Source organism: Ancylobacter moscoviensis (assembly GCF_007559435.1).
Lineage (GTDB): Bacteria > Pseudomonadota > Alphaproteobacteria > Rhizobiales > Xanthobacteraceae > Ancylobacter > Ancylobacter moscoviensis.
Window position 1 is genome coordinate 111,196 of record NZ_VMBP01000002.1, and the last position, 53,671, is coordinate 164,866.

The following is a 53,671-nucleotide window of genomic DNA, read 5'->3' on the forward strand; positions in this document are numbered from 1 at the left end:
GTCGCGACCTTCCCGGCCGACAGCCACCCGCCGGTCGAATATCCGTTCGAGATCGTGAAGGGCCAGGACAACCCGGCGACCAAGGCGTTCTTCGATTTCCTCGTCGGGCCGGACGCCAAGGCGATCTACGCGAAGTACGGCTTCGTGGTGAAGTGACGGCCTCCTTCTGGGAGGCCGAGCGGCTTGAGCCATGTGCGTGCTTCGAGGCCGGCCTTCCGGCCGGCACCTCAGCATGACGCAGGTTTGTCGGAGCCAGAGAACCACGTCATCCTGAGGCGCTCGCGCCGCGGGCCCTCGAAGGATGCTCGATTTCAAAGCGATGGATATGCTCACGCCCGAGGAATGGACCGCGGTCTATCTCAGCCTGAAGGTGGCCTTCTGGGCGACCTTCTGGAGCCTGCCCTTCGCCGTGCTGATGGCGTGGGTGCTGGCCCGCGTGCGCTTTCCCGGCAAGGGGCTGCTCGACGGCCTCGTCTATCTCCCCCTCGTGCTGCCGAAGGTCGTGGTCGGCTATCTGCTGCTGCTGACCCTCGGCGCGCGGGGCTTCATCGGGCAGTATCTGGACGCTTGGTTCGGCATCAAGCTGATCTTCACCACGGCCGGCGCCACGGTGGCGGCGGCCGTGGTGAGCTTTCCGCTCACCGTGAACGCCATCCGCCTGGCGCTGGAGGCGGTGGACCGGGGGCTGGAGACGGCGGCGCGCACGCTCGGCGCCTCGCGCCTCGACGTCTTCTTCTCGGTGACGCTGCCGCTGATGCTGCCGGGCATCCTCTCCGGCGCGCTGCTCGCCATCGCCTCGGCGCTCGGCGAGTTCGGCGCCACCATCACCTTCGTCTCCAATGTCGAGGGGCAGACGCGGACCATCCCGCTCGCCATCTACAGCGCCACCCACATGCCGGACGGCGACGCCATGGCGCTGCGGCTGACCGTCGTCTCCATCCTCCTCGCGCTCGGCGCGCTGCTGCTGGCGAACCTCGTCGACCGGCGCATCCGGACCCTGATCGGGCGGGTGTGAGGGAACGGGCATGATCGAGATCGACATCCGCCTCGCCCGTCCGGGCGGCTTCGCGCTGGAGAGCGCCTTCACCGCGCCTGGCGCCGGGGTCACGGCGCTGTTCGGGCGTTCGGGCGCCGGCAAGACGACTATCATCCAGGCGGTGGCGGGCGTCGTGCGGCCGGACGCCGGGCGCATCGCCGTGGGCGGCGAGGTCTTCTTCGACGCCGCGCGGGGCATCGACCTGCCGATCGAGGCGCGCCGCACCGGCTACGTCTTCCAGGACGCGCGGCTGTTTCCGCACCTGCTGGTGGAGAGCAACCTGCGCTATGGCGAGCGGCGCAGCCGGGCGGCGGAGCGGCCGATCCGCTTCGAGGCGGTGGTCGAGCTGCTCGGCATCGGCCATCTGCTGAAGCGCCGGCCGCACACGCTCTCCGGCGGCGAGCGCCAGCGCGTCGCCATCGGGCGGGCGCTGCTCGCCCAGCCGCGGCTGCTGCTGATGGATGAGCCGCTGGCGGCGCTCGACGAGGCGCGCAAGGCCGAGATCCTGCCCTATCTGGAGCGGCTGCGCGACGAGATGGGCCTGCCGATCCTCTATGTCAGCCATTCCATCGACGAGGTGCTGCGCCTGTCCGACATGGTTGTGGCGCTGCGCGACGGGCGGCAGGTCGCGGCCGGGCCGGTGGCCGAGGTGATGTCGCAGCCGGAGATCCTGCCGGTGGTCGGCCGCTTCGATGTCGGCACGCTGCTGGAATGCGTGGTGAGCCGGCACGATGCCGATTACGCGCTCTCCAGCCTCGCCTTTGCCGGCGGCGAGCTGCGCGTGCCGCAGGTGGACCTGCCGGTCGGCGCCCGGGTGCGGGCGAGGGTGCGGGCGCGCGACGTCGCCATCGCGCTGGCGCGGCCGCAGGACGTCTCGGTCTCCAACCTGCTGGCGGCGACGGTCGAGGAGGTGCGCCTGCAGGAGGGGCCCTATGCCGACGTGGCGCTGGCCGTCGGACCGGGGCGGCTGGCCTCGATGGTGACGCGCGAGAGCGTCGAGCGGCTCGGCCTGCGGCCGGGAATGCCGGTCTGGGCGATGATCAAGACCGTTGCCGTCGACAGCCGCAGCCCGGACTTCGGCGGCCCGGCGACCCCTTAGGGATCCTGCTGGATGATCGGGGGGACGCCGGGGCCGACGGCGGCCTCGTCGCTGATGAAGCCGACGATGGCGAGGACGATCAGCGCGACGACGAGCACCACCAGCGCGCCGCGCACGCCATAGGCGCGATGGCTGATGAAGCCGGTGGCTATGAGCAGCAGCAGGACGAGGATGATGAGGATGATGGTCTGCATGGGGCCTCCGCCCTGCGAGAACACGGCCGATGGGGCGAAGGTTCCTCGCTACCCCTCGGCTTTTTCCCGCGTGGTCTCCGGCGCCTTCCCGGCGGGCGAGAGGGCGGCGCGCAACTCCTCGACGGCCGAGCGGGTGGCGGCGGCGCTGCGCTGCTCGATCTCGCGATAGAGCGCGATCAGCCGTTCGCCGAAGGGGGTGAGGTCGGTGCCGTGGCCGCGTCGTCCGGGATGGGTCTCCACCACCGGCTCGCGGAAATTGCGGCCGATCTCGTCCACCAGCAGCCAGGCGCGCCGGTAGCTCATGCCCATGCGGCGGGCGGCCGACAGGATGGAGCGCTCGGCGCGGATGGTCTCCAGCAGCTCGATCATGCCCGGCCCGACGTGTCGTCCGTCGCCGAAATAGACGCGGATGAACAGCCCGTCGCGCGGCCGGGGTGCGGCCGTTTCGTCTGCTTCTTCAATGTTCTGCGGTGCCATGCGCGCCCCTTCCCACGAACGCGATGTTAGGGGAAGAGGCGCGGGGCGGGAACCCGCTCAGGCGGCCCTCATCCGGGGACGGCGGCGGGCGAAGGCGAGGTCGAGCAGCACCATGACCAGCAGCGAGGCGCCGACCAGCGGGAAGATGAGCCCGACGACCGCCATGAGGGCGATGAGGCCGCGCATCACCGAGCCGTCCGCCGGCGCCGGCGGGATGCCGAGCGAGCCCCTGGGGCGGCGCTTCCACCACATCACCCCGGCCGAGACCGACATGAGGATGACGGCGAGGCACAGGGCCAGCATGAAGAGCTGGTTCGCCAGCCCGTATTCCTGGCCCATATGCACGTTGATGCCCCATTCCATCGCCTTGGCGGCCGGGCCGTAATCGGCATAGCTCATGTCGAGCAGGGGCTTGCCGCTGTACTGGTCGAGATGGACGACGCGCTGCCGCGCGAGGTCGTCCGGGTAGACGGCGGCGGAATAGACGCCGGCCAGGCCGCCGGGCAGGCTGAGCGCGTAGCCCGGCGCGAGGCCGAGCCGCTCGAAGGTGGCCGCCGCCTCATCAATGCCGACGGGCGCGCCGGCGGGCGGGCCCGATTCCGGCATCCTCGCCTGCTCCAGCGACCAGGCGGTCGGGCCGTTGGCGTGGGCGAGGTGTTCGTCCGACATCGGCACGTTCACGTAGAGGCCGGCCGGATAGCCGTAATTCGAGCTGTTCGCCCATTCGTTGACCTTCGCGCCCCACAGCACCGACCACGGCATGCCGGACAGCGACAGGAAGCCGATGGCGAGGCCGGCGAAGGCGCCGGTGACGGCGTGTAGGTCGCGCCAGAAGACGCGCCGGCCCGGCGTGCCGCGCACGGTGACGACGCCCCCGCGCTGGCGGCGCGGCCACCAGAGATAGAAGCCGGTGCCGACCAGCAGGATCGACCAGCCGCCGACGATCTCGATGACGCCGTTGGCGATGGGGCCGAACTCGGCGAGGCTGTGGAGCCGGCGGACGAGCCACATGACGGTGCCCCTGTCGGCGAGCTCGCCGAGCACGCGGGCATCGTAGGGATCGACATAGACCGAGCGGCGGGCGCCCTCGGCGGTCTTCACGACAACCTCGGCGGAGGTTTCCGGCGTCGCCGGCATGATGACCTTGAGCACCGTGCCGGGACGCGCGGCGAGCGCCGCTTCGGTCCAGGCGGAAGGCGGGCGGACGGCGCTCTCGCGCAGCGCCACCTGCTTGAGGTCGCGGTGCCAGAGGCCGTCGATCTCGTCGCGGAAGAGATAGAGCCCGCCGGTGACGGCGAGCAGGACCATGAAGGGCAGTACCATCAGGCCGGCATAGAAGTGCCAGCGCCAGACGGCGCGGTAGAGGCTGGCCGAGCGGTCTCCCGCCTCGGCGGGCGCCGGGGCGGCGCGCGTGGCTGTCGCGTTCATCGGAACGATCCGGAAATAAGGGGCACATGGGCGCGCGTCGGCGCTGCCGGCCGTCAGCTGCGACGGCCGGCCTCTCCTCGCGCGGCGGGACGGGTCAGTTGGCCGGCGTGGCGTGGCCGCTATGGCCGTCGTGCCCGGCGGGCTGGGCGCCCTGCGGGCCGCCCATGCCTTCGACCTTGAACTCGACGTTCACCGTGCCCGCCTTGGCGAAGGTGAGTGTGCCCTTGAAGGATTCGCCCTGCTTCAGCGGCTGCTTGAGCCCCATCATCATGAGGTGGTAGCCGCCCGGCGCCAGCTTGACCTCGCCGCCGGCCGGAATCTCCAGCCCGTCGGCGAGCATGCGCATGTTCATGACGCCGTCCTTGACGCTCATCTCGTGGATTTCCACGCGCTCGGCGACCTCGGCGGTGGCGGCGACGAGGCGGTCGGCCTCCTTGCCGTCGTTCTCGACGGTGAGGTAGCCGCCGCCGACCTTGGCGCCGGCGGGCGTCATGCGTGCCCAGGGATGGCCGATCTCAAGCTCGCCGAGCTTGAACTCGTGCGCCGCGACGGGCTGCATGGCGAAGAGGGCGAGGGCGGCGGCGAGGGTGAGGAAGCCGATGCGGTCCTCGGTGTGGCGCAGCACGCGGTTCAGCATGAAGCGGATCATGGGAGCACTCCCTTTGCCGGCGGGCTCTGTGCGCGGCCGGCGGTTCGACTGACATTCGACGGATTGGAAGGGTCGAGGTCAGGCGAGGGGAGGGGCGCGGGTGTGCCGGGGCGAGCGCTCGACGCCGAGGGCGACGGCGGCGCTGCGCGGCACCACCTTGCGCAGCAGGACCGCCGCGGACGGGGCGGCGAGGCTGATCGAAGCGGGCGGTGGCAAGCCGGCGCCGGCCGACATCTGGCAGCCGGTGGTGCAGCAGTCGGGGGTGTGGTGGGCCGGCTCGTCCGGCGAGGAAGGAGCGTTATGCGCGCCGACGCAGAGCACCTGCCCGAAGGCGTCCAGCGCGACGCCGCTCGCGGCATGGGCGCCGCTGGCGAGGCCGCCGAGCAGCGTCTGCAGCACGATGAGATAGGCGACCGCGAGCGCCAGCGCCATCTGGCGCAGCGTCGTGGCGGACGTCCTGCCGCCGGGGTGCCTGTGTTCGGGCTGCATCGGAAAGCTCGCTCCCTCGCCCGCGATCTAGCACAGGCGAGGGAGGGGAGGAACAGCGGCACGGCGCCGCTGGCGGGCGTCCGGCGGAGCTAGTCGAGGGAGGCGCCGGGGCCGGGCACCGCGCCGGGCGGGCTCTTGCCGAGGATGATCATGCCGAGCACCTCGTCCTTGGTGACGTCGGAGGTGCGGGCGGTGCCGACCAGCTTGCCGTTCTTCATCACGCTCACCCGGTCCGCGAGGTCGAAGACGTCGTGGATGTCGTGGCTGATGAGGAAGATGCCGATGCCTTCGGCCTTGAGCTGCTTGATCAGCTCGGCCACCTGCGCCGTCTCCTGCGGGCCGAGCGCGGCGGTGGGCTCGTCCATGATCAGGATCTTGGCATTGAAGTGGATGGCGCGGGCAATGGCGACCGACTGGCGCTGGCCGCCGGAAAGGCCGCGCACCGGCTCCTTGAACTTGCGGAAGTTCGGGTTGAGCCGGCCCATCACCTCGCGCGTCGCCGCCTCCATGGCCACGTCGTCGAGTGTGCCCCAGGCGGTGAGCAACTCGCGGCCGAGGAAGAGGTTGGCGGCGGCGTCGACGTTATCGGCGAGGGCGAGCGTCTGGTAGATCGTCTCGATGCCGTAGCGCTTGGCGTCGCGCGGATTGGCGATGCTGGCCGCCTCGCCGTTGATGCGGATATCGCCGGTGTCGGCCTTGTAGGCGCCGGCGAGGATCTTGATCAGCGTCGACTTGCCGGCGCCGTTGTGGCCGAGCAGGGCGACGACCTCGCCGGGCATCAGGTCGACGCTGACATGATCGACGGCGTGGATGCCGCCGAAGGCGATGCAGATGTCGCGCATCTCGACCAGCGGCGTGCCGGCGATGTGCGAGGCGCCGGGCGGCAGGGCGGTGGCGGACTGGGCGGGGGTGCTGGTGGCGGTGTTCATGTGGCCGCGCTCCTCACTTGAACCGCTTGCGGTAGACGGTGTCGATCCACACGGCGAACACCAGCACGATGCCGACGACGATGTTCTGATAGGGCGTGTCGACGCGCATCAGCACCATGCCGGACTGGAGGCTCTGCATCACCAGCGCGCCGAGCATGGCGCCGGCGATGGTGCCGGCGCCGCCAGCCAGCGAGGTGCCGCCGATGACCGCCGCGGCGATGACGTAGAGCTCGTCCAGCGTGCCCTGCGCGTTGGTCGCCGAGTTGAGGCGGGCGGTGGAGATGGCGGCGCCGATGGCGGCGAGCGCGCCCATCAGCGCGAACACCGCCATGGTGACGCGCTTGGTGTTGATGCCGGCGAGCTCGGCCGCCTCCGGATTGCCGCCGATGGCGAAGACGTAGCGGCCGAAGCGGGTGCGGGTGGCCACGAAGGTCATGACGATGCCGACCGCCAGCGCGACGAGCACGGGCACCGCGTAGCCGAAGCTGATGGTGATGCCCTCCGGCGGGACGGTGAGACCGGCCGCCTCGGCGTAGCGGCGGGCGAGCACCGGCGGCAACGTGTAGGCATTGACCACCAGCGTGGCGGCGATCACGGCCAGGCAGCCGGCGCCGACCAGCACGATCTCGGCCCAGACGGGCTTCAGCGGGAAATGGAAGCGCTGGCGCTGGCGGCGCGCCTGCACGGCCGCGAAGGCGATGGCGGCGCAGGCGACGGCGGCGACGATCCAGCTCCAGGTGGCGCCGATCGAGCCGTCGGCACCGCCGCCGAGCAGCTTGAAGTTGTCGTCGACGAGCGGGATGGTCTTGCCCTGGGCGACGGCCCAGGCGGCGCCGCGCCAGACCAGCAGGCCGCCCAGCGTGACGATGAAGGCGGGCACGCCGAGATAGGCGATGACGAAGCCGTGCAGCGCGCCGATGGCGGCTCCGATGGCGATGCCGGCGGCGAGGGTGAGCACCATCACGGCGGGATGGTTGAAGCCGAAGGTCGGCATCAGGTAGCTCGCCTGGAACACGGCCATGATCATGCCGGTGACGCCGAGGATCGAGCCGACCGACAGGTCGATGTGGCGCATCACGATCACCAGCACCATGCCGGTGGACATGACGGCGATGGACGAACTCTGGACAGACAGGTTCCAGAGATTGCGCGGCGTCAGGAACGTGCCGTCGGCCAGGAAATCGAAGACGACCCAGATGACGGCGAGGGCGCCGATCATGCCGAGGAAGCGCACGTCGATCTCCAGCGCGCCGACAAGGGAGGTCGGCGCCGCTGCCGGCGACCCCTGCGGCCTGGATGACGGAACGGGCGTGCTGGCCGTGGTGGTGTCGCTCATGTGCGTCCTCCTGAGCCCGCGCGAGCCAGCGCGGGCGCCCCGTGGGGCGGACGGCGGGGTTCGGGCCCCGCCGCGGTTGTCACGCCCGGATCAGTTGCAGGCCTTCACCGTACCGGGCTTCACGCCCTGGCAGACGGTGGCCTTCGGCACCCAGCCGGCCTCGATGATCACGTCGAGATTGTCCTTGGTGATCGGGACGGGCTTCAGGAAGGTGGAGTTCATCGGCACGCCCTTCGGGCCGCCGGTGAAGCTGGTGGTGCCCGGCACGGCCTTGGGATCGGTGCCCTTGGCGAGGGTGAGCGCGATCTCCGCCGCGTGCTTGCCGAGCTCGCGCGAATCCTTCCACACCGACACGGTCTGGGTGCCGAGCGCCACGCGGTTCAGCGCCGCGAAGTCGGCGTCCTGGCCGGAGACCGGCACGGAGCCGGCGAGGCCCTGCGCGGCGAGCGCGGCCACGGCGCCGCCCGCGGTGCCGTCGTTGGAGGCGACGACGGCATCGACCTTGTTGTTGGTGGCGGTCAGGAACTGCTCGGTGTTGCGCTGGGCGTTGGCCGGCAGCCAGCTGTCGGTATAGGCCTCGCCGACATTCTTGATGTCGCCCTTGTCGATGGCGGGCTTGAGCACTTCCATTTGGCCAGAGAACAGGAAGTCGGCGTTCGGGTCGGAGGCCGAGCCCTTGATGAAGATGTAGTTGCCCTTCGGCTTGAGCTTCAGCACCTCGGCGGCCTGGAGGCGACCGACCTCCTTGTTGTCGAAGGTGATGTAGTAGGCATAGGGGTTCTCGATCAGCCGGTCATAGCCGACCACCGGGATGCCCTCGTTCTGCGCCTTGGTGATGGCGGGGGCGATGGCGTCGGAATCCTGCGCCAGGATGATGAGGGCGTTGGCGCCCTGAGCGATCAGCGCCTCGACGTCCGAGAGCTGCTTGGCCGCCGAGGACTGGGCATCGGCGGAGATGTACTTGGCGCCGGCGGCTTCCAGCGCCTTCTTGATCGCCGCCTCGTCGGTCTTCCAGCGCTCTTCCTGGAAGTTGGACCAGCTCACGCCGACCACGACGTCCTGGGCACGCGCGGCGCCGGCCGCCACGAGCGTGGCAAAGGCGGCGGCCGTGATCATCAGTTTCAGCTTCATGCTTTCCTCCCAAATGGGTGCGATTCCCGAGTGCCGCCCGGCTTGGCCGCCTTCCCGCGAGAATGTCGCGGGGGGCATGCATGCCGCGGTCTGCTTGACGTTCGAACCTCAAGCGGGTCGAATTTCGTCGTATTCTTGATCGGCCTGTCGAGGGCCGACGTCATTCCGGACACCTCGTCCTGCGGGGTGATCGACATGAACCTACCAAATCGCGAGCCCCGGCGCCTTCCTTACTTGGTCTAGTGGACGACGGCGCGCGATGAGTTGCGTACCTCAGATTTTGAGGGCAACATGGCGACATGTCCAGAGGTGTTTCGCGCATAACCCTGCAAGACGTGGCCCGCGAGGCCGGCGTTTCGCTGGCGACGGCCGACCGCGTGCTCAACGGCCGGGCCGGCGTGCGCGGCGTGACGGCGGAGCGCGTGCGCGATGCGGTGGTGCGGCTCGGCTACCGTCCGAACCTCGCGGCGGCGCGTCTCGCGCGGGGGGAAACCTACCGTTTCTGCTTCGTGCTGCCGGTCGGCACCAACGTCTTCATGCGGCTGTTGGCCGAGCAGGTCTCGAATACCGCGAGCTGGCTGGCCGCCAACAACGCCTATATCGACACGCTGCGTGTCGACGTGTTCGCGCCGGAGACGCTGGCCTCGGCGCTGGAGGGGCTCGTCGGTCATTATGACGGCATCGCCGTGGTGGCGCTCGACCATCCGCGGGTGCGGGCGGCGATCGACGACCTCGCTTCCGCCGGTGTCGCCGTGGTGACGCTGGTCTCGGATGTGCCGTCCTCGCACCGCCTTCATTACGTCGGCATCGACAACATCGCCGCCGGCCGCACCGCCGCGACGCTGCTCGGGCGCTTCGCCGGGGGACGGCGGGGCACGGTGGGGCTGATCGTCGGAACGCCGGCGCTGCGCGACCATGCCGAGCGCCAGTTCGGCTTCACCCAGGTGCTGGCGGGCGAATATCTGGCGCTGAAGGTGCTGCCGGTGGAGGAAAGCCTCGACGAGGACGAGCGGACCGAGGCCATCGTCGCCCGGATGCTGCGCGACGCGTCCGATCTCGTGGGCCTCTACAATGCCGGCGCGGGCAATCGCGGCGTCGCGGCGGCGATTTCGGCCGCCAACCGCGCCGACGACCTGATCTTCATCGGCCACGACCTGACCGACGACACGCGACGCTTCCTGCTGCGGGGGGTGATGGACGCGGTGATCAACCAGGATGCCGGGCACCAGTCGCGCTCGGCCGCCCGGGTGCTGCTGGCGCACTGCGCCGGCGAGCCGCTGTTGAACGAACAGGAACGTATCCGCATCGACATCTTCGTGCGAGACAACCTGCCGTGATTCCCCAGTTCAGTCGTGTCGAAAGGGAGTGAGGCATGTTTCTCGGCCTCGATATTGGAACGTCCGCCATCAAGGCCGTGCTGGTCGACGACGCGCAGAGCGTCGTCGCGACCGCCGAGACGCCGCTGGCGATTTCCCGCCCGCAGCCGGGCTTCAGCGAGCAGAACCCGGAAGACTGGTGGCAGGCGACGCTCTCCAGCATCGACAAGCTGAAGGCCGAGAAGCCGCAGGCGCTCGCCGCCGTGCGCGGCGTCGGCCTGTCCGGGCAGATGCACGGCGCCGTGCTGCTGGACAAGGCGGGGGCGGTGCTGCGCCCGGCGATCCTGTGGAATGACGGGCGCTCCTCGGCCGAGTGCCGGGAACTGGAGGAACGCTTCCCGGCGCTGCACCGTGTCGCCGGCAATCTCGCCTTCCCCGGCTTCACCGCCCCCAAGCTCCTGTGGGTGAGAAAGCACGAGCCGGAGATCTTCGCCCGCATGGCGAAGGTGCTGCTGCCCAAGGCCTATGTGGGCTATCGCCTGACCGGCGAGATGGTGGAGGAGATGTCCGACGCCTCGGGCACGCTCTGGCTCGACGTTGCCCGGCGCGACTGGTCGGACGAGGCGCTGGCCGCCACCTATATGAGCCGCGAGAACATGCCGCGTCTCGTCGAGGGCAGCGCGGCCGCCGGACGGCTGATGCCGGAGCTTGCCGCCCGCTGGGGCATGACGACGCCGCCGGTGTTGGCCGGCGGGGCGGGCGACAATGCCGCCGGGGCGATCGGCCTCGGCGCCATCAAGGCCGGCAACGCCTTCGTTTCGCTCGGCACCTCGGGCGTGCTGTGGGCGACCACCGACCGCTACGCGCCGAACCCGGAATCGAGCGTCCATGCCTTCTGCCACGCCATACCGGCGACCTGGCACCAGATGGGGGTGATCCTCTCCGCCGCCTCGGCGCTGGGATGGTGGTCGAACGTCGCCCAGCAGACGCCAGGCGACCTGCTGGCGCCGCTGGGCGCCGCGCCGCAGGCGCCCTCCAAGGCGATCTTCCTGCCCTATCTCTCCGGCGAGCGCACGCCGCACAACGACACGAAGATCCGCGCCACCTTCGCCGAGCTCGACCATGACGCGACACGCGAGACGATGACGCAGGCGGTGCTCGAAGGCGTCGCCTTCGCCTTCAAGGACTGCCTCGACGCGCTCGGCGCCGCCGGAACGCGGCTGAGCGAGGCCGACGTGATCGGCGGCGGCTCGCGCTCGCGCTTCTGGATCGCGGTGCTGGCGAGCGTGCTCGGCCTGCCGCTCAACCGGATCGAGGACGGCGAGCGCGGCGGGGCGTTCGGCGCCGCCCGGCTGGCGCGCATGGCGGCGACCGGCGAGGCGCCGGCCGACATCTGCCTGCCGCCGCGCCGCATCGAGACCATCGAGCCCGATCCGGCCCTTCAACAAGCCTATGCGGAACGGCACGCGCTCTACCGGGCGCTGTATCCCGCGCTCAAGGGAGTGACGTCATGAATGCGCCCGCCGGTTTCTTCGCTTCCACGGAGCCGCTGAAATATGCCGGCCCGGAGAGCCGCGACCCCTTCACCTTCCGCTGGTACGACAAGGACCGCGTGGTGCTGGGCAAGCGGATGGAGGACCATCTGCGCTTCGCCGTCGCCTACTGGCACAGCTTCACCTGGCCGGGCGGCGACCCCTTCGGCGGCGAGACCTTCCTGCGTCCGTGGATGCACGGCGCCGACGAGATGGCGCTCGCCCGCGCCAAGGCGGACGTTGCCTTCGAGCTGTTCCGCATCCTCGACGCGCCGTTCTTCGCCTTCCATGACCGCGACATCGCTCCCGAGGGCCGCAGCCTGAAGGAGAGCAACGCCAATGTGCGCGCCATCGCCGACATCTTCGCCAGGAAGATGGAGACCTCGAAGGTGCGCCTGCTCTGGGGCACGGCGAACCTGTTCTCCAACCGCCGCTTCATGGCCGGCGCGGCGACCAACCCGGACCCGGACGTGTTCGCCTATGCCGCCGCGCAGGTGAAGAACGTGCTGGAGGTGACGCACGAGCTCGGCGGCCAGAACTACGTGCTCTGGGGTGGGCGCGAGGGCTACGAGACGCTGCTGAACACCGACCTGAAGAGCGAGCTCGACCATATGGCGCGCTTCCTCAACCTCGTGGTCGAGCACAAGCACAAGATCGGCTTCAAGGGCACGATCCTGATCGAGCCGAAGCCGCAGGAGCCGACCAAGCACCAGTACGACTTCGATGTCGGCACGGTGTACGGCCTGCTCTGCCGGGCTGGCCTCGAGAAGGAGGTCAAGCTCAACATCGAGGCCAACCACGCCACGCTCGCCGGCCACAGCTTCGAGCACGAGATCGCCATGGCGGCGGCGCTCGGCGTGTTCGGCTCGATCGACATGAACAAGGGCGACGCCCAGTCCGGCTGGGACACCGACCAGTTCCCGACCAATGTCGAGGACACCGCGCTCGCCATGTACGAGATCCTGCGGGCGGGCGGCTACACCACCGGCGGCACCAATTTCGACGCCAAGGTGCGCCGCCAGTCGATCGAGCCGGAAGACCTCGTCATCGCCCACGCCGCCGCCATGGACGTGTGCGCGCGGGCGCTGCTGATCGCCGCCGACATGATCGAGGACGGCGCTCTCCAGCATGCGGTGGACGAGCGCTATGCCGGCTGGCAGACGCCGGACGCCAGGGCGATGCTGGCGCCGGGCTCCTCGCTCGACGTCATCGCCGCGCGGGTGGAAGCCGCCGGCCTCGACCCGCAGCCGCGTTCGGGCCGGCAGGAGCGCTTCGAGGCGCTGGCCGGCAGCTACCTGCGCTGAACGATTGGCAAAATCTGCGCCGGGCTTCGTCCTCCGGCGCAGATTTCATCTTACTGTGATTGACTTGGCGGCATTTCCCCCGTTCGATCCCCGGCGGGACGACCCGTGACTCGGCACCCCGCTTTCGCGCGGGAGGACGCCTTCAAGAGGGGAAGTGACGAATGCGTCATCGCATGATGGGAGCAGCGCTGGCCGCCGTGGCCGCCCTGTCCTTTATGGCCGCCGATGCGGACGCCCAGATGCGTCCGCCGGGCGGCATGGGCAACCAGATCGTCGACGTGCCGGAGAAGCCCGGCTACGTGCCGTCGGCCGACGAGGAGCAGCTCGACCCGGCCTTCCGCCGGCAGCCGGTCTATTTCCGCACCAACGAGCCGCCGGGCACGATCATCGTCCATACGAATGAGCGCTTCCTGTACCTCGTGCAGGGCGACAACCGGGCGCTGCGCTACGGCATCGGCGTGGGCCGCGACGGCTTCCAGTGGGCCGGCCTGCAGAAGGTGACCCGCAAGGCGGAGTGGCCGGACTGGACGCCGCCGCCGGAGATGATCCAGCGCCAGCCCTACCTGCCGCGCTTCATGGCCGGCGGTCCCGGCAACCCGATGGGCGCTGCCGCGCTCTATCTGGGCTCCACGGTCTACCGCATCCACGGCACCAACATGCCGAACACCATCGGCATGGCGATCTCCTCCGGCTGCTTCCGTCTCGTGAATGCGGACGTGCAGGACCTCTACAACCGCGTGCCGGTGGGGACGAAGGTGATCATCCGTCAGGCGCCCGAGCTCTGAGCGTCCGGTTTTTGTGAATATCGACGCTCCGGACCTTCCGGTGCCGTCGACCGATCTGGGGGAAACATGAACAGGATCGCAACCGCGCTGGCCGCCGCCGGCGTTCTTCTCACGGCCGGCTTCGCCCATGCGGACACGCTGTCCGACGTGAAGGCGCGCGGCACGCTGAAGTGCGGCGTCAGCCAGGGCCTCGCCGGTTTCTCGGCCAAGGACGACAAGGGCGCCTGGAGCGGCTTCGACGTCGATTTCTGCCGCGCGGTGGCGGCGGCGGTCTTCGACGACCCCTCCAAGGTGGAGTATGTGCCGCTTTCCGCCGAGGCGCGCTTCCCGGCGCTGCAGAAGGGCGAGATCGACGTCCTCTCCCGCAACTCGACCTGGACGCTGCAGCGCGAGGCCGAGCTGAAGCTGCTTTTCGCCGGCATCTCCTATTATGACGGCCAGGGCTTCATGGTGCCGGCCGGCAAGAACGTGATGGGCGCGCTGGAACTCGGCGGCTCCAAGGTCTGCACCCAGAGCGGCACGACCAGCGCCCTCAACGCGCAGGACTATTTCAAGCAGAACAAGATGGAGCTGGAGCTGATCCAGCTGCCGACCGTCGACGAGGTGGTGAAGGCCTATGCCGACGGCAAGTGCGACGTGCTGACGACCGACGTGTCGCAGCTCTACGCGCTGCGCCTTAAGCTGCCCAAGCCCGCCGACCACATCGTGCTGCCCGACGTGATCTCCAAGGAGCCGCTCGGCCCGGTGGTGCGCCAGGGCGACGACGCGTGGCTCAACATCGTCAAGTGGAGCCTCTACGCGCTGCTGAACGCCGAAGAGCTGGGCATCAGCACGGCGAGCCTCGACCAGGCGCTCAAGTCCGACAAGCCGGACGTGAAGCGCTTTGTCGGCACCGACGGCGCCTATGGCGAGCAGCTCGGCCTGACCAAGGACTGGGCGGTGCGGATCGTCAAGAATGTCGGCAATTACGGCGAGGTGTTCGAGCGCAATATCGGCTCGCAGTCCTCGCTCGGCATCCCCCGCGGCATCAACCAGCTCTGGAGCGCCGGCGGCATCCAGTACGCGCCGCCGATCCGCTGAGGCGGGTCCATATCCCGGAAGAAAGGAAGCCGGCGATCCATGACGGGTCGCCGGCTTTTCAGTTGCTCCTCGAGGGAGAGCCTGCAGAGGGTCTGCGCGGGGCCTAGACGCCCCGCCAGTTCGGCGGGCGCTTGGCCAGGAAGGCCTCGACGCCCTCGCGGAAATCGGCGCTGCCATAGGTTTCGCGCACCAGATCGGAATCGGCGGCGTGCGGGTCGCGGGCGAGGCGCCGCAGAATCTCCTTGGTCACGCGCAGCGTGATCGGCGCATGGCCGGCGAGGCGCGCGCACAGCTCCTCGACCTTCGCGTCGATCTCCTCCGCCGGAACGATGGAGACGTAGCCGGGCAGCAGTTCCTCGGCGACGGGCGTCTCGGCCAGCAGCAGCATGCGCTTGACCATGCTCACGCCGAGCGTGGCGGCGAGGCGCTGGACGTTGGACGCCGACAGGCAGTTGCCGAGGGTGCGGGCGATGGGCACGCCGAAGCGCGCGCCGGGCGTGGCGACGCGGAAATCGCAGGCATTGGCCAGCGCCATGCCGCCGCCGACCGCCCAGCCTTCCACCACCGCGACGGTGGGAACGGGCAGGGCTTCCAGTCCGCCGACATAGTGCTCGACCTTCTCCTCATAGGCGATGCCGTCATTGCCGGAGGAGAAGGCGCGGAACTGCTCGATGTCGGTGCCGGCGACGAACGCCTTGCCGCCGGCGCCGCGCAGCACGGCCACGCGGATGGACGGATCGGCGGCGATCGCCGCGCAGGCCGCCGCCAGTTCCTCATACATGCGCCAGGTCATGGCGTTGCGGGCGGAGGGCCGGTCGAAGACGAGGCGGGCGACGGCGCCGTCCTTCGTGAAGCGGACGGTTCCCTGGTCCGGCGCGGCGGGTGCCTCGGGCCTGGCGACGGTTGTGGTGGCGAGGTTCATGGCGCGAAGGCTCCACGGGCGGTGAGGGCTTCGACGGCGGCGGCGTCGAGGCCGATCTCCTTCAGCACTTCGTCGGTGTGCTGGCCGAGCAGGGGAGGATGCCGGCGCACCTGCTGCGGCGTGCCGGTCAGCTTAACCGCAAAGCCGATGTTCGACACCTTGCCCTCGTTGGGGTGGTCGATCTCGATGCGCATCTGGCGGTGCCGGCCGTGCTCGCTCTCGAAGGCTTCCGGGTAGCTGTGCATGGTGCCGGCGGGGATGCCGACGGCGAGCAGGCTTTCCACCCAGTCGTCGGAGGTGCGGGTGACGAAGGTCTTCTCCAGCTCGACGATCAGCTCCTCGCGATGGGCGAGCCGGTCGGGATTGGTCTTGAACCGGGGATCCTCGAGGAGATCCTGCCGGCCGATGGTCTCGCAGAGCTGCAGCCAGAGCTTCTGGTTGGTGGCGCCCATGACGAAATAGCCGTCGGAGGACTTCACCGCCTGATAGGGCGCGCTCATGCGGTTGGCGGTGCCGAGCGGGATCGGCTGGGTGCCGCGGCCCCAATATTCGGAGATGTCCCACACCGAGAAGGCGAGGGCGGCCTCGAACAGCGAGGCGTCGATGTACTGGCCCTCGCCGGTGTTCTTCGCGCCGATATAGGCGGCGAGCACGGCATAGGTGGCGAACAGGCCGCAGCCGATATCGGCCACCGGCACGCCGGCCTTGACCGGCAGGCCGCCGGGATGGCCGGTGACGCTCATCACGCCGGACATGGCCTGCGCCATCAGGTCGAAGCCCGGGCGGCCGGCCCAGGGGCCGGTCTGGCCAAAGCCGGAGATGGAGGCGTAGACGAGGCGCGGATTGTACTGGCGCACCGTCTCATAGTCGCATTTGAGCTTCTTCATCACGCCCGGTCGGTAGTTCTCGACCAGGATGTCGGCGCTCTTCACCAGCTCGTAGAACAGCTCGCGGCCGGCTTCGCTCTTGAGGTTCACGGCGACCGAGCGCTTGTTCCGGTTCATGTTGAGGAAGCCCATGCTGTCGGGCCCCTTCATCTTGAATCCCATGGCGCCGCGGGTCTGGTCGCCAGTGCCCGGCGGCTCGATCTTGATCACGTCGGCACCGAGGTCGCCGAGCAGCATGCAGCTATAGGGACCGGCCATCACCTGGCTGACGTCGAGAACCCGCACGCCGGCCAGCGGCAGCGGGCGCGCCGCGCCCTCGGTCCGCGCCTCGCGCTGCGGTGTGCTGGCGGGATTGCCGGCGGCGGGGTTTTCCCGGGCCTGATCCAGAACATCGCTCATCGGTTCTACCTTTCTGCGGTGGGCGCGGCGCCCGAATTCACAATCAATAATTACGAATGACGGAAGCGGCTCCGCCGCAGCGGGCGGAGCCGGGGATCTCAGACCGGCTCGGAGGTCGATGTCCTGCGCCCCCGCGCCGCGCCGCGCTCATCCGCCGGCTCGGCCGGGGCTTCCGCGCTGGTGCGGTTGATGAAGGCGCGGGCGATGCCGGAGGTGGTGCCCATGACGTGGGTTTCGAGCAGGGCGGCGAGGCGGGGCGCGTCGCGCGCTTCCAGCGCCTCGATCATGGCGTTGTGCTCGACCACGGCGGCGGCCCAGTGCTCGCGGCTCTTGCGCACGACGAAGCGGCAGGCATGGATGCGGGTGAGGATCTGCTGGTAGAAGGCGGACAGCGTGACGTTGCCGGCGATCTCGAAGAAGGATTCGTGGATCAGCCGGTTGTGGCTGAGATACTCGACTTCCTCGCCCTTCTCGAAATACTCCATCATCCGGTCGTGCAGCGCGCGGACGCGGGCGATGTCGGCATCGCTGGCGCGGGCGCAGGCGAGCAGGCCGGCGAGGCGCTCCAGCGAGGCCATGATCGGGAACAGCTCCTCGATCTGCTCCTCGGTGATGCGCGCGACGATGGCGCCGCGATGGGGCAGGATCTGCAGCACGCCCTCGGCGGCGAGCACCTTCAGAGCCTCGCGGATCGGTGTGCGGGAGACCCCGAAGCGCTCGCACAGCTGCTCCTCCGGCACTTTCTCGCCGGGCCGCAGTTCGCCCTGCAGGATCATCTCCCGCAAGGGCGCCACGAGGGATTCGTGGAGAGAGTGTCGGACGATCGGAGCGGACGGCATGCGTTTTATCCTTGGCGGCTTCTGCGAGCCTGAGCGTTTCCCGACGGAAGGATAGCCGGGAACCGCCGGTATCGGGAAGACGATCACGCCGACCTCCCATGGGCCTCGGCGTCGCCGGCGGCCGGCCGGCCGAACAGGCCGCCCTTGAACAGGACGGTGATCAGCGGCAGGCACAGCAGCAGGATGCCGAGCCCCATCATGGTGGAGACGAGGGCGTTGGAGAAGAAGATCGCCGGCGAGCCGTCCGAGGTCAGCATGGCCTGGCGGAAGGCGTCCTCGGCCTTGTCGCCCAGCACCATGGCGAGGACGAAGGGCGCGAGCGGGTAGTCGAGCTTCTTGAAGACGTAGCCGACGATGCCGAAGGCCAGCGCCAGCCAGATGTCGAATACGTGGTTGGCGACCGTGTAGGCGCCGATGACGCAGACGATGGTGATCATCGGCCCGACGACGGTGAAGGGCGCGCGCAGGATGTAGGCGAAGAGCGGCACGGTCGCGAGCACCAGCACGACGGCGATGAGGTTGCCCATGTACATGGAGGCGATGAGGCCCCAGACGAAATCCGGCCGGGTGGAGAACAGCATCGGGCCGGGCGAGAGGCCCCAGATCATCAGGCCGCCCATCATCACCGCAGCGGTGGCGGAGCCGGGAATGCCCAGCGCCAGCATCGGCAGCAGCGCGCAGGAGCCGGCCGAATGGTCGGCGGTCTCGGGCGCGACGATGCCTTCGGGCTCGCCCTTCCCGAAATTCCTGCCGCGGCGGGAGAAGCGCCGGCCCAGCGCGTAGCTCATGAAGGAAGCGGCGGTCGGGCCGCCCGGCGTGATGCCCATCCAGCAGCCGATGAGCGCGCTGCGCACCAGCGTGACCCAGTAGCGCGGCACTTCGGCCACCGTGCGCAGGATGGTGCGCATGTCGAGCTTGGCCTTCACGCCCTCGAACTTCAGCCCTTCCTCCATGGTGAGCAGCAGCTCGCCCAGGCCGAACAGGCCGATGACGGCGATGAGGAAGCTGATGCCGCCGATGAGCTCGTCGATCTCGAAGGTCAGGCGGCTCTCGCCGGAGATGGTGTCGATGCCCACCGTGGCGGCGGCGAAGCCGAGCATCATCGAGACCAGCGTCTTGAAGGGCGAGCCTCCGGCCATGCCGATGAAGCTGGCGAAGGCCATGAAGTAGACCGCGAAATACTCGGCCGCGCCGAAGCGCATGGCGAAATTGGCGACCCAGCTCGACAGCAGGGTGATGACGATCACGCCGGTGAGGGCGCCGATGCCGGCCGAGGTGAAGGCGAGGGTGAGCGCGCGCACCGCCTGCCCCTGCCGGGCGAGCGGATAGCCGTCGAACGTCGTGGCGACGGAGGAGGGTTCGCCGGGAATGTTGAACAGGATGGAGGTCGTCGATCCCCCGAACAGCGCGCCCCAGTACATGGAGGTGAGCAGGATGATCGCCGAGATCGGGTCCATGGTGAAGGTGAGCGGCAGCAGCAACGACACGCCGTTGGGCGCGCCGAGGCCGGGGAGCACGCCGACCACCAGGCCGAGCAGCACGCCCACCGCCATGATCATCACATGGTGGGCGGTGAGCGCGACGGCGAAGCCGTCCATCAACTGGCCGAAATTGCCCATGGCCGTTCCCTCTCCCGTCTCTTCTTCTTGTTCTCAGTAGATGCCGAAATATTCGAGGATCGGCCCCTTCAGCAGCGGGACCATGAAGATCTTCTCGAAGATGACGAAGTTGACCGCGACCACGATGGCGGCGGTGAGCAGCGAGGTCGCGGTGCGGAAGCCGGCGGCCATGCGCATGGCGTAGAAGGTGTAGAGCGCCATGCCGATGTAGAGGCCGAGCCAGGCGGAGATCGCCACCATCACGACGATCGGCAGGAAGAAGGCGACGATGGTGCGCAGCCGCTCGCCGTCGATGAAGACGTCGGAGGTCGAGGCCCGGCGCAGCACCGTCTGGAGGATGGTGGCGGCGCTGCCGAAGATGATGAGGGCGCCGATATAGAAGGGGAAATAGCCCGGCTGCGGACCGCTCTCGTTCCAGCTGATGCCGTTGAGGGACGCGCCGTAGCACACGATCCCGCCGACGAGGGCGGTGGCGCAGGCGGTCGCGATCTCCATGGTGTTGCGCGAGATATCCATGACGTCACTCCGGGGCGGGCACGCCGTCGCGCTCCCGCAGGATCTGCGATCCGGGTCGAGAAGGAGAAGGGGCGGGCGCGCCGCCCCCTCGTTTCACCAAAAGCGCGGGCTCACTGCTCGGCGCGCAGCCAGCCATTCGCCTTGTAGATCTCGGCGTAGGTGGCCTCGTGCTGCTTGATGAAGTCCTTGAAGGCGTCGCCGGTGAGCAGGCGCGGGATCTGCGCGCCGCGCTCCTGATAGCCCTTGAACTCCGGCGTGCCGGCCGCCTTGGTGAACAGCTCGGTGTAGTAGGCGAGCGCCTCCGGCGGGATGTCCGCGGCCGCCCAGATGGTGCGCGGCTGGGCGAAGGTCTTCACGTCGATGCCGGCCTCGACGCAGGTCGGAACGTCATTCCAGGACATGCCGTCGGCGATGACCGTCTTGTCGGCGAGGCGTTCGCTCTCGAACACGCAGAGCGGCTTCTGCACGCCGGCCTTCCACTGCTCGACGCTCTCGCTGGGATTGTTAACGTTGGCGGTGATGTGGCCGCCGGCCACCTGGATGGCCGCCTCGCTGCCCGACTTGTAGGGGATGTAGGTGAGGTCGACGCCGGTCTTGTGCTCGATGAGCGTCATCAGCGTCTCGTCGGCTTCCTTGGCCTTGGCGCCGCCGAGCTTGAGCTGGCCGGGATTCTCCTTCGCCTTGGCGATGAAGCCCTTGACGTCCTCGATGCCCGAGGTCTTCGGATTCACCCACAGGATGAAGGGGTCGAACACCATCGCGGCGACCGGGGTGAGGTCCTTCTGGCTGTAGGAGAGCTTGTTGGCGAGCGGCAGGACATAGGCGTCCTGCGTGCCGAAATAGAGCTTGTAGGGATCGCCCTTGTTCGACTTGGCGTAGATGAAGGTCTCCGCGCCGGAGCCGCCGGACTTGTTGCTGACGATGATCGGCGTGGTCAGCAGCTCGTTCTTGCTGAGCGCCGACTGGACGACGCGGGCGAAGGTGTCGGTGCCGCCGCCGGGGCCGGCCGCGGCGACGAACTCCACCGGGCGGTTCGGTTTCCATTCGGCGAGCGCGGCGGTCGGGACGACCACCGAAAGCGTGAGCGCAAACGCAGTTAGGGCGTGCTTGGGCATTCAATTCCTCCCCATGAGAATTATTTGGGCGGGCTTTGCCTCGCGGTTCTTGAGGGGAACGCTATCGCATCAATCATTTCACATCAATAATTATGGATGCGATTTTCGCTCGATGCCGGCGAGGGACGGCGCGGGAGTGGCGGACAGGTCTCCGGTCGCCACGCGATGGAGTGGTCCGGCAATAGAATTCTCTTTTATGAATCAGTGGGATGGGAGAAGTGGGCGAGGGTGCACCGCGCGTCACGCCCTCGCCTGAGGACGCGCGACATCCGGCGGGCTGTGGCGCGGCTCCTTGCCCTCGGCGGCGCAGCGGCGGTCGAAATCCTCCTGCGCGGCGGCGATCGCGCCGAGATTGGCCTGCGCCCATTGGCCGAGCGCCATGACCGGCTCGCGCAGCGAATGGCCGAGCGGCGTCAACTCGTAATCGACCCGCGGCGGGATGGTCGGGTAGACGGTGCGCGAGACCAGCCCGTCGCGCTCCAGACCGCGCAGGGTGAGGGTGAGCATGCGCTGCGAGATGCCGTCGATCATGCGCTTCATCTCGTTGAAGCGGCGCGGCCCGTTCGCCAGCAGCATGACGATCAGCACGCTCCATTTGTCGCCGATCCGGGCAAGCAGGCGGCTGACCTTGCGGCAGTCCTCGCTGTGGAAATGTGGATGTGCCTCAGTCACTTCGGTGTGCCTCGGTATGGAGCATGTGCGTTCTTGTGGAATGTAGGGATGGGCACGTAATTAGTCCAGGTAACAAAACGTAACCTAGGAAATCACAGGTCCCATCATGTCGAACGGCACGCTCCTGCACATCGACTCCTCCATTCTCGGCGGCCATTCGGTGAGCCGTCAGGTCACCTCCGCCATCGTCTCGCGGCTCACCGCCGCCGATCCCTCGTTGAAGGTGGTCTATCGCGATCTGGCGGCTGATCCGCTGCCGCACGCGACGCCCGCTAGCATGCCGGCCGACCACCCGCTCTCGGGCGGGCAGGGCGACGCGGCGAGCCAGCAGGCGCTCGACGACTTCCTCGCCGCCGACATCGTGGTGATCGGCGCGCCGATGTATAATTTCTCGATCCCCACCCAGCTGCGCGCCTGGATCGACCGCATCCTCGTGCCCGGCAAGACCTTCGCCTACAACGCGGACGGCACGGTGGTGGGCCTCGCCGCCGGTAAGCGGGTGATCGTCGCGCTGGCGCGCGGCGGCCATTACGGCAACAACGCCGCGGCGGCGGCTGGCGAGCACGCCGAAACCTATCTGCGCTGGGTGTTCGGCTTCATCGGCATCACGCCGGAATTCATCGCCGCGGACGGCATCGCCGCCGGCCAGCGCGACGCGGCGCTGGAGGGCGCGCTGAAAAGCGCGGCGGCGCTGAAGGCGGCGTGAGGGCTGTCCTCTCCGACGACCGTCATCCCCGGGCCTGGCCCGGGGATCCACGTATTGGACGAGCCCCATCAAGGCATGGATGGCCGGGTCAAGCCCGGCCATGACGATCTTCCCTTCGGGAGTGTCGGAACGTCCTACTCCGCCGCGTGGCTGTCGAGCTGGTCGAGCGATTCGTGCACCATCGCCGCCTTGTGGCGCAGGTGCTCCTTGAGGATGGTGCCGAGCCGCACGCCGTCGCGCGCCTTCAGCGCGGCCATCATCTCCTCGTGGTCCTGCACCGCCTCGCGCCAGCGTTCGCTGGACTTCTGGGCGATGAAGCGCACCGCGTGGATGCGTACCATGAGGGTCTGGTAGAGCTGGCTGAGCGCGTGGTTGCCGGCGAGCTCGAAGAATTTCTCGTGGATCGCCCGGTTCAGCCGCAGATAGGCGGCGGGGTCGCCGGCCCGATAATACGCCAGCATCTCATCGTGCATGGCCTGCACGCTCGCGACGTCGGCATCGCTGGCGCGGGCGCAGGCGGCCTCGCCCGCCACCGCTTCCAGCGCGCCCATGATCGGGAAGAGCTCGTCGACCTCTTCGGGCGACACGCGCGCGACGCTGGCGCCGCGATTGGGCGAGAGAATCAGCAGCCCCTCATTGGCGAGCACCTTGAGCGCCTCGCGCAGCGGGGTGCGGGAGACGCCGAAGCGCTGGCACAGGGCCTGTTCGGAGATCTTGTCGCCGGCCTTGAGATCGCCGCGCATGAGCATGTCGCGCAGCTGCGCGGCCAGCTCGTCATGCAGGCTGCGGCGCGGAATGATGGCCGTGTCCGACATCGCCATGCGGCGGCTCTCCCAGATGCCGCGCTCCCGGCGCGGCATGACATTTCCCAACGCCCCTTAAATCGCTCCGGCCGGCGGATTTCGCAAGCCGGCCGGAGCGGAAGGGCTTACGCAGCGGCGCGCAGCGGGTTCGAGGCGCACTCGGCGAGGTAGTCCATCGCCGCCTGCGCGCCGCCCTTCTTGTGCGGGACGCCGGCGAGGGCGAGGCCCATCTCGACGCCCGACAGCGCGCCGAGGATGGTCAGGTCGTTGGTGTCGCCGAGGTGGCCGATGCGGAAGACGCGGCCCGACAGCTTGGTGAGGCCGGTGCCGAGCGACATGTCGAAATGGTCGAGCGTCTTCTCGCGGAAGGCGTCGGCGTCATGCCCCTCGGGCATCAGCACGGCGGTCAGCGAGGACGAGTAGTACTTCGGATCGCGGCACAGAACCTCCAGGCCCCAGGCGCGCACCGCGCGGCGGGTCGCCTCGGCGTGGCGGTCGTGGCGGGCGAAGACGTTGTCCAGCCCTTCCTCGTGCAGCATGTCGATGGCCTCGGCGAGGCCGTAGAGCAGGTTGGTGCCGGGCGTGTAGGGGAAGTAGCCCTTCTCGTTGTGGGGGATCATCTCCTCCCACGACCAGAACAGCTTCGGCATGGTGGACTTCTTGGCTGCCGCCAGCGCCTTGGGCGAGAGGGCGTTGAAGGACAGGCCCGGCGGCAGCATCAGGCCCTTCTGCGAGCCGGAGACGGTGACGTCCACGCCCCATTCGTCGTGGCGATAGTCGATCGAGGCCAGCGAGGAGATGGTGTCGACGAGGAGCAGCGCGGGGTGGCCGGCATTGTCGATGGCCTTGCGGACCTCGGCGATGCGCGAGATGCAGCCGGTCGAGGTCTCGTTATGGACGACGCAGACCGCCTTGAACTCGTGGTTCTTGTCCTCGCGCAGCCGGGCCTCGATGGCGTCGGCGTCGGCGCCGATGCGCCAGTCCGAGGCGATAAACTCCGGGTGCAGGCCGAGCTTGATCGCCATGTTCTTCCACAGCGTGGCGAAATGGCCGGTCTCGAACATCAGCACCTTGTCGCCGGGCGAGAGCACGTTGGCGAGCGCGGCCTCCCAGGCGCCGGTGCCGGAGGCGGGGTAGATGATGACCGGATTGGCGGTCTTGAAGACGCTCTTCATGCCTTCCAGCACGCGCTTGCCGAGCTTCTGGAACTCGGGACCGCGGTGGTCGATGGTCGGCATGTCCATCGCCCGCAGGATGCGGTCGGGCACCGGGGTCGGGCCGGGAATCTGCAGGAAATGACGACCCGCGACCCGGGCGGCATTGCTGGACATCGGTGTTCTCTCCCTTGGCGGCGCGGCGATCAGACGCGCCGGTTTGTGCACATGAGGCCGGGGATGCCATTCCCCGCACCCTTGATCTTGCATAAATGAATTATGAATGCAAAATGCGATCAAGTCCACGGGGCGTTCACGGGATTTGTGAGACGGACGCACCGAGGGACGTGAGGGAGTGAAAGCATCATGGCGGCACGACTGGCGCCCGGACTCGAGCGGCGCCTGAAGGCGGAAGTTTCGGGAGATGTGTGGTTCGACCGCTTCAATCGCGGGCGCTACGCCACCGACGCCTCGTTCTATCAGATCATGCCGCTGGGCGTTGTCGTGCCGCGCACCACGGAAGAGGCGGAGCGGGCGATCGCGCTGGCGCGCGCCGAGGGCATTCCCGTCACGCCGCGCGGCGGTGGCACCTCGCAATGCGGGCAGACCATCAACGAGTCGCTCGTCATCGACGGCTCCAGGCACCTCAACCGCATCCTCGAACTCGACGTCGAGGGCCGGCGCTGCGTGGTCGAGCCGGGCATCGTGCTCGACGATCTCAACCGCCAGCTCAGGAAGCATGGCCTGTGGTTCCCGGTCGACGTCTCCACCGCCAGCCGTGCGACCATCGGCGGGATGACCGGTAATAACAGCTGCGGCGGGCGTTCGCTGCGCTACGGCACGATGCGCGACAACGTCATCTCCATCGACGCGATGCTCGCGGACGGCGCGAAGGCGCATTTCGGGCAGGTGGACCACAATCTCGCGGACCTGCCGGCGGACACGCCGCTGGCGCCGCTGGTGCGCGATCTGCTCGACCTCGGCGCGCGCGAGGCGGGCGAGATCGCCGACCGTTTTCCCCGCGTGCAGCGCCGCGTCGGCGGCTACAATCTCGACGCGCTGGTGCCGAACGAGCGCGGCTACAACCTCGCGCACATTCTCGTGGGCTCTGAGGGCACGCTCGCCTATTCGACCCGCGTCGAGCTGAAGCTCTGGCCGCTGATCGGCAAGAAGGTGATCGGTGCCTGCCATTTCGGCAGCTTCTACGCGGCGATGGACGCCGCCCAGCACCTCGTGAAGCTCAAGCCCATCGCGGTCGAGCTGGTCGATGCGACGCTGCTCGCGCTGGCGAGCGAGATCCCGATGTTCCAGGCGACGCTGAAGCAGTTCGTGCGCGGCACGCCGGACGCCATCTTGCTGGTGGAGTTCGCCGAGGACGAGGCCGAGAACGCGCGCCGGCTGAAGCTGCTGGAAGACACGATGGGCGATCTCGGCTTCGGCTGGGACCGCGCCGGGGCCAAATGGGGCGGTGTCGTGCCGGTGCACGAGGCGGGGTTGCAGGCGGCCATCGCCGATGTGCGCACCTCTGGCCTCAACATCATGATGTCGATGAAGCAGGCGGGCAAACCCGTTTCCTTCGTCGAGGACTGCGCCGTGCCGCTGCCGCATCTTGCCGACTACACGGCGCGGCTGACGGAGGTGTTCGAGAAGAACGGCACCAAGGGCACCTGGTACGCTCACGCCTCCGAGGGGTGCCTGCATGTGCGCCCGGTGCTGAACCTGCGCCTCGAGAAGGACGTGAAGGCGATGCGCGCCATCGCCGAGGAAGCCTTCGCCATGGTGCGCGAGTACAAGGGTTCGCATTCGGGCGAGCACGGCGACGGCATCGTACGTTCCGAGTTCCACGAGACGATGTTCGGCACGCGCCTCGTGCGCGCCTTCGAGGAGGTGAAGGACCGCTTCGACCCGAAGGGGCTCTACAACCCCGGCAAGATCGTGCGGGCGCCGAAGTTCGACGACCGCAGCCTGTTCCGCTACGCCCCCGACTACAAGGTGGAGCCGATCAAGGCGGCGCTCGACTGGACGGGCTATTCCGGCGAGGGCGGCGGCCTGCAGGGCGCCATCGAGATGTGCAACAACAACGGCGCCTGCCGGAAGGCGGTCGCCGGGGTGATGTGCCCGAGCTACCGGGTGACCCGCAACGAGCGCGACGTGACGCGCGGGCGCGCCAACACGCTGCGCCTCGCCATTTCCGGCCGCCTCGGCCCCGATGCGCTCGCCTCCGACGAGATGATGGAGACGTTGAAGCTCTGCGTCTCCTGCAAGGGCTGTCGGCGCGAATGCCCGACCGGCGTCGACATGGCCAAGATGAAGATCGAGGCGCTGGCGGCGCGGGCGAAGGCCAAGGGCATCACCCTGCACCAGAAGCTGGTCGCCTATCTGCCGCGTTATGCGGGGCTGGCCTCCCGCGTGCCGTGGCTGTTGAACCTGCGCGACGTGCTGCCGGGGGCGGCGAAGCTCTCGGAGGTGGTCGCCCAGTTCAGCGCCCGCCGGACCCTGCCGCGCTGGCGCGCCGATGCCTTCCGCGAGGACCAGACCGAATTCGGGCCGGCGGACGGGCACGAGGTCGTGCTGTTCGCCGACACCTTCAACCGCTGGTTCGAGAAGGAGAACATCCTCGCCGCACTGGAGGTGCTGACCGCTGCCGGCTACCGGGTTCACATGCCGCGCCCGGCGGACGGCGCCAAGCGCGCGCTGTGCTGCGGGCGCACCTTCCTTTCCGCCGGCCTCGTCGACGAGGCGAAGGCGGAGGCGCGGCGGGTGGTCGAGACTTATGCGCCCTTCATCGCCCGCGGCGTGCCGGTGGTCGGGCTGGAGCCGAGCTGCCTGCTCGCCTTTCGCGACGAACTGCCCTCCATGCTGCCGGGCGAGGCGACGCAGCGCCTTTCCGCCCATGCGCTGCTGATCGAGGAATTCATCGCCCGCGAGATCGATGCCGGCCGCTTCGACCTGCCGCTGGCGCCGGTGGCCGAAAAGGCGCTGCTGCACGGACACTGTCACCAGAAATCCTTCGGCGCCATGGGCGCGGTGGAGAAGGCGCTGCGGCTGGTGCCGGGGCTCCATGTCGAGGTGGTGGAATCGAGCTGCTGCGGCATGGCCGGGGCGTTCGGCTATCACGCCGAGACCATCGACACCTCGCTCGCCATGGCCGAGCTCTCGCTGCTGCCGGCCGTGCGCGAGGCGGAGCCCGGCACGCTGGTGGTCGCGGACGGCACGTCCTGCCGCCACCAGATCCATGACGGGGCGGAGCGCGACGCGATCCACGTCGTCGAGGTGCTGGCGCGCAGCGTCGCGGCGGCACGCTCCGGCGGCGCGGCGCGCCAGCTGGAGGCGGCGGAATAGCGGCGAAAAGTCCGCTTGATTTAAACAGTTCCGTTTTGCATTATGAATGCATAACGCAAAAATGCGTAAGACTAAGAACACAGCAGGAAACGCTTTGGACGCCCGGAACCAATCGGGCGCCGCTCACAAGAGAGGAATGACGCATGTTCGAGAGCCTCGTCTCTAAACGGGCAGCCGTGCTCGCGGCCTGCCTTTCCGGGCTCGCCCTGTCGCCCGCCATTTCGCCCGCGTTCGCGGCCTGGCAGCCGACCAAGCCCATCGAGATCATCGTGCCCGCCGGCGCCGGCGGCGCCTCCGACCAGATGGCCCGCATGATGCAGGCCGCGATCCAGAACAATAAGCTCTCGCCCACCCCGGTCGTGGTGACGCTCAAGGGCGGCGCCAATGGTGGCGAAGGGCTGATGGACATGCTGGCGAGCGCCGGCGACCCCTACAAGATGGTCATCTCCAACTCGGCCATCTACACGCTGCCGCTGGCCAACAAGCTGCCCTTCGACTGGCGCAAGCTCACGCCGATCAGCATCCTCGCCTTCGACAATTTCGTGCTGTGGGTGAACGCCAACGCCCCCTATGCGAATGCGCAGGAATTCCTCGCGGCGGTGAAGAAGGAGCCGGCCGGCTCGTTCAAGCTCGGCGGCACCGGCTCCAAGCGCGAGGACCACATCCTGGCCGCCGCGGTCGAGCGGATCGCCGGGGTGAAGTTCAGCTACATCCCCTACAAGTCGGGCGGCGAGGCGGCGACCCAGCTGGTCGGCGACCACATCAAGGCCAACGTCAACAACCCGTCCGAGAACATCGCCGTCTGGCGTGCCGGGCAGGTGAAGGCGCTGTGCGTCTTCGACAACGAGCCGATGAACTATGAGGCCAAGGTCACCGCCGATCTGTCCTGGAAGGACATCCCGACCTGCAAGTCGCAGGGCGTCGACTTCCAGTGGATCATGCTGCGCGGCGTGTTCCTGCCGTCCGGCGTGACGCCGGACCAGGTGGCATTCTATCAGGAGCTGCTCGGCAAGCTCGTCGAGACGACCGAGTTCAAGGAATATCTCGAGAAGCAGGCGCTGAAGCCCTCCGACCTGAAGGGCGAGGAGATGGTCAAGTTCCTCGAGAAGGACGAGGCCCTCTACAAGGACCTCATGACCCAGTCCGGCTTCGTCGCCACCAACTGATGAGCCTGCGTGCCGGCGCACCCTTTGCGGGCGCCGGCATCGCTTTCGTCTGCTGCCGTGCCGGCCCGACGGGCTTCGCAATGAGAGGCGCGCACATGCGCGGCGCCGCGACCCCGCCGCCTCCCGGCCGGCCCCTTCTTCTGGAGAATACCGATGTCCGATGACCCGAACGCGGAAGTCGATCCCGCTCTGGTGTCGACGCGCAGCGTCGAAGTCGTGGTGATGGCGCTTCTTCTGTGCGTCGCCGTCTTCCTTGGCTGGGACAACTGGCGGATCGGGGCCGGCTGGGCGCCGGACGGGCCGCAGGCGGGCTACTTCCCGTTCTACCTCTCGGTGCTGCTGGGCGGGGCGAGCCTCGTCGGCATTGCTTCCGCGCTGCGCAGCGAGGAACTGCGGGACGAGATCTTCGTCGGACGTTCGGCCTTCGGGCGCGTGCTGCGCGTGTTCATTCCGACGATCCTCTTCGTCCTCCTGGTACAGCTCCTCGGTCTTTACGTCGCGAGCTTCGTCTTCGTCTCGGCGTTCATGATCTTCATCGGCAAGCTGTCGGTCTGGAAGTCGATCCTGACCGGCCTGATCTTCTCCGGTCTCATGTTCTACATCTTCGACATGCAGTTCAACGTGCTGCTGCCCAAGGGTCCGCTCGAAGCGGCGTTCGGTTTCTAGAGGAGGGCCCCATGGAAGCACTCGACTCCCTGTTTCACGGCTTCGGCGTCCTCCTGACCGCCCACAACATGATGCTGATGCTGGTCGGCATCTGCCTCGGCATCCTGGTGGGCGTGCTGCCGGGCCTCGGCGGACCGAACGGCGTGGCGATCCTGTTGCCCCTGACCTTCACCATGGACCCGACCTCGGCCATCGTGCTGCTGTCCTGCATCTACTGGGGGGCACTGTTCGGCGGCGCCATCACCTCGATCCTGTTCAACATACCGGGCGAGGCATGGTCGGTAGCGACCACCTTCGACGGCTATCCCATGGCGCAGAAGGGCGAGGCGGCCGAGGCGCTCACCGCCGCCTTCACCGCCTCCTTCGTCGGCTCGATCGTCGCGGTGATGCTGATCACCTTCCTCGCGCCATGGATCGCCAGCTTCGCGCTGCGCTTCGGCCCGCCGGAATTCTTCGCGGTCTATCTGCTGACCTTCTGTTCCTTCGTCGGCCTTGGCAAGGAAGCGCGCCACAAGATCATCATCTCGCTCACCATCGGCTTTCTGCTGGCGGCGGTCGGCATGGACACGGTGTCGGGCGAGCTGCGCATGACCTTCGGCTCGATCGAGATGCTGCGCGGCTTCGACTTCCTCGTCGCGGTGATCGGCCTGTTCGGCATCTCCGAGATCCTGCTCGCCATGGAGGAGCATCTCGCCTTCAAGGGGCAGGAGGCGAAGATCCGCCTCTCGGTGGTGTGGCGCACCTGGCTCACCCTGCCGCGCTACTGGATGACCCTGCTGCGCTCCTCCGCCATCGGCTGCTGGCTCGGCGTAACGCCGGGCGGGGCGATCGCGGCCTCCTTCATGGGCTACAACCTCGCCAAGCGCTTCTCCCGCGACGGCGCCCAGTTCGGCAAGGGCAAGATCGAGGGCGTGCTGGCGCCCGAGACCGCGGCGCACGCGGCGGGTACCTCGGCGCTGCTGCCGATGCTGGCGCTGGGCATTCCCGGCTCGGGCACGGCGGCGGTGCTGCTCGGCGGCCTGATGGTGTGGGGCCTGCAGCCCGGCCCGCTGCTCTTCGTCGAGCAGAAGGACTTCGTGTGGGGCCTGATCGCCTCCATGTATCTCGGCAACATCGCGGGCCTCATCATCGTGCTCGCCACCGTGCCGCTCTTCGCCTCGGTGCTGCGCGTGCCCTTCGCCACCATCGCGCCGATGATCATCGTCTCCTGCGCGGTCGGCGCCTTCGCGGTGCAGAACGCGATGTTCGACATCTGGCTGATGCTGGGCTTCGGCATCGTCGGCTACGTGTTCAAGAAGATCGGCATCCCGCTCGCGCCGATGACGCTGGCGCTGGTGCTCGGTGACAAGGCCGAAGACGCCTTCCGCCAGTCGATGATCGGCCTCGACGGCGGCATCGGCATCTTCTGGTCGAACAAGCTGGTGGGCACGATCACCACGCTGGCCTTGATCATGTTGTTCTGGCCGCTTATCGGGAGGGCGATCGACATGATCCGCGGCTCCGGGCACGCCTCGCCCGCGAGCGCGGCCAGCAGCGAGAGCAGCCGCCCATGACCCTGAGCCTGAAAGCCGCCCAGACCATCCTCTCCACCGCCCTCGACCATTGCCGGCAGGGCAACTTCAAGCCGATGGCGATCGTCGTGCTCGACGCGCGCGGCGCCGTGAAGGTGTCGGCTGCCGAGGACGGCACCAGCCTGAAGCGCTTCGAGGTCGCCCACGGCAAGGCCTATGGCGCGCTGTCGCTCGGCATGGGCTCGCGCTCCATCTTCAAGCGGGCGAAGGAGCAGGCCTTCTTCGTCGCGGCGGTGAGCCACGTCGCCGGCGGCGCGCTGGTGCCGGTGCCGGGCGGCGTGCTGATCCGCGACGCGGGCGGCGAGGTGATCGGCGCCGTCGGCATCTCCGGCGACACGTCGGAGAACGACGAGGCGGCGGCGACCGCCGGCATCGTGGCTGCCGGGTTCTCCGCCGATCCGGGCACCGACTGACGCCTCATTCTTCTTTCGTGAGGAACGCCGGGGCGCGCCATGGGAACGTGGTGCGCCCCTTGCGCGTTAGGTCGTCGGATACCGCATGATGCGGGTGCTTGCTGGCGCGGAAGAAACCGTCGATCCGCCGTTTTCCCGACCGATTTCATTCAGCAAGCATTCATCGACACTTCGCTACCACTTCGGTAACGGAATGTATTACGGAGGAATGCCGCGATGAAGAAGTTGACGCTTGCTCTCGCTGCCGCTGCGACCCTGGTGACGTCCAGCGTTGTTCCCGCCATGTCTGCGCCATGGAAGCCGTCTGGCCTGAGTGCTCCCGGTTCCAATGTGGAGCAGGTGCGCTATCGTCGCGGCTATTATTACAATGGCGGCCGCCACTATTATAATGGCCATCGCGGTTACAACTATTACCGCCCGGGCTATCGCAACTATAATGGCTGGTGGTATCCCGCCGCTGCCTTCGCGGCCGGTGCGCTGATCGGTGGCGCCATCGCCGCCCAGCCGGCGCCGGCCTATCCGGCCCCGTCCTATGGGGCGGGCGGCGTCAACGCGCATGTTCAGTGGTGCGCCAACCGCTATCGCTCCTATCGGGTCTCGGACAACACGTTCCAGCCCTATGGCGCCCCGCGCCAGCAGTGCGTCTCGCCCTACTGAGCCGGAACGCATTGGAAGATACGAAAGCCCGGCTCCGGCCGGGCTTTCTGCTTTTGGGTGCCGGCTGCCGCATGGACGACGAGGGTGGACGGCAAGGTTGAACCCGCCGCCATCCGCGCATTACAAGTCCCCGACGCGGCGGGTTTTCCCGCCGCGATCCCGGGCCGGAACGAGCGCAATGGCGTTGTCCTACAGGGCGGATATCGACGGGCTGCGGGCAGTCGCGGTCCTCGCCGTGCTGTTCTTCCATGCCGGCGTCGCCGCCGTGCCGGGCGGCTATGTCGGCGTCGACGTCTTCTTCGTCATCAGCGGCTACCTGATCACCGCCATCCTGCGCCGCGAGGCGGAGAGCGGCGCGTGGTCGATCGCCCGCTTCTACGAGCGCCGCATCCGCCGCATCCTGCCGGCGCTGATCGTGATGAGCGCGGTCACGGTGTTGCTGGCCGGCGTCTTCCTGCTGCCGACGATGAACCGCGACGTGCCGAAGCAGGCGATGGCGGCGCTGGGCTTCGTCGCCAACATCTATTTCTGGCTCACCTCGGATTATTTCGCGGCGGCGGCGGAGACCAAGCCGTTCCTGCACACCTGGTCGCTCGGGGTGGAGGAGCAGTTCTACCTGTTCATGCCGCTGGTCATGCTGGCCGTGGCCGGATGGGGGCGGCGCCAACAGATCGTCGTGCTGTCGGCGCTGGCCGCACTGTCGCTCGGCCTGTGCGTCGCGCTCACGCCGCGCCACCCGGAGGCGAGCTTCTATCTCCTGCCGATGCGGGCCTGGGAACTGCTGGCCGGGGGGCTTCTCGGCTATCTGCCGTCCGGCGGGCGGCCGCGCTGGCTCGACCAGATGCTCGCGAGCGCCGGGCTGCTGATGCTGGCCGGCGCGATCTTCCTCTTCGACGACACGACGCCTTTCCCCGGCTATGCGGCCATCCTGCCGGTGCTCGGCGCGGCGCTGCTGATCCTCGCCGCGCCGGGAACGTGGGTGGGGCGCTTCCTGTCGGCGCGGGCGATGGTCGGGATCGGGCTCATCTCCTACTCGCTCTATCTCTGGCACTGGCCGATCACCGTCTTCGCCCGCAGCGGGGCGGTGGACCTCGGGCGGGCCGAGCCGGTGATCATCCTCGGCGTCTCCCTGCTGCTCGGCTATCTCTCGTGGCGCTTTGTCGAACAGCCCTTCCGCGACCGCACGGCCATGCCGACGCGCCGGCTGCTCGCCGCCACGGCGGTGGGCGTCGTGGCGGTACTGGCGGCCGGGGGCGTGCTGCGGGCGGCGCGGGGCAATCTCGGCGGCCTCGACGCGCAGCAGATCACTTTCGACCGGGCGCGCTACGACATCAGCCCGCTGCGGCTGGACTGCCATATCGCCTCCGGCATCGGCCGTCCCGGCGGCTACTGCACGCGCGGCGACGGGACGAAGGGGGAGGTGACGGTGTGGGCGGACAGCCATGGGATCGAGCTGTCCTCGGCGCTGGCCGATCTCGGCTACCGCGTCACCATGATCACCTATTCGGCCTGCCCGCCGGCGCTCGGCTACGCGCCCGCGCCGCGCCCGGACTGCCGGGCGCACAATGACCGGGTGCTGGCGGAGCTGTCGGCCGGGAACGGCGGGCCGGTGGTTCTGGCCGCTCACTATCGCGTCCTGCAGCCGGAAGCGCTCGCCGGCATCGTCACCACGGCCAACGCGCTGGCGGAGCGGGGACGCGAGGTCGTGCTGATGGGGCCGATGCCGAGCCCCGGCTACGACGTGCCGACCCATCTCGCCTTCGGGCGGGAGGCGCGCTTCCGGGCGGCGGATGACGGGTTCGAGGCGCTGCTCGCCGGGCTCGATCCGCGCGTGCGGGTGCTGCGCCCGGCCGATGTGTTCTGCCAGGACGGCGAGTGCTCGATGCTGGCGGAGGGCAAGCCGCTGCTGTTCGACGACAATCATCCGAGCCTGACGGCGGCGCGTCTGCTCGCCGCCCGGCTGCCGGACGCGGCCGTGGCCGAGCGGCAATAGGACCCTGACTCAGCGCGCTGTCGTGGGCACCAGCGTATCGCCCGGCGCTGCCGCCGGCGCGTCGGCGCTGTCCGGCCGGCTCAGATGGCTGAGAACCATGCTGAGCGCGAAGAGCACGCTCATCATCACCGCCATGCGGGTCATCAGTGCGTGGGTGCTCGCATAGCGGGTCGGGCGATGGCGGCGGTGGCGCAGGGGATGCTGTTCGTTCGGATACATGATGTTCACACCGGATGAAGCGCGCGCTCATGCGTGCCGGCAAGGGCGGCGAGCGCGACGCGGATGGCGGAGGCGGCGGCCGGCGTTGCCGCCGTGAGCGGCAGACGCGGCGCGGGGCTGAAGATCGGCGTCAGCAGCGAGATGGCGTATTTGACGCCGACCGGCTCCGGCTCGAGGTCCAGCGCGTGCTGGAGCGTATCGAGCGCCGCCGCCAGCGCGGCGACGTCCTTGCCGCGCCCGGCGAGCCGGTGTTCCCACAGCCTCACGCACAGGTGCGGGGCGATGTTGGCGGCGAGCGACAGGCAGGCGCGCGGCGGCCGGAGGCCGGGCAGGAAGGCGGCGAGGCTGCCCGGCGCGATGCGCCAGAGCCGCTCGGTGCAGACTTCCGCGACCGCCCGCTGCCGGCAGAGATCGTCGCTCTCGTCGAGCAGCGCGAAGATGCTGGGAAGCTGCCCGAGCCGGTCGAGGGTCTCGGGCGCCAGCGTCACCTGCGTGCGCTGGGGCGCGTTGTGAAGGATGAGCGGCAGGTCGACGGCTTCCGCGACCGCCTTGAAATGCCGGTACATGCCTTCCTGCGAGGGCTTGTTGTAGTAGGGCGTCACCAGCAGCGCCGCCGAGGCCCCGGCATCGCGCGCCGCGCGGGTGGCGAGGATGGTCGCCTCGGTGGCGTTGGTGCCGGTGGCGGCGATGACCGGGACGCGCCGGCCCGTCGCCTCGACGGCGACGCGGATCAGCCGCTCCTTCTCGCGCGGCGTCAGGGTGGGGCCCTCACCGGCGATGGCGCCGGTGACGAAGCCGCTCACGCCGGCGGCGAGCAGCGTCTCGACGTGGTGGGCGAAGGCGTCCTCGTCGATCATGCCGGCGAGGAAGGGAGTGACCAGAGGAATAAGGGTGCCGCTGAGCATGGGCGGCCTCCATCACAGGGCAAGCGACAGCGGGCGGCGGGCGAGGCGCACCGCGCGGCGGCGTCCGCCGCATTCGGACGTGGCGTAGTGCAGGGCGGCTTCCCTGGAACGGAAAAAGCCACCACCGCGTCCGTGGAGTTCGATGGCGACCCACCGACCGAGGGCATCCCTGCCGACGGCGAAACGCAGGCGGTTGGCGATCGGGTTGAGACGATCGGCGACCATGCATTTGAGAGTGCTCATGTTTCCATGCCGGGTACGCGGCGCGGGATGTGCGCCGCATCCCGAAAGCTAGGCAGGGCCGGCTCAAGGAGCGATGGGAAGATGCGGCGCCTTACATAAAGACGGCATAAGCCCCGCCGCTCTTTTCCCGCGCCTTATGCCGGCGGCGGTAAAACCGCATCGACGCCTTATGCGCCCGTGCCGCACGGGTGTCCTCCCGCAAGCAGGGGAGGCGCCGATGATGAGCCTGATGAGCGTATGGCGGATGCTGTTGCGCGTGTTCGAGCCCGGACGGAGTGAGGTCGGGGAGCATGTTCCGGTCCGACGCCGGCGAGTGCCGTAGCGTCCGGCGCGCGGCTGGGGTACCTCTACGGACCATGGTCCGCGCCTATACCGTCGCCCTGCTCACCATTCTCGGCTTCGCGCTGTTTCCGGTGCTGTCGGTGCTGATCGTCTCCCTCGTCGCTGGCGCGGCGGGGTGCTCGGTCAATGAGGGGAGCGTTACCCCGTGCGTGATCGCCGGCGTCGACGTGGGCGGGCTGCTCTACACGATGGGCGTTCTCGGGTGGCTGATGATCGCCACCATCCCTGTCGGGACGATGCTGCTGGCCGGCTGGCTCGCCCTGCTGCTCGGACATCTCGCCTGGCGGCACTTCCGGCGAAAGGCCAAGCCGGGTGCCGCACCGGAGCGCACCGATCGGCAGGCGTGAAATGTTCTGGTTATCTCAAGGAGTTAAGTGGTAGCGGGAGAGGGACTTGAACCCCCGACCCCAGGATTATGATTCCCGTGCTCTAACCAGCTGAGCTACCCCGCCACGACGCGCCGGCAACGAGGCCAGCACGCAGAGTGGCGCGATATAAGGAAGGGGGCCGGATGGTGTCAAGGCGGGAAAGCCGGCATCGCCCGCGGATATCCCGCCAATCCCTACCAATGTGCCGCCGGGGCTGTGCCGTCGAGGACCTCGTCGATGCGTCGGCGCGTCGCCGGCGAGGTGTCGTCGGGCAGGGCGTGCGGCGCGAAGAAGCCGATCTCGGCGATCTCGCGATTCGGGACGGCGGCGATCCCTTGCTCGAAACGCTCGATCACATAGACGACAACGTGATCGCGCGCGGCGAGATGCCGGTTGAGCAGCAGCCCGTGCAGGCGCGGCGGGGCGAGGGGCGTCACCGCCGCTTCTTCCTGAAGCTCGCGGATGAGCGCCGTTTCGGCGGTTTCGCCCGGCTCGACGCCGCCGCCCGGCAGGTGCCAGCCCGGCACATAGGTATGGCGCAGCAGCAGGATGGCGCCGCCCTCGTCGATCACCACGCCCCGCACGCCGAGCGTGACGCCGCGGGTCAGCCGGCCCCAGCGATGCAGAAGGCGCGTGAGCAGACGCCGGGACATCGGCATGGGCGGGGGAGTGGCGGCGGTGCCGCTGGGAAAGCGTTCCATCCGCTGTCGCGGGCTGGTAAGGAAGTCCTTGTGTTTGTCCTCGCCCATCTCACCGACGCCCATCTGGGACCGCTTCCCCGCGCGCGCTTCGCCGAGCTTGCCGGGAAGCGCGCGCTTGGCGTGCTCAACTGGCGGCGCGGGCGCCAGCACCGATTCAACATCGCCACCATCGACCTGCTGGTGGCCGACATCAAGGCGCAGGCGCCGAACCACATCGCGGTCACCGGCGATCTGGTGAATGTCGGCCTCGCGGCCGAATATCTCACCGGTCTGAACTTTCTGAAGTCGCTCGGCGGCGGGGCGGACGTGACCGTGGTGCCGGGCAATCACGACGCCTATGTGCGCTCCACCGCTCATCATTCGCTGCTCAACTGGGGCGACTATATGCGCGGCGACGGGGTGAACGGCGACGTCACCGCCGAGAGCGCCTTTCCCTTCGTGCGCCGGCGCGAGGGCGTGGCGCTGGTCGGCGTCTCGACGGCCATTCCCACCCGGCCCTTCATGGCGACCGGCAAGGTCGGGCGGGCGCAGCGCGAGCGGCTGGCCCACGTACTGGATGGCCTCGCGGAGGAGGGGCTGTTCCGCGTGGTGATGATCCATCACCCGCCCTGCGGCGTGCGGGCCGGGCACAAGCGGCTGATCGACGAGGAGGCGGTGCGGGAGGTGCTGGCGCGCCATGGCGCCGAGCTCGTCATCTGCGGCCACGACCATGTGCAGATGGTGGAGATGCTTCCCGGGCCGCATTCCGCGCTGATCCCGGTGGTGGAGGCGCCGTCCTTCGCCGCCGGGCCGGACGACCGGCATTGGCCGGGCGGGTATCACCTCTACCGGATCGAGCGGGTGCCGGGGGCGCCTTTCCCCTGGCGCTGCACCATGGAGGCGCGCGGCTTCCAGCGCGGCGATCCGACCGTGGCGACGCGCAGCGTGCGGGTGCTGACGGAGCCCGTCAGCGCCGGCTGATCCATTCAGCGCGGGCGTGGGCCGTTCAGCGCAGGCTGAATTCCGGGTGCAGCACCGCCAGCGCCAGCATCGCCAGGGCGCCGATGATGATCCCCAGCACGAAAGGCAGGACCGCGCGGCGCCAGCCGCCGGTCGCAGCCGGCGCCGGTTCGGGTACGGGATGGTGCGGTGTGGGATGCGGTTCGGCCGTCGTTTCCGGCGGCACGTTGACCGCCACCATCGCCTGCTCGCGGGCGATCAGGCGCCGGGCGACATAGCGCGTCACTGCGTCGACGATGTCATAAGGATTCGCGCTTTCCGCCAGCACACGCCGCCCGGAGCGGGTGTCTTGCAGGAAGCGGTAGGTGCGATGGTCGCGAGCGAGTGTCACATGGGCCACCATGTCGACGAACAGGCGCGGTGTCTCGCCGGGCATCAGACCCCGGTCGAAGAGCTCGGCATGCTCCAGCGGCACCTCCGTGAAGATCGGGTCCAGCAGCTCGTTGAGCATGGACAGCCGGGTGAGGCTGGCGTCGCGCAGCTCGACGATGACGCCCGAACGCTCCGCCGCCTCCACCCGCGCGGCGCGGATGGCTTCCCGCAGCGACAGGCCGGGCGTATCGCCGCGCAAGCGCTCGCTCTCGTCCATTCGCCCCGGATCCCCGTTTACTGCCGCCTGCGGCGCACACGCCTTCCTGCACATCATAGACCGATGCGGTTAATGGGCCGTTCGTGCCGCACGATGCTGCACGTGCTCGCGGAAGGGATTATGAAACGGGAAGGGAAGCGCCGGCAGGCAGGGTTCCACGCGCCGGGATTTGAGGACCGTATGACGCGAAGCTTCGAGATTCCGCCGGGCGTGGTCGCACCGGACGATTATGAGCCGCTGGCCCGCGAGCGGCTGACCCCGGAGGCCTATGCCTATTACGCCGGCGGCGTGGCGGACGAGATCAGCGTGCGCTGGAATCGCGAGGCCTTCGAGCGGCTGAAGCTCAGGCCGCGCGTGCTCGGCGACTTCACGGATGGCGGCACCGGCCTGACCTTGTTCGGCCAGCCCTTCGAACACCCGATCCTGCTGGCCCCGGCGGCGCATCACGGGCTCGCCGTGCCGGAGGGCGAGATCGCCACGGTGGTAGGGGCGGGCGGCGCCAAGGCGGGGATGATCGTCAGCACGGAATCGGATTTCACGCTGGAGGAGATCGCCCGCGCCGCCCGCACGCCGGTGTGGTTCCAGCTCTATATCCAGCACGACCGCGGCTTCACGGCCGATCTGGTGCGGCGGGCCGAGGAGGCCGGCTACGGCGCGCTGGTGGTGACGGTCGACGCGCCGGTCTACAGCCTGCGCAACCGCGAGCAGCGGGCCGGCTACCGGCCGCCCAAGCTTTCCGAACACGCCAATATGCGCGGCCTCCACACCAACTACGTCGCCGAGGCGGCGCTGGGCGAAAGCCTGATGTTCCGTGGCTATCTCGACGTTGCCGCGCGCTGGGCGGACATCGCCTGGCTGCGCTCGATCACGCGGCTGCCGATCCTTCTGAAGGGCATCATGACGCCGGAGGACGCCGAGCGCGCCATTACCCATGGCGTCGACGGCATCGTCGTCTCCAACCATGGCGGCCGGGTGCTGGACACGTTGCCCGCCAGCATCGAGGTGCTGCCGTCGGTGGCGCAGCAGGTGGCGGGCCGCGTGCCGATCCTGATGGATGGCGGCATCCGGCGCGGCACGGACGTGTTGAAGGCGCTGGCGTTCGGCGCCTCGGCGGTGCTGGTGGGGCGGCCCTATCTCTACGCGCTCGCCGTCGCGGGCCCGGCGGGCGTCGCCCATGTGCTGCACCTGCTGCGCTGCGAATTCGAGGTGGCGATGGTACTGACCGGCTGCCGCACGCTGGCGGATATCGGGCCGGACGTCATCTGGCGGGGCTGACCGCGCGGGCCGCCAGGTCGTGGCGCCGAACTGTTAGCAGAAACGGTCGCTGTTTCTGAAAATGATTATAAACGGCTGTAGGCCGTATTTACTTGGCTCTGTTTGTGCTAATCTACGCGTCCTGTTTGGGGAAGGGGCTACGTAGTATGGCTATCGAAAGTCTTATCGCCGAGATCATTGGCGGTGCCATCGGCGGCACGGCCGGCGGCAAGGTCGTCAAGGATTCCGACCTCGGCAACATCGGCAACCTGATCGCCGGTGCCATCGGTGGTGGCGTGGGCGGGCAGCTGCTCGGCGGTCTTCTGGGTGCGGCCGGCGGCGACGCCGCGGGCGGCCTCGACATCGCCGCGCTGGCGGGTCAGCTGGTGGGCGGCGGTGTCGCCGGCGCGATCGTGCAGATCGTCGTCGGTCTCATCAAGAACAAGCTGCTGGCGAAGTAATTCGCTTTCCGGACGGGACGGGCGCTCTGCCCGTCCCGTCCGGGAGCCGCGAGAATATGAGAGGCGGTGGTCGTCTCGGCCGCTGCGTTTCCGCTTGTGTCTGCCTGATGTCATCTGAGCCTTGCTCCTTCACAGGGCGAGGCGGATGAGGACGGGCTGTGTTGGCTGGGCTCCGGCCCGGGCATCCTGGTCAATGTACCTCTGGCCGATGCGGCCGTTGGCCGGGCGATCAGTAGAGCGTGGCGCGGTAGCGCTCCAGCATTTCCGCCTGCGTTTCCGCCGTCGCGAGGCCGAGTTGGTCGCGCAGGATCTCGCCCATGCTGGGCAGCCGCTCGCGCGGCAGGAAGCGCTCCGGGTCCCAGGCGCGCGAACGCATCAGCGCCTTGGCGCAGTGCATGTAGGCCTCCTCGATCTCGATCCGCAGCACGGTGGCGGGCCGGCGCCCGTCGATCTCGAAGCGGGCGAGAAGGTCGGCGTCGTCGCGGATTTCCGCCCGACCGTTGACCCGCAGCGTCTCGTCGACGCCGGGAATGAGGAAAAGCAGCCCGATCGCCGGATTGGCGAGCAGATTGGTGAGCGTGTCCAGGCGGTTGTTTCCCGGCCGGTCGGGCAGCAGCAGCGCGCCCGCATCCTCGACCTGAACGAAGCCGGGCGCGTCGCCGCGCGGGGTGACGTCCGCCCGCCCGTCGGCCCCGAAACTCGACACCATCACCAGCGGCGAGAGGCCGATGAAGCTGCGGCAATGAATGTCGAGCGCCGGCAGCACCTTGCGACGGCTGCGCTCGCGCATCTCAGCATAGAGGGCGCGAAGCTCTTCGGGGCGAGTGATGCGAGCCATGGGGCGTCCTCTCAGGTCTTGACCACGAGCTGCACGCGGTCGGCGGAGAAGCGCGCCCGTGAATACTGGATCGGCCGGCGCTGCGCATCTCCGTTTATGGCGTCGATCACCATCACGGTGCGGCCTGCGGGCAGGCTGAGAAGGCGGCGTTCTTCCTCGTCGGCGAGGCGGGCGGTGATGCGCGTCTCCAGCCGGCGGTAATCGCCGAGGCCGAGCGTTTCCAGCGCGCGCGTCACCGAGCCGGTGGCGGCGACCAGAAGGTCGAGGTCGCGGCAGCGCCCGGCCTCGTACCAGTGCGAGCCGATGGTGATCGGCACGCCGTCCGCCTCGCGGATCATGTCGACCCGCAGCACCTCGTCGCCCGGCGCGAGGCGCAGCGCTTCGGCGATCTCCGCCGTCGCCGGCTCGATGCGCGAGCCGATGAGCCGGCCGCTGGGGGCGCGCCCCTCCCGCGAGACGATCTCGGAAAAGCGCGTGCGCGCGCCGATCGGGTAGCGGATGGGCGGTTCCTTCACGAAGGTGCCGCGCCCCGGCGTGGCCTCGACGAGCCGCTTGTCGGTGAGCATGGCGAGCGCGCGGCGCAGCGTGTGGCGGTTCACGCCGAAGCGTTCCGACAGCTCCATTTCCGTGGGCAGGCGCGTGCCGGGCGCGAGGCGGCCTTCCACGATGTCGGCCTCGAGGCGTTCGACGATCTGCTTCCAGAGGGCGACGCCGGTGCCGCGCGCGACATCCTCGCCGGGATCGTCGCCGGGCGGGTCGGCCGGGAAGGGCTGATGCGTCACGGCGCTGTCGTCGGTCTCGCTCATATTTCCACCGCGGTGCAAAACTGCGCTTGCCTGTTTGTATAGATCAATATACAAATCCGCCGAAAAGTAAACGCCCTTCACGGCGCGGCAGGCACGGATCCCCAGATGCAGTCTCCCGAACAGAAAACCAGTGACGGCAACGCTTCGCGTGCCGCCCGGCAAGGTGCCATGGCGCTGCTGGCACGGGCGGAAACGGGCGAGCTGGACGCCATGCTGGCGCGTCTCGCGCCGGTGCCGTCGGCGTCCGATCTGAAGCCGCCGGAGGTCGGGCTGGTCATGCTGCGGGGACGAACCGGCGGCGACGGCGCGCCGTTCAATCTCGGCGAGGCGACGGTCGCCCGCGCTGCGGTGCGGCTGGAGGGCGGGGCGGCCGGCTTCGCCTACCGGCTCGGCCGCGATGTCCGCGCGGCGCGCGCCGCCGCGATCCTCGACGCGCTGTGGCAGGACGCCGGCCGGCGGGCTGCGGTGGAAGACACGCTGGCGCCGGTGCGCGAGCGACTGTCGGCAGAAGCCGACGCCGTGCGGGCTGAGACGGCGGCGACCAAGGTCGACTTCTTCACTCTCGTGCGTGGGGAGGACTGAGATGTCCGCACAACGCGCAGAAACCGTTCCGGCGAAGGGGTTCGACGATCCGGTCTTCGACGGGCAGGCGACGTTCCGTGCCGCCATGTGGGCGCTGGCCCGGCCGGGGCGGGTGGAGGCGGTGAGCGCGGCGCTGGAGCCGCCGGCGCCGCTTTCCCGCGAGGCGGCGGCGCTGGTTCTGGCGCTGTGCGATTACGAGACGCCGCTCTGGCTGGACGCGCGGCTTGCCGGCGTGCCGGCGGTGGCGGCGTTCCTGCGCTTCCATACCGGCGCGGCGATCGTCGAGGATCCCCGCGAAGCGCGCTTCGCGCTTGTCACCGATCCCCGGGAAATGCCGGATTTCAGGGTCTTTGCGCAGGGGGCGCCGGATTATCCCGACGCTTCCGCGACGCTGATCGTGCAGGTGGAGGCGTTCGGCGACGGGCTCACGCTGGAAGGACCGGGCATCGAGGGGCGGGCGGCCTTCGGCGCGGCGCCGCTGCCGGCGGATTTCGTCCCCCGCATGGCGGCCAACCGGGCGCTTTTTCCGCTTGGTGTCGACCTCCTGCTGGCGGGTGCCGGCGGGGTGGCGGGGCTGCCGCGTTCCGTGACGGTGAAGGAGGGCTGAGCCGATGTATGTGGCGGCCAAGGGCGGCGAGAAGGCCATCCGAAACGCGCACGCGCTGCTGGCCAAACGCCGGCGCGGAAACGAGAATCTGCCCTCCATCGGGCTCGACCAGATCGCCGCGCAATTGACGCTGGCGGTGGATCGGGTGATGGCCGAGGGTTCGCTCTATGACGTCGAGCTGGCGGCGCTGGCGGTGAAGCAGGCGCGCGGCGACCTGATCGAGGCGATCTTCCTCATCCGCGCCTTCCGCACCACGCTGCCGCGCTTCGGCAGCGCGCAGCCGCTCGACACGGCCCGCATGCTGGTGCGCCGGCGGGTGTCGGCGACCTACAAGGACCTGCCCGGCGGGCAGCTTCTCGGGCCCACCTTCGACTATACGCATCGGTTGCTGGATACCTCTCTGGACAGTAGCGAAATCCGTAGCACGGAGAGTAGCAGCGGGGTTGCAGAGGGCGCCGCGAGTAGCGTTGCGCGTAGCGTTGCGGAGATCATGCCGCGCGTCACCGACCTGCTCGGGGAGGAGGGGCTGATCGAGGCCTCGCCCGCCGACGACGGGGGCGAGCCCTTCGACATCACCCGTGCGCCGGTGAGCTTTCCCGTGGACCGCGCGACGCGCCTGCAGACGCTGGCGCGGGGCGACGAGGGCTACCTGCTGGCGCTCGGCTATTCGACCCAGCGCGGCTATGCGCGCTCGCACCCCTTCGTCGGCGAAATCCGCTTCGGCGATGTCGAGGTGATGTTCGAGGCGCCGGAACTCGGCTTCGAGGTGAATCTGGGCACGGTGCAGGTCACCGAATGCCAGATGGTCAACCAGTTCAAGGGCTCCACCGAGGTGCCGCCGCAGTTCACACGCGGCTACGGCCTCGTCTTCGGCCAGTGCGAGCGTAAGGCGATGTCGATGGCGCTGGTGGAGCGGGCGTTGCGCTGGCAGGAGCTGGGCGAGGAGCCCGGGGCTCCGGCGCAGGACGAGGAATTCGTGCTCTCCCACTGCGACAACGTGCAGGCGACGGGCTTCGTCGAGCATCTGAAGCTGCCGCACTACGTCGACTTCCAGGCCGAGCTGGACCTCGTGCGCCGCATGCGGTCGGAACATGAGACGGAAATGAAGGAGGCCGCGGAATGAGCGCGATGCCTGCCATTACCTACAACTTCGCCTATCTCGACGAGCAGACGAAACGGATGATCCGCCGGGCGATCCTCAAGGCGATCGCCGTTCCCGGCTATCAGGTGCCGTTCGCCGCGCGCGAGATGCCGATGCCCTATGGCTGGGGCACCGGCGGCGTGCAGGTGACCGCCGCCGTGCTCGGCCGCGACGACGTGCTGAAGGTGATCGACCAGGGGGCCGACGACACGACGAACGCCGTGGCGATCCGCGGCTTCTTCGAGAAGACGGCGCGGGTGGCGACGACGACCTCGACGCGCGAGGCGACGGTGATCCAGACCCGCCACCGCGTTCCCGAGACGCCGCTCAGGGAAGACCAGATTCTCGTCTATCAGGTGCCGATCCCCGAGCCGCTGCGCTTCCTCGAGCCGCGCGAGACCGAGACGCGCCAGCTCCATGCGCTAGCCGAATACGGCCTGATGCATGTGAAGCTCTATGAGGACATCGCCCGGCACGGGCATATCGCCACTACCTACGCCTATCCGGTCGAGGTCGCGGGGCGCTATGTGATGGACCCCTCGCCGATCCCGAAATTCGACAACCCGAAGATGGACGACTGCCCTGCGCTGCAGCTCTTCGGCGCCGGGCGCGAGAAGCGCATCTACGCCATTCCGCCGCACACCAAGGTTCGCTCGCTGGACTTCGAGGACCACCCCTTCCGCGTCCAGCGCTTCGCCAAGCCCTGTGCGCTCTGCGCGGCGACGGGCGTCTATCTCGACGAGGTGATCCTCGACGACAAAGGCGGGCGGATGTTCGTGTGCTCGGACACCGACTACTGCAACACACGGCAGGAAGAGGGGCACCGGGGCGAGATGTCCGGCGCTTCCCCCTCACGCCAACCCTTCCCCCCTCGGGGAGAGGGGGCAGAAGGCGGGGCTCTTCACCTCTCCCCGCCGGGGAGAGATCGCTCCGAAGCAGCGGGTGAGGGGGCCTCCGGCGGGGAGGTTCGGCCATGAGCGCCGATCTCGTCGTGCGCCCCGCCGGGCCGGCAGACCTGCCGGCGGTGCTGGAGCTTTATCGCGAGCTTGATCCCGACGACGCACTTGATCTCGCCGAGGCGCGGGCGGTGTTCGACCGCATGGCCCGCTATCCCGACTACACGCTCCATGTCGCGGAGGTGGATGGCGAGGTGCTCGGCACCTATACGCTGCTCGTCGTGGAGAACCTCGCGCACCGGGGCTCGCGCTCGGCGGTGATCGAGGCGGTGGCGGTCGCCGGTACGGCGCAGGGGCGGGGCATCGGCCGCGCCATGATGGGCCGGGCGCTCGACCTCGCCCGCGAGAAGGGCTGCTACAAGGCGGCCCTGTCGACGCGGATGTCGCGCGAGCGGGCGCACGCCTTCTATGAAAGCCTCGGCTTCGAGCGGCACGGCTTCAGCTTCTACACGGAGCTGGGAGAGGGAGGCGGCTCCCCCCTGATCGACGTCATGCCGGGCCATGACGGCGGACCCGGCGGAACGGATGTGACGGAGCGCGTATCATGACCAACCCGATTGCGACCGACGATGCCCCGCTGCTCGTCGCCGAGGGGCTCGGCAAGAATTACGGCGCCCGCATCGGCTGCCGTGACGTCTCGCTGGAGGTCTATCCCGGTGAGGTGCTGGCGGTGGTGGGCGAGAGCGGCTCGGGCAAGTCGACCCTGCTCGGCCTGCTCTCGACCGAGCTCGCTCCCACGGCGGGCTGCGTTTCCTACCGCATGCGCGACGGGCGGCTGGCCGACCTCGCCACGCTCGGCCCGGCGGAACGGCGGCTGCTGATGCGCACCGACTGGGGCTTCGTGCGGCAGAACCCGGCGGACGGGCTGCGCATGGCGGTCTCGGCCGGCGGCAATGTCGGCGAGCGGCTGATGGCGGTGGGCTGGCGCCACTACGGCAATATCCGCGACGAGGCCATAGACTGGCTCGGCCGGGTGGAGATCGCCAGCGACCGCATCGATGACGACCCGCGCGCCTTTTCCGGCGGTATGCGCCAGCGGCTGCAGATCGCCCGCAACCTCGTGACGCGCCCGCGCCTCGTGTTCATGGACGAGCCGACGGGAGGGCTCGACGTCTCGGTGCAGGCGCGGCTGCTGGACCTCATCCGGGGGCTGGTGTCGGAGCTGGGGCTGGCGGTGATCATCGTCACCCACGACCTCGCGGTGGCGCGGCTGCTCTCCCACCGCATGGTGGTGATGCGGCAGGGACGGGTGATCGAGACCGGGCTGACCGACCAGGTGCTCGACGATCCGCGCGAGCCCTATACGCAGTTGCTGGTGTCCTCGGTTCTGGCGGCGTGAGGGGAGAGGACATGATCTCCACGCGGCATGTTGCCAACGAGAACGCCGTCATCCCCGGGCTTGACCCGGGGATCCACGCGGTCCCGCCGATGCGCCCGGTCCAGGGCATGGATGGCCGGGCCAAGCCCGGCCATGACGTCGCATTGGCGGAAGGCGTCCCGTCATGAATGAGCTCACGAGCGAACCGATGAACCGATCTCTCCTCGGCCCCATCCTCTCTGTCTCCGGGGTCGCCAAGACCTTCGTGCTGCATCTGCGCGAAGGGGCGCGGCTGCCGGTGGTGAACGGCGCGGGCTTCGAGCTGTTCGCCGGGGAGTGCGTGGCGCTGGGCGGGCCTTCGGGGGCGGGCAAGAGCTCGCTGCTGAAGATGGTCTACGGCAATTACCGGGTCGACGCCGGCGCCATTCTCGTGCGCGACGGCGCCGAGACGGTGGATGTCGCGCGCACCTCGCCGCGCCGGCTGATCCGGCTGCGCGAGGACACGATGGGCTATGTCAGCCAGTTCCTGCGGGTGATCCCGCGCGTCGGGGCGCTCGACGTGGTGGCTGAGCCGCTGATCGGCGACGGGGTGCCGCGCGAGGAGGCGACGGCGCGGGCGGGCGAGCTGCTGGCGCGGCTGAACCTGCCGGAGCGGCTGTGGAGCCTGCCGCCGGCTACCTTTTCCGGAGGTGAACAGCAGCGCGTGAACATCGCGCGCGGGCTGATCGCCCATCGCCCGCTGCTGCTGATGGATGAGCCGACGGCCTCGCTCGACGCGGCGAACCGGCAGGTGGTGGTCGGGCTCATCGAGGAGAAGAAGCGCGCGGGCGTCGCCATTCTCGGCATCTTCCACGACACGGAGGTGCGCGAGGCGGTGTGCGACCGGGTGATCGACGTGACGGATTTCGCGCAGGCGGCGTGAAACTGGGGCGTGAGCTTGCTGTACGTCATCCCCGGGCTTCGCCCGGGAATTTACGACTTGCGGGCGGCGTGGAGACAAGGAAGGCGTGGATGGCCGGGCCGAGCCCGGCCATGACGAAGTCCGGGTGGGGTGGTTGGTGAGGGACAGATGACGGAGACGGTGTTCGCCAATGCGCGGCTGGTGCTGGAGGACGAGGTGCGCGAAGGCCATCTCGTGGTCCGCGACGGCCTCATCGCCGAGATCGGAGAGGGATCGGCGCCGCGTTCGGCGCAGGATCTCGGCGGCGACCATGTGCTGCCCGGCTTCGTCGAGCTGCACACCGACCATGTGGAGGGGCATCTCTACCCGCGTCCGCGCGTGCTGTGGAACGCCTTCGCGGCGGTGACGGCCTATGACGCGCAGGTCGCCGCCTCCGGCATCACCACGGTGTACGATTCGCTGCGCGTCTGGCCGGACAAGCGGGCGGTGGGCATGGACGGCGATGCGCCGCTGCTGGCATCGACCATCCGGCAGGCGGCCGAAGCCGGGCTGCTGCGCGCCGAGCACCGGGTGCACCTGCGCTGCGAGGTGGCGGCGGACGGCGTGGTGGAGGACGCGCAGGCGCTGATGGAGAGCGCCGATGTGCGCCTCATCTCGCTGATGGACCACACGCCGGGCCAGCGCCAGTTCCTCACCGAGGAGAAGTTCCGCAGCTACTACAAGAAGAAGAGCGGGCTGACCGACGCCGAGATGGACATCATCGTCGCCGACCGCCAGAACGCCCATGCGAACTTCGCCCGCACCAACCGGGCGCGGCTGGTGGAACTGGCGCGCGGGCGCGGCATCGTGCTGGCGAGCCATGACGACGCCACCGTCGCGCATGTCGCCGACGCGATCGAGGACGGGGTGGCGATTGCCGAGTTCCCCACCACCGACCTTGCGGCGGACGGCTCGCACGCCGCCGGCATCCGCGTGCTGATGGGCGCGCCGAACATCGTGCGCGGGGGCTCGCATACCGGCAATGTGGCGGCCGAGAGCCTGGCGCGGCGGGGCGTGCTCGACATCCTGTCCTCAGACTATGTGCCGGGCAGCCTGCTGCTCGCCGCCTTCGCGCTGCCGGGGCTGGTGGACGGCATCACCCTGCCGCAGGCGGTCGCCATGGTGAGCGCGAGCCCGGCGGATGCCGCCGGGCTCGCCGATCGCGGGCGGCTGGCGCCGGGGCTGCGGGCAGACTTCATCCGCGTGGCTGCCTCCGGCCCGGCGCCGGTGGCGCGCGCCGTGTGGCGCGGCGGGGAGCGGATCGCGTGAGCGCGGCGAACCCCGTCGATCCCGCGCCGCTGGGCCCGGGGCTGCTGGTGCTGGTGGTCGGGCCTTCCGGCGCCGGCAAGGACACGCTGATCGCCTATGCGCGCGGGCATCTGAAAGGGCGCGAGGACATACGCTTCGCGCGCCGGCGCATCACCCGACCGGCCGATGCCACCGAGAACCACATCGCGCTCGACGAGGATGCGTTCGCCCGGGAGATGGCGCTGGGCAGCTTTCCGCTGCACTGGCGGGCGAACGGCCTCGGTTACGCGCTGGGAGCGGAGGTGGCGGAGGATGTCGCCGCCGGCCGCATCGTGGTCGCCAACGGCTCGCGCGCGGCGGTGCCGGCGGCGCGGGCCCGCTTCGCGCGTGTGAAGGTGGTGCATGTGACGGCGCCGCTCGACGTGCTGGCGGAGCGGATCGCGGCGCGCGGGCGCGAGAGCGGCGAGGCGGTGCGCGCGCGTCTCGCCCGCGAGCCGGCGCTCGACGCGCCGCCGGACCTCACCATCGTCAATGACGGGCCGGCGGAGGTCGCCGGCGAGAAGCTGGCGGCCTATCTGCGCGGCCTGTGAGGCGGCGGAAAGCGGCGCCCGGAAACGAAAATGGCCGGGACGGGGCCCGGCCATGATCGGCGCTCAGATGGAATTCCGGTTTACTGCCGGTACTGCTGGATGCGCGTGGTGCGCAGGCCGGCAAGTCCGTGGCGGTCGATGGACGCCTGCCACGACAGAAACTCTTCAGTGGTCAAAGTATAACGCTTGCAGGCCTCCTCCAGGCTGAGGAGACCGCCCCGGACGGCGGCGACGACTTCCGCCTTGCGTCGGATGACCCACCGCCGGGTGTTGGGCGGGGGCAGATCGGCAATGGTCAGCGGACTTCCGTCCGGCCCGATTACATATTTCACCCTCGGGCGATAGGGTTCTGTCATGTTACGCTCACTCAATACACACGACCAATGACAGAAACGTAGCTGATCAGCTTTAAATATTTCCCTAAGCGAATCACGCTCTGGTGAGCATCAAGGTCCTGCTGCTTCGTTAATATTTGCGCAGGACTTTGTTTACGGTTGGCCCCGCGAGGGCAGGCGGGACGGCCGGGGGCCGGCGCGGGCGTGGTTACCGCCGCCGATTGTCAGAAAAGCGCGTTGCCCGGCCGTTTCGAAAGGCGGCAGGGTTCATACCGGCGCCGTCGTGGCCTATATAGGTGGACGCCCCGCCGCTTTGCGCGAGGCGCTCCCGTTTTTCGCGTCCCGTTGCCAGGTCATGATCCGCCTCGACGATACATCCCGCCCCCCGAGCCAGACGCGCGTGGTCGTCGCGATGTCGGGCGGCGTGGATTCCTCGGTGGTGGCGGCGCTCTACGCGCAGGCGGGCTACGACGTGGTCGGCGTGACGCTGCAGCTCTACGATCATGGCGAGGCGATGCACCATCGCCCCGGCGCCTGCTGCGCCGGGCAGGACATCTACGACGCGCGTACCGTGGCCGAGAAGCTCGGCATTCCCCATTACGTGCTCGACTATGAGAGCCGCTTCCGCCACGCGGTGATCGAGCGCTTCGCCGACGCCTATGCGGCCGGGGAAACGCCGATCCCCTGCGTGGACTGCAACCGTACGGTCAAGTTCCGCGACCTGCTGGAGACCGCGCGCGACCTCGGGGCCGACATCCTCGCCACCGGGCACTACGTCACCAGCCGCGCGCTGGAAGGCGGGCGGCGCGGGCTGTTCCGTCCGCTCGACGAAAGCCGGGACCAGAGCTACTTCCTCTACGCCACTACGCAGGGGCAGATCGACATGCTCCGCTTCCCGCTCGGCGAGACCACCAAGCCGGAGGTGCGGGCGCTGGCGGAGAGCTTCGGGCTGAAGGTGGCCGACAAGCCGGACAGCCAGGATATCTGCTTCGTGCCGAACGGGCACTACACCGCCATCGTCGAGAAGCTGCGCCCCGAGGCGGCCGAGCCGGGCGAGATCGTGCATCTCGACGGGCGCGTGCTGGGCCGGCACGCCGGGGTGATGCGCTACACCATCGGCCAGCGCAAGGGGCTCGGCATCGCCGCCTCCGAGCCGCTCTATGTCGTCGGCATCGACGCCGCCCGCCGCCGCGTGCTGGTGGGCCCGCGCTCGGCGCTGGGCGTTTCCGCCATCCGCGTCGACGAGGTGAACTGGCTGGGCGACGAGCCGCTGGAGGCGGCGGCCGCTGCGGAGCGCGAGATCCATGTGAAGGTGCGTTCGGCTCGCGCGCCGACGCCCGGCCATCTGGTGCGCGCGGCCGATGGCGGGATCGAGGTGCACCTGCACAATGCGGAGGAAGGCGTGGCGCCGGGGCAGGCCTGCGTCTTCTACGAGGATGGCGGCGCGGGGGCGCGGCTGCTGGGCGGCGGGGTGATCCGCCGCGCGCCGCAGCCCTTCACCGCAGTGACACCTGAGGTGACGATGATGGCTCGTTCGGCGTGAGTCGGACGTGCCGGCGAGCCCGCAAGGGTTGAATGGGACAAGAAGGGTGGGGAACACGATGACGACCGATCTCGACCGCAGCACCGTCGAGGAAGCCTATGCCCGCTGGGCGCCGATCTACGACGTGGTGTTCGGCGCCGTCTTCGAGCCGGGCCGCAAGGCGGCGCTGCAGGCGGCGGAGCGGATCGGCGGTCGCATCCTCGAATTCGGCGTCGGCACCGGCTTCGCCCTGCCGAACTACAAGCGCACCAACCGCCTCGTCGGCGTCGACATCTCCGAGCCCATGCTTCAGAAGGCGCGCGAGCGGGTGGAGAAGGAAAAGCTCGACCATGTCGAGGGCCTGTGCCTGATGGACGGCGCCCATATGGGCTTCGCCGACAATTCCTTCGACGTGGTGATGGCGCAGTTCGTGATCACCGTGGTGCCGCATCCGGAAGAAACGCTGGACGAGATGGCCCGGGTGCTGAAGCCGGGTGGCGAGATCATCCTCGTCAACCATCTCGGCGCCGAGGACGGCCCGCGTGCGGCCTTCGAGAAATGGTTCGCCCGCCGCGCCCGCAAGCTCGGCTGGCGTCCGGAATTCCAGTTCGCGCGGCTGCACAACTGGGCGCTGAAGAACGGCACGGTCGACATGCCGATCAAGCGCGACGTGGCGCTGGGCATGTACACCATGGTGCGCTTCCGCAAGCGCAGCGAGGCGGAGATCGCGGGGGCGACGGAGCCGGTGGCGCTGGCCGGCTAGGCCGCGCCGTTCACCTCGGCGCCCGCCGCCAGCACTTCCGACACGATCAGCCGGACGTCTTCCTCGCGCGTGCGGTGGTTGACGAAGCAGGCGCGCAGGGCGAAGGCGCCATCGATGGTGGCATTCGACAGATAGACCCGCCCACGCGCCAGGAGACGGCGCAGCAGCGCCGTATTGTCCCGGTCGCGGTGGCGGAAGCACACGGCGCTGAGCCTGCCGCGCGACAGGAGTGCCAGTTCCGGCCGTGCGGCGACCAGTTCCTCCAGCAGCCGCGCATGGGCGAGGTCGCGGCCGATGGCGGCGCGGAAGGCCGCCCGTCCGTGATATTGCAGCGACAGCCACAGCTTGAGCGCGCGGAAGCGGCGCGACAGCTCGACGCTCTCCTCGAAGAAGGGGAAGGCCTCGGCCGGGTCCTCGTTGAGCGCCTTCACGTAGTCGCCGGTGTGGGAAAAGCTCTGCCGCGCCACGCCGCGGTGGCGGTATAGCAGGCAGCCGCAATCGACCGGCTGGTACAGCCATTTGTGCGCGTCGAGCGAGACCGAGTCGGCGAGCGCCAGTCCCTCGAACAATTCCGGTGCGGCGAGCGCGGCCAGCACGCCGAAGGCGCCATCGACATGCAGCCACATATCCTCGCGCGCGGCGATGGCGGCGAGCGCCGGGAGCGGGTCGATGCCGCCGGTCGCCACGGTACCGCCGGTCGCGACGATGGCAATCGGCGTGAGCCCGGCGGCGCGGTCGGCCGCAATCGCCGCCTCCAGTGCGTCGACGCGCATGCGGTGGCCGGCATCGACCGGGATCAGGCGCAGGTTGCGTCGGCCAATGCCGATCAGCGCCACGGCCTTCGGGATCGACATGTGCACCTGCTCGGAGGCGTAGACGATGCCCGGTCGGGCGCCATCCTCATTGGCCGGCAGCTTCGCCTCGCGGGCCATGGCCAGCGCCATGAGATTGGCCGCCGAGCCGCCGCCACACAGGCTGCCGGTGAAGCCGGGGCAGCCTATGGCCTCGCCGAGCCAGCCGATCACCGCCTGCTCGATGGCGACGGCCGCCGGGGCGGAGCGCCAGGCGCCGCAATTCTGGTTCAGCACCGAGGCCAGCAGGTCGCCGACCGCGCCGACCGGCTCGCCGGAGCCGAACACATAACCGAAGAAGCGCCCGGTCGAGGGACGCGCATGCGTTGCTATGGTCTTGAAATCCTCCAGCACCGCCGTGCCGCGCCCGCCCTCCGCCCAGGGACGGGCGAACAGGCGGGTGGTTTCGGCGTGAGTCGAGCGCGGCCCCGCCGGCATCGCGTCGAGCCCGGCCCAATAATCGCGCGCGAGATCGCAGGCCCTGTCGAGCAAGGCGTCGATCTCGGCGCCGGACAGGTCCAGCGCGCGGCGTTCCGGGGCGGGCGTGTCGTAGAGCGGCATGAAGGAAGGCTATGCCTGCGCACGGACGCCGGCAACCATCCACGAGACGCTTCACGCCCGCTTCATATCCACTCCAGCTCCGGCCCCACCGGCACGATGCCGGTCGGGTTGATGGTCTTGTGGCTCTCGTAATAGTGCCGCTTGATGTGGGTGAGGTTCACCGTCTGCGCCACGCCGGGCAGGTGGTAGAGGGCTTTCAGGAAGCGCGACAGGTTCGGGTAATCCGCGATGCGGCGGATGTTGCACTTGAAGTGGCCGACATAGACCGCGTCGAAGCGGATCAGCGTGGTGAACAGGCGCACATCCA

59 protein-coding genes and 1 tRNA gene (2 of these 60 running past the window's edge) are annotated in these 53,671 nt (G+C 69.0%); 32 read left to right on the forward strand and 28 right to left on the reverse strand.

Annotated elements, in window-relative coordinates:
* The 3 genes from modA to modC all read left to right on the forward strand — a co-directional run.
* Positions 1 to 156: the 3' portion of a molybdate ABC transporter substrate-binding protein gene (gene modA, locus FO470_RS06665; protein ID WP_144342179.1), read on the forward strand. Its footprint begins 642 nt before the window's first position; 156 of the gene's 798 nt are visible here — the last part of the coding sequence; the start codon falls outside the window, past its left edge; its stop codon occupies positions 154 to 156.
* 169 nt (positions 157 to 325) lie between these two features.
* Positions 326 to 1,015 carry a molybdate ABC transporter permease subunit gene (modB, locus tag FO470_RS06670; RefSeq protein WP_144342794.1) on the forward strand — a complete coding sequence of 230 codons (690 nt, stop codon included), beginning with the start codon at positions 326 to 328 and terminating at the stop codon, positions 1,013 to 1,015.
* Positions 1,016 to 1,025: 10 nt separating this feature from the next.
* Positions 1,026 to 2,135, forward strand: coding sequence for a molybdenum ABC transporter ATP-binding protein (modC, locus tag FO470_RS06675; protein WP_144342180.1), 1,110 nt, complete (start codon positions 1,026 to 1,028; stop codon positions 2,133 to 2,135).
* On the opposite strand, the gene FO470_RS06680 is transcribed toward modC, so the two are convergent.
* The 8 genes from FO470_RS06680 to xylF all read right to left on the reverse strand — a co-directional run bounded on the left by FO470_RS06680 (position 2,132) and on the right by xylF (position 8,768).
* Positions 2,132 to 2,329 carry a hypothetical protein gene (locus FO470_RS06680; RefSeq protein ID WP_144342181.1) on the reverse strand — a complete coding sequence of 66 codons (198 nt, stop codon included), beginning with the start codon at positions 2,327 to 2,329 and terminating at the stop codon, positions 2,132 to 2,134. The two genes, modC and FO470_RS06680, sit on opposite strands and share 4 nt — an antisense overlap.
* 48 nt (positions 2,330 to 2,377) lie before the next feature.
* Positions 2,378 to 2,806 carry a winged helix-turn-helix domain-containing protein gene (locus FO470_RS06685; RefSeq protein ID WP_144342182.1) on the reverse strand — a complete coding sequence of 143 codons (429 nt, stop codon included), beginning with the start codon at positions 2,804 to 2,806 and terminating at the stop codon, positions 2,378 to 2,380.
* 57 nt (positions 2,807 to 2,863) lie between these two features.
* Positions 2,864 to 4,234, reverse strand: coding sequence for a PepSY-associated TM helix domain-containing protein (locus FO470_RS06690; RefSeq protein ID WP_144342183.1), 1,371 nt, complete (start codon positions 4,232 to 4,234; stop codon positions 2,864 to 2,866).
* Between the two features lie 94 nt (positions 4,235 to 4,328).
* Positions 4,329 to 4,883 (reverse strand): copper chaperone PCu(A)C, encoded by a 555-nt coding sequence (locus FO470_RS06695; RefSeq protein WP_144342184.1) that lies wholly within the window; start codon positions 4,881 to 4,883, stop codon positions 4,329 to 4,331.
* Positions 4,884 to 4,961: 78 nt separating this feature from the next.
* Positions 4,962 to 5,372 carry a hypothetical protein gene (locus FO470_RS06700; RefSeq protein WP_144342185.1) on the reverse strand — a complete coding sequence of 137 codons (411 nt, stop codon included), beginning with the start codon at positions 5,370 to 5,372 and terminating at the stop codon, positions 4,962 to 4,964.
* Positions 5,373 to 5,461: 89 nt separating this feature from the next.
* A complete protein-coding gene (locus tag FO470_RS06705) occupies positions 5,462 to 6,214 on the reverse strand; it encodes an ATP-binding cassette domain-containing protein (protein WP_186291900.1) in 753 nt (250 codons plus the stop codon).
* Positions 6,215 to 6,314: 100 nt separating this feature from the next.
* Positions 6,315 to 7,637 (reverse strand): sugar ABC transporter permease, encoded by a 1,323-nt coding sequence (locus FO470_RS06710; protein ID WP_144342187.1) that lies wholly within the window; start codon positions 7,635 to 7,637, stop codon positions 6,315 to 6,317.
* A 90-nt stretch (positions 7,638 to 7,727) separates the two neighbouring features.
* A complete protein-coding gene (gene xylF, locus FO470_RS06715; RefSeq protein WP_144342188.1) occupies positions 7,728 to 8,768 on the reverse strand; it encodes a D-xylose ABC transporter substrate-binding protein in 1,041 nt (346 codons plus the stop codon).
* Positions 8,769 to 9,067: 299 nt separating this feature from the next.
* Here xylF and FO470_RS06720 point away from each other — a divergent pair, with 299 nt between their 5' ends.
* From FO470_RS06720 to FO470_RS06740, 5 genes are all read left to right on the forward strand, one after another.
* Positions 9,068 to 10,105: a LacI family DNA-binding transcriptional regulator gene (locus FO470_RS06720; protein WP_186291874.1), complete on the forward strand. Its 1,038-nt coding sequence runs from the start codon at positions 9,068 to 9,070 to the stop codon at positions 10,103 to 10,105.
* 35 nt (positions 10,106 to 10,140) lie between these two features.
* On the forward strand, positions 10,141 to 11,598 hold the full coding sequence (gene xylB, locus FO470_RS06725) for a xylulokinase (protein ID WP_144342189.1): 1,458 nt from the start codon (positions 10,141 to 10,143) through the stop codon (positions 11,596 to 11,598).
* Positions 11,595 to 12,920 carry a xylose isomerase gene (gene xylA, locus FO470_RS06730; RefSeq protein ID WP_144342190.1) on the forward strand — a complete coding sequence of 442 codons (1,326 nt, stop codon included), beginning with the start codon at positions 11,595 to 11,597 and terminating at the stop codon, positions 12,918 to 12,920. The genes xylB and xylA overlap by 4 nt, the downstream gene beginning before the upstream one ends.
* 161 nt (positions 12,921 to 13,081) lie before the next feature.
* Positions 13,082 to 13,705, forward strand: coding sequence for a L,D-transpeptidase (locus FO470_RS06735; RefSeq protein WP_144342191.1), 624 nt, complete (start codon positions 13,082 to 13,084; stop codon positions 13,703 to 13,705).
* 66 nt (positions 13,706 to 13,771) lie between these two features.
* The gene (locus FO470_RS06740) at positions 13,772 to 14,785 is read left to right on the forward strand and encodes an amino acid ABC transporter substrate-binding protein (protein ID WP_144342192.1); all 1,014 of its coding nucleotides are present in this window, start codon (positions 13,772 to 13,774) and stop codon (positions 14,783 to 14,785) included.
* 103 nt (positions 14,786 to 14,888) lie between these two features.
* Here FO470_RS06740 and FO470_RS06745 read toward each other — a convergent pair whose 3' ends face one another.
* From FO470_RS06745 to FO470_RS06775, 7 genes are all read right to left on the reverse strand, one after another.
* On the reverse strand, positions 14,889 to 15,707 hold the full coding sequence (locus FO470_RS06745; protein ID WP_144342193.1) for an enoyl-CoA hydratase/isomerase family protein: 819 nt from the start codon (positions 15,705 to 15,707) through the stop codon (positions 14,889 to 14,891).
* Positions 15,704 to 16,993 carry a CaiB/BaiF CoA transferase family protein gene (locus tag FO470_RS06750; protein WP_144342194.1) on the reverse strand — a complete coding sequence of 430 codons (1,290 nt, stop codon included), beginning with the start codon at positions 16,991 to 16,993 and terminating at the stop codon, positions 15,704 to 15,706. The genes FO470_RS06745 and FO470_RS06750 overlap by 4 nt, the downstream gene beginning before the upstream one ends.
* Positions 16,994 to 17,091: 98 nt before the next feature.
* Positions 17,092 to 17,832: a GntR family transcriptional regulator gene (locus FO470_RS06755; RefSeq protein ID WP_144342195.1), complete on the reverse strand. Its 741-nt coding sequence runs from the start codon at positions 17,830 to 17,832 to the stop codon at positions 17,092 to 17,094.
* A gap of 83 nt (positions 17,833 to 17,915) precedes the next feature.
* Positions 17,916 to 19,451 carry a tripartite tricarboxylate transporter permease gene (locus tag FO470_RS06760; RefSeq protein WP_144342196.1) on the reverse strand — a complete coding sequence of 512 codons (1,536 nt, stop codon included), beginning with the start codon at positions 19,449 to 19,451 and terminating at the stop codon, positions 17,916 to 17,918.
* Positions 19,452 to 19,484: 33 nt separating this feature from the next.
* Entirely contained in the window at positions 19,485 to 19,967 is a 483-nt protein-coding gene (locus tag FO470_RS06765) for a tripartite tricarboxylate transporter TctB family protein (protein WP_144342197.1), read from the reverse strand.
* A 110-nt stretch (positions 19,968 to 20,077) separates the two neighbouring features.
* Positions 20,078 to 21,082 (reverse strand): Bug family tripartite tricarboxylate transporter substrate binding protein, encoded by a 1,005-nt coding sequence (locus FO470_RS06770; RefSeq protein ID WP_144342198.1) that lies wholly within the window; start codon positions 21,080 to 21,082, stop codon positions 20,078 to 20,080.
* 240 nt (positions 21,083 to 21,322) lie between these two features.
* Positions 21,323 to 21,754 (reverse strand): winged helix-turn-helix transcriptional regulator, encoded by a 432-nt coding sequence (locus FO470_RS06775; protein WP_144342199.1) that lies wholly within the window; start codon positions 21,752 to 21,754, stop codon positions 21,323 to 21,325.
* Between the two features lie 106 nt (positions 21,755 to 21,860).
* On the opposite strand from FO470_RS06775, the gene FO470_RS06780 reads away from it, so the two are divergent.
* Complete coding sequence (locus FO470_RS06780) at positions 21,861 to 22,460, forward strand: FMN-dependent NADH-azoreductase (protein ID WP_144342200.1); 600 nt, start codon at positions 21,861 to 21,863, stop codon at positions 22,458 to 22,460.
* 134 nt (positions 22,461 to 22,594) lie between these two features.
* Here the strand turns inward: FO470_RS06780 and FO470_RS06790 are convergent, their stop codons facing one another.
* Together FO470_RS06790 and FO470_RS06795 are read right to left on the reverse strand one after the other, a co-directional pair.
* Positions 22,595 to 23,320: a GntR family transcriptional regulator gene (locus FO470_RS06790; protein ID WP_244616728.1), complete on the reverse strand. Its 726-nt coding sequence runs from the start codon at positions 23,318 to 23,320 to the stop codon at positions 22,595 to 22,597.
* A gap of 68 nt (positions 23,321 to 23,388) precedes the next feature.
* Entirely contained in the window at positions 23,389 to 24,594 is a 1,206-nt protein-coding gene (locus FO470_RS06795; RefSeq protein WP_144342201.1) for a pyridoxal-phosphate-dependent aminotransferase family protein, read from the reverse strand.
* A 189-nt stretch (positions 24,595 to 24,783) separates the two neighbouring features.
* Between FO470_RS06795 and FO470_RS06800 the strand changes: the two genes are divergently transcribed.
* The 7 genes from FO470_RS06800 to FO470_RS06830 all read left to right on the forward strand — a co-directional run bounded on the left by FO470_RS06800 (position 24,784) and on the right by FO470_RS06830 (position 34,225).
* Positions 24,784 to 27,759 carry an FAD-binding and (Fe-S)-binding domain-containing protein gene (locus FO470_RS06800; protein ID WP_144342202.1) on the forward strand — a complete coding sequence of 992 codons (2,976 nt, stop codon included), beginning with the start codon at positions 24,784 to 24,786 and terminating at the stop codon, positions 27,757 to 27,759.
* Positions 27,760 to 27,902: 143 nt separating this feature from the next.
* The gene (locus FO470_RS06805; RefSeq protein ID WP_144342203.1) at positions 27,903 to 28,925 is read left to right on the forward strand and encodes a Bug family tripartite tricarboxylate transporter substrate binding protein; all 1,023 of its coding nucleotides are present in this window, start codon (positions 27,903 to 27,905) and stop codon (positions 28,923 to 28,925) included.
* A 153-nt stretch (positions 28,926 to 29,078) separates the two neighbouring features.
* Positions 29,079 to 29,591: a tripartite tricarboxylate transporter TctB family protein gene (locus tag FO470_RS06810; protein ID WP_144342204.1), complete on the forward strand. Its 513-nt coding sequence runs from the start codon at positions 29,079 to 29,081 to the stop codon at positions 29,589 to 29,591.
* 11 nt (positions 29,592 to 29,602) lie between these two features.
* Complete coding sequence (locus FO470_RS06815; protein WP_144342205.1) at positions 29,603 to 31,144, forward strand: tripartite tricarboxylate transporter permease; 1,542 nt, start codon at positions 29,603 to 29,605, stop codon at positions 31,142 to 31,144.
* Positions 31,141 to 31,575, forward strand: a complete 435-nt coding sequence (locus FO470_RS06820) for a GlcG/HbpS family heme-binding protein (RefSeq protein WP_144342206.1) — start codon at positions 31,141 to 31,143, stop codon at positions 31,573 to 31,575. The genes FO470_RS06815 and FO470_RS06820 overlap by 4 nt, the downstream gene beginning before the upstream one ends.
* Positions 31,576 to 31,791: 216 nt before the next feature.
* Positions 31,792 to 32,232: a BA14K family protein gene (locus FO470_RS06825; protein ID WP_144342207.1), complete on the forward strand. Its 441-nt coding sequence runs from the start codon at positions 31,792 to 31,794 to the stop codon at positions 32,230 to 32,232.
* Between the two features lie 178 nt (positions 32,233 to 32,410).
* On the forward strand, positions 32,411 to 34,225 hold the full coding sequence (locus tag FO470_RS06830) for an acyltransferase family protein (protein WP_186291875.1): 1,815 nt from the start codon (positions 32,411 to 32,413) through the stop codon (positions 34,223 to 34,225).
* Between the two features lie 9 nt (positions 34,226 to 34,234).
* On the opposite strand, the gene FO470_RS06835 is transcribed toward FO470_RS06830, so the two are convergent.
* The 3 genes from FO470_RS06835 to FO470_RS06845 are packed head-to-tail and all read right to left on the reverse strand — an operon-like array spanning position 34,235 to position 35,592.
* A complete protein-coding gene (locus FO470_RS06835) occupies positions 34,235 to 34,444 on the reverse strand; it encodes a hypothetical protein (protein WP_144342209.1) in 210 nt (69 codons plus the stop codon).
* 5 nt (positions 34,445 to 34,449) lie between these two features.
* Positions 34,450 to 35,349 (reverse strand): dihydrodipicolinate synthase family protein, encoded by a 900-nt coding sequence (locus FO470_RS06840; RefSeq protein WP_144342210.1) that lies wholly within the window; start codon positions 35,347 to 35,349, stop codon positions 34,450 to 34,452.
* Positions 35,350 to 35,361: 12 nt separating this feature from the next.
* Positions 35,362 to 35,592, reverse strand: a complete 231-nt coding sequence (locus FO470_RS06845; protein WP_244616726.1) for a hypothetical protein — start codon at positions 35,590 to 35,592, stop codon at positions 35,362 to 35,364.
* A 356-nt stretch (positions 35,593 to 35,948) separates the two neighbouring features.
* Between FO470_RS06845 and FO470_RS06850 the strand changes: the two genes are divergently transcribed.
* On the forward strand, positions 35,949 to 36,281 hold the full coding sequence (locus tag FO470_RS06850) for a hypothetical protein (RefSeq protein ID WP_210244911.1): 333 nt from the start codon (positions 35,949 to 35,951) through the stop codon (positions 36,279 to 36,281).
* A 28-nt stretch (positions 36,282 to 36,309) separates the two neighbouring features.
* Here FO470_RS06850 and FO470_RS06855 read toward each other — a convergent pair.
* Positions 36,310 to 36,386: transfer RNA gene (locus tag FO470_RS06855), tRNA-Met, on the reverse strand.
* A gap of 110 nt (positions 36,387 to 36,496) precedes the next feature.
* A complete protein-coding gene (locus tag FO470_RS06860; RefSeq protein ID WP_246659502.1) occupies positions 36,497 to 37,003 on the reverse strand; it encodes an NUDIX domain-containing protein in 507 nt (168 codons plus the stop codon).
* Between the two features lie 30 nt (positions 37,004 to 37,033).
* On the opposite strand from FO470_RS06860, the gene FO470_RS06865 reads away from it, so the two are divergent.
* Positions 37,034 to 37,963, forward strand: coding sequence for a metallophosphoesterase family protein (locus FO470_RS06865; RefSeq protein WP_144342212.1), 930 nt, complete (start codon positions 37,034 to 37,036; stop codon positions 37,961 to 37,963).
* A gap of 25 nt (positions 37,964 to 37,988) precedes the next feature.
* Here the strand turns inward: FO470_RS06865 and FO470_RS06870 are convergent, their stop codons facing one another.
* Entirely contained in the window at positions 37,989 to 38,591 is a 603-nt protein-coding gene (locus tag FO470_RS06870; protein ID WP_144342213.1) for a hypothetical protein, read from the reverse strand.
* 180 nt (positions 38,592 to 38,771) lie between these two features.
* On the opposite strand from FO470_RS06870, the gene FO470_RS06875 reads away from it, so the two are divergent.
* Both FO470_RS06875 and FO470_RS06880 read left to right on the forward strand, forming a co-directional pair.
* Positions 38,772 to 39,866 carry an alpha-hydroxy acid oxidase gene (locus tag FO470_RS06875; protein ID WP_144342214.1) on the forward strand — a complete coding sequence of 365 codons (1,095 nt, stop codon included), beginning with the start codon at positions 38,772 to 38,774 and terminating at the stop codon, positions 39,864 to 39,866.
* Positions 39,867 to 40,012: 146 nt separating this feature from the next.
* A complete protein-coding gene (locus tag FO470_RS06880) occupies positions 40,013 to 40,306 on the forward strand; it encodes a hypothetical protein (RefSeq protein ID WP_186291876.1) in 294 nt (97 codons plus the stop codon).
* Between the two features lie 229 nt (positions 40,307 to 40,535).
* Here FO470_RS06880 and FO470_RS06885 read toward each other — a convergent pair whose 3' ends face one another.
* Both FO470_RS06885 and phnF read right to left on the reverse strand, forming a co-directional pair.
* Positions 40,536 to 41,144, reverse strand: coding sequence for a pyridoxamine 5'-phosphate oxidase family protein (locus FO470_RS06885; protein ID WP_144342215.1), 609 nt, complete (start codon positions 41,142 to 41,144; stop codon positions 40,536 to 40,538).
* Positions 41,145 to 41,155: 11 nt separating this feature from the next.
* A complete protein-coding gene (phnF, locus tag FO470_RS06890; RefSeq protein ID WP_144342216.1) occupies positions 41,156 to 41,950 on the reverse strand; it encodes a phosphonate metabolism transcriptional regulator PhnF in 795 nt (264 codons plus the stop codon).
* A 105-nt stretch (positions 41,951 to 42,055) separates the two neighbouring features.
* Here phnF and phnG point away from each other — a divergent pair, with 105 nt between their 5' ends.
* From phnG to phnN, 10 genes are all read left to right on the forward strand, one after another.
* On the forward strand, positions 42,056 to 42,532 hold the full coding sequence (gene phnG, locus FO470_RS06895) for a phosphonate C-P lyase system protein PhnG (RefSeq protein WP_144342217.1): 477 nt from the start codon (positions 42,056 to 42,058) through the stop codon (positions 42,530 to 42,532).
* Between the two features lies 1 nt (position 42,533).
* Entirely contained in the window at positions 42,534 to 43,139 is a 606-nt protein-coding gene (gene phnH / locus FO470_RS06900) for a phosphonate C-P lyase system protein PhnH (protein WP_144342218.1), read from the forward strand.
* Between the two features lie 4 nt (positions 43,140 to 43,143).
* Positions 43,144 to 44,262: a carbon-phosphorus lyase complex subunit gene (locus FO470_RS06905; RefSeq protein ID WP_144342219.1), complete on the forward strand. Its 1,119-nt coding sequence runs from the start codon at positions 43,144 to 43,146 to the stop codon at positions 44,260 to 44,262.
* A 5-nt stretch (positions 44,263 to 44,267) separates the two neighbouring features.
* Positions 44,268 to 45,257: an alpha-D-ribose 1-methylphosphonate 5-phosphate C-P-lyase PhnJ gene (locus FO470_RS06910; RefSeq protein WP_246659544.1), complete on the forward strand. Its 990-nt coding sequence runs from the start codon at positions 44,268 to 44,270 to the stop codon at positions 45,255 to 45,257.
* Positions 45,254 to 45,784, forward strand: a complete 531-nt coding sequence (locus tag FO470_RS06915; protein ID WP_144342220.1) for a GNAT family N-acetyltransferase — start codon at positions 45,254 to 45,256, stop codon at positions 45,782 to 45,784. Before FO470_RS06910 ends, FO470_RS06915 begins: the two co-directional genes overlap by 4 nt.
* The gene (gene phnK / locus FO470_RS06920) at positions 45,781 to 46,575 is read left to right on the forward strand and encodes a phosphonate C-P lyase system protein PhnK (RefSeq protein WP_144342221.1); all 795 of its coding nucleotides are present in this window, start codon (positions 45,781 to 45,783) and stop codon (positions 46,573 to 46,575) included. Before FO470_RS06915 ends, phnK begins: the two co-directional genes overlap by 4 nt.
* 11 nt (positions 46,576 to 46,586) lie before the next feature.
* On the forward strand, positions 46,587 to 46,742 hold the full coding sequence (locus tag FO470_RS19495; RefSeq protein WP_159598689.1) for a hypothetical protein: 156 nt from the start codon (positions 46,587 to 46,589) through the stop codon (positions 46,740 to 46,742).
* A gap of 20 nt (positions 46,743 to 46,762) precedes the next feature.
* Complete coding sequence (phnL, locus tag FO470_RS06925; protein ID WP_144342222.1) at positions 46,763 to 47,476, forward strand: phosphonate C-P lyase system protein PhnL; 714 nt, start codon at positions 46,763 to 46,765, stop codon at positions 47,474 to 47,476.
* Between the two features lie 147 nt (positions 47,477 to 47,623).
* Complete coding sequence (locus FO470_RS06930) at positions 47,624 to 48,763, forward strand: alpha-D-ribose 1-methylphosphonate 5-triphosphate diphosphatase (protein ID WP_144342223.1); 1,140 nt, start codon at positions 47,624 to 47,626, stop codon at positions 48,761 to 48,763.
* The gene (gene phnN / locus FO470_RS06935) at positions 48,760 to 49,332 is read left to right on the forward strand and encodes a phosphonate metabolism protein/1,5-bisphosphokinase (PRPP-forming) PhnN (RefSeq protein ID WP_244616706.1); all 573 of its coding nucleotides are present in this window, start codon (positions 48,760 to 48,762) and stop codon (positions 49,330 to 49,332) included. Before FO470_RS06930 ends, phnN begins: the two co-directional genes overlap by 4 nt.
* An 80-nt stretch (positions 49,333 to 49,412) precedes the next feature.
* Here the strand turns inward: phnN and sciP are convergent, their stop codons facing one another.
* Positions 49,413 to 49,688: a CtrA inhibitor SciP gene (gene sciP / locus FO470_RS06940; protein ID WP_144342224.1), complete on the reverse strand. Its 276-nt coding sequence runs from the start codon at positions 49,686 to 49,688 to the stop codon at positions 49,413 to 49,415.
* 334 nt (positions 49,689 to 50,022) lie between these two features.
* On the opposite strand from sciP, the gene mnmA reads away from it, so the two are divergent.
* Together mnmA and FO470_RS06950 are read left to right on the forward strand one after the other, a co-directional pair.
* Complete coding sequence (gene mnmA / locus FO470_RS06945) at positions 50,023 to 51,210, forward strand: tRNA 2-thiouridine(34) synthase MnmA (RefSeq protein ID WP_144342225.1); 1,188 nt, start codon at positions 50,023 to 50,025, stop codon at positions 51,208 to 51,210.
* 58 nt (positions 51,211 to 51,268) lie between these two features.
* On the forward strand, positions 51,269 to 51,952 hold the full coding sequence (locus FO470_RS06950) for a class I SAM-dependent methyltransferase (RefSeq protein WP_144342226.1): 684 nt from the start codon (positions 51,269 to 51,271) through the stop codon (positions 51,950 to 51,952).
* Here FO470_RS06950 and FO470_RS06955 read toward each other — a convergent pair.
* Both FO470_RS06955 and FO470_RS06960 read right to left on the reverse strand, forming a co-directional pair.
* A complete protein-coding gene (locus FO470_RS06955; protein WP_144342227.1) occupies positions 51,949 to 53,364 on the reverse strand; it encodes a pyridoxal phosphate-dependent decarboxylase family protein in 1,416 nt (471 codons plus the stop codon). The genes FO470_RS06950 and FO470_RS06955 overlap by 4 nt on opposite strands.
* A 62-nt stretch (positions 53,365 to 53,426) precedes the next feature.
* On the reverse strand, positions 53,427 to 53,671 hold the 3' portion of the coding sequence (locus FO470_RS06960; RefSeq protein ID WP_144342228.1) for a glutathione S-transferase family protein. Its footprint extends 724 nt past the window's final position; the window shows 245 of its 969 coding nt (coding positions 725-969); its start codon lies beyond the right edge, outside the window; the stop codon is at positions 53,427 to 53,429.

Bases quoted from the DNA above. Each gene is read 5' to 3' on its own strand.
- FO470_RS06800 (WP_144342202.1), top strand. From the start codon at position 24,784: ATGGCGGCACGACTGGCGCCCGGACTCGAGCGGCGCCTGAAGGCGGAA.
- FO470_RS06780 (WP_144342200.1), top strand. From the start codon at position 21,861: ATGTCGAACGGCACGCTCCTGCACATCGACTCCTCCATTCTCGGCGGC.
- FO470_RS19495 (WP_159598689.1), top strand. From the start codon at position 46,587: ATGATCTCCACGCGGCATGTTGCCAACGAGAACGCCGTCATCCCCGGG.
- phnG (WP_144342217.1), top strand. From the start codon at position 42,056: ATGCAGTCTCCCGAACAGAAAACCAGTGACGGCAACGCTTCGCGTGCC.
- FO470_RS06830 (WP_186291875.1), top strand. From the start codon at position 32,411: ATGGCGTTGTCCTACAGGGCGGATATCGACGGGCTGCGGGCAGTCGCG.
- FO470_RS06815 (WP_144342205.1), top strand. From the start codon at position 29,603: ATGGAAGCACTCGACTCCCTGTTTCACGGCTTCGGCGTCCTCCTGACC.
- FO470_RS06825 (WP_144342207.1), top strand. From the start codon at position 31,792: ATGAAGAAGTTGACGCTTGCTCTCGCTGCCGCTGCGACCCTGGTGACG.
- xylB (WP_144342189.1), top strand. From the start codon at position 10,141: ATGTTTCTCGGCCTCGATATTGGAACGTCCGCCATCAAGGCCGTGCTG.
- FO470_RS06805 (WP_144342203.1), top strand. From the start codon at position 27,903: ATGTTCGAGAGCCTCGTCTCTAAACGGGCAGCCGTGCTCGCGGCCTGC.
- FO470_RS06720 (WP_186291874.1), top strand. From the start codon at position 9,068: ATGTCCAGAGGTGTTTCGCGCATAACCCTGCAAGACGTGGCCCGCGAG.
- FO470_RS06955 (WP_144342227.1), bottom strand. From the start codon at position 53,364: ATGCCGCTCTACGACACGCCCGCCCCGGAACGCCGCGCGCTGGACCTG.
- FO470_RS06760 (WP_144342196.1), bottom strand. From the start codon at position 19,451: ATGGGCAATTTCGGCCAGTTGATGGACGGCTTCGCCGTCGCGCTCACC.
- FO470_RS06680 (WP_144342181.1), bottom strand. From the start codon at position 2,329: ATGCAGACCATCATCCTCATCATCCTCGTCCTGCTGCTGCTCATAGCC.
- FO470_RS06755 (WP_144342195.1), bottom strand. From the start codon at position 17,832: ATGCCGTCCGCTCCGATCGTCCGACACTCTCTCCACGAATCCCTCGTG.
- FO470_RS06765 (WP_144342197.1), bottom strand. From the start codon at position 19,967: ATGGATATCTCGCGCAACACCATGGAGATCGCGACCGCCTGCGCCACC.
- FO470_RS06840 (WP_144342210.1), bottom strand. From the start codon at position 35,349: ATGCTCAGCGGCACCCTTATTCCTCTGGTCACTCCCTTCCTCGCCGGC.
- FO470_RS06880 (WP_186291876.1), top strand. From the start codon at position 40,013: ATGGCTATCGAAAGTCTTATCGCCGAGATCATTGGCGGTGCCATCGGC.
- FO470_RS06930 (WP_144342223.1), top strand. From the start codon at position 47,624: ATGACGGAGACGGTGTTCGCCAATGCGCGGCTGGTGCTGGAGGACGAG.
- FO470_RS06845 (WP_244616726.1), bottom strand. From the start codon at position 35,592: ATGAGCACTCTCAAATGCATGGTCGCCGATCGTCTCAACCCGATCGCC.
- phnH (WP_144342218.1), top strand. From the start codon at position 42,534: ATGTCCGCACAACGCGCAGAAACCGTTCCGGCGAAGGGGTTCGACGAT.
- modB (WP_144342794.1), top strand. From the start codon at position 326: ATGCTCACGCCCGAGGAATGGACCGCGGTCTATCTCAGCCTGAAGGTG.
- xylF (WP_144342188.1), bottom strand. From the start codon at position 8,768: ATGAAGCTGAAACTGATGATCACGGCCGCCGCCTTTGCCACGCTCGTG.
- FO470_RS06810 (WP_144342204.1), top strand. From the start codon at position 29,079: ATGTCCGATGACCCGAACGCGGAAGTCGATCCCGCTCTGGTGTCGACG.
- FO470_RS06835 (WP_144342209.1), bottom strand. From the start codon at position 34,444: ATGTATCCGAACGAACAGCATCCCCTGCGCCACCGCCGCCATCGCCCG.
- FO470_RS06685 (WP_144342182.1), bottom strand. From the start codon at position 2,806: ATGGCACCGCAGAACATTGAAGAAGCAGACGAAACGGCCGCACCCCGG.
- FO470_RS06735 (WP_144342191.1), top strand. From the start codon at position 13,082: ATGCGTCATCGCATGATGGGAGCAGCGCTGGCCGCCGTGGCCGCCCTG.
- xylA (WP_144342190.1), top strand. From the start codon at position 11,595: ATGAATGCGCCCGCCGGTTTCTTCGCTTCCACGGAGCCGCTGAAATAT.
- FO470_RS06770 (WP_144342198.1), bottom strand. From the start codon at position 21,082: ATGCCCAAGCACGCCCTAACTGCGTTTGCGCTCACGCTTTCGGTGGTC.
- FO470_RS06875 (WP_144342214.1), top strand. From the start codon at position 38,772: ATGACGCGAAGCTTCGAGATTCCGCCGGGCGTGGTCGCACCGGACGAT.
- FO470_RS06795 (WP_144342201.1), bottom strand. From the start codon at position 24,594: ATGTCCAGCAATGCCGCCCGGGTCGCGGGTCGTCATTTCCTGCAGATT.
- FO470_RS06695 (WP_144342184.1), bottom strand. From the start codon at position 4,883: ATGATCCGCTTCATGCTGAACCGCGTGCTGCGCCACACCGAGGACCGC.
- FO470_RS06700 (WP_144342185.1), bottom strand. From the start codon at position 5,372: ATGCAGCCCGAACACAGGCACCCCGGCGGCAGGACGTCCGCCACGACG.
- FO470_RS06870 (WP_144342213.1), bottom strand. From the start codon at position 38,591: ATGGACGAGAGCGAGCGCTTGCGCGGCGATACGCCCGGCCTGTCGCTG.
- FO470_RS06750 (WP_144342194.1), bottom strand. From the start codon at position 16,993: ATGAGCGATGTTCTGGATCAGGCCCGGGAAAACCCCGCCGCCGGCAAT.
- FO470_RS06860 (WP_246659502.1), bottom strand. From the start codon at position 37,003: ATGGAACGCTTTCCCAGCGGCACCGCCGCCACTCCCCCGCCCATGCCG.
- FO470_RS06820 (WP_144342206.1), top strand. From the start codon at position 31,141: ATGACCCTGAGCCTGAAAGCCGCCCAGACCATCCTCTCCACCGCCCTC.
- modC (WP_144342180.1), top strand. From the start codon at position 1,026: ATGATCGAGATCGACATCCGCCTCGCCCGTCCGGGCGGCTTCGCGCTG.
- FO470_RS06790 (WP_244616728.1), bottom strand. From the start codon at position 23,320: ATGCCGCGCCGGGAGCGCGGCATCTGGGAGAGCCGCCGCATGGCGATG.
- FO470_RS06905 (WP_144342219.1), top strand. From the start codon at position 43,144: ATGTATGTGGCGGCCAAGGGCGGCGAGAAGGCCATCCGAAACGCGCAC.
- FO470_RS06705 (WP_186291900.1), bottom strand. From the start codon at position 6,214: ATGCGCGACATCTGCATCGCCTTCGGCGGCATCCACGCCGTCGATCAT.
- sciP (WP_144342224.1), bottom strand. From the start codon at position 49,688: ATGACAGAACCCTATCGCCCGAGGGTGAAATATGTAATCGGGCCGGAC.
- mnmA (WP_144342225.1), top strand. From the start codon at position 50,023: ATGATCCGCCTCGACGATACATCCCGCCCCCCGAGCCAGACGCGCGTG.
- FO470_RS06915 (WP_144342220.1), top strand. From the start codon at position 45,254: ATGAGCGCCGATCTCGTCGTGCGCCCCGCCGGGCCGGCAGACCTGCCG.
- FO470_RS06745 (WP_144342193.1), bottom strand. From the start codon at position 15,707: ATGAACCTCGCCACCACAACCGTCGCCAGGCCCGAGGCACCCGCCGCG.
- FO470_RS06690 (WP_144342183.1), bottom strand. From the start codon at position 4,234: ATGAACGCGACAGCCACGCGCGCCGCCCCGGCGCCCGCCGAGGCGGGA.
- FO470_RS06710 (WP_144342187.1), bottom strand. From the start codon at position 7,637: ATGAGCGACACCACCACGGCCAGCACGCCCGTTCCGTCATCCAGGCCG.
- FO470_RS06850 (WP_210244911.1), top strand. From the start codon at position 35,949: ATGGTCCGCGCCTATACCGTCGCCCTGCTCACCATTCTCGGCTTCGCG.
- FO470_RS06950 (WP_144342226.1), top strand. From the start codon at position 51,269: ATGACGACCGATCTCGACCGCAGCACCGTCGAGGAAGCCTATGCCCGC.
- phnF (WP_144342216.1), bottom strand. From the start codon at position 41,950: ATGAGCGAGACCGACGACAGCGCCGTGACGCATCAGCCCTTCCCGGCC.
- FO470_RS06910 (WP_246659544.1), top strand. From the start codon at position 44,268: ATGCCTGCCATTACCTACAACTTCGCCTATCTCGACGAGCAGACGAAA.
- phnK (WP_144342221.1), top strand. From the start codon at position 45,781: ATGACCAACCCGATTGCGACCGACGATGCCCCGCTGCTCGTCGCCGAG.
- FO470_RS06885 (WP_144342215.1), bottom strand. From the start codon at position 41,144: ATGGCTCGCATCACTCGCCCCGAAGAGCTTCGCGCCCTCTATGCTGAG.
- phnL (WP_144342222.1), top strand. From the start codon at position 46,763: ATGAACCGATCTCTCCTCGGCCCCATCCTCTCTGTCTCCGGGGTCGCC.
- FO470_RS06740 (WP_144342192.1), top strand. From the start codon at position 13,772: ATGAACAGGATCGCAACCGCGCTGGCCGCCGCCGGCGTTCTTCTCACG.